General features: G+C 63.3%; 53 protein-coding genes and 1 tRNA gene (1 of these 54 only partly in view). 32 read left to right on the top strand and 22 right to left on the bottom strand.

Going from position 1 to position 57057, the window contains the following annotated elements; genetic code table 11:
- Positions 1 to 3251 carry the 5' portion of a hypothetical protein gene (locus tag ACN0X7_RS18695; RefSeq protein WP_417519990.1) on the bottom strand. The gene continues 6706 nt to the left of window position 1, outside the view, so 3251 of the gene's 9957 nt are visible here — the first part of the coding sequence; the start codon lies at positions 3249 to 3251; its stop codon lies beyond the left edge, outside the window.
- A 295-nt stretch (positions 3252 to 3546) separates the two neighbouring features.
- Here ACN0X7_RS18695 and ACN0X7_RS18690 point away from each other — a divergent pair, with 295 nt between their 5' ends.
- The 4 genes from ACN0X7_RS18690 to ACN0X7_RS18675 all read left to right on the top strand — a co-directional run bounded on the left by ACN0X7_RS18690 (position 3547) and on the right by ACN0X7_RS18675 (position 8671).
- Complete coding sequence (locus ACN0X7_RS18690; protein WP_417519989.1) at positions 3547 to 6336, top strand: peptidoglycan-binding protein; 2790 nt, start codon at positions 3547 to 3549, stop codon at positions 6334 to 6336.
- A 235-nt stretch (positions 6337 to 6571) separates the two neighbouring features.
- Positions 6572 to 6970: a hypothetical protein gene (locus ACN0X7_RS18685; protein ID WP_417519988.1), complete on the top strand. Its 399-nt coding sequence runs from the start codon at positions 6572 to 6574 to the stop codon at positions 6968 to 6970.
- 49 nt (positions 6971 to 7019) lie between these two features.
- Positions 7020 to 7943, top strand: a complete 924-nt coding sequence (locus tag ACN0X7_RS18680) for a sulfite exporter TauE/SafE family protein (protein WP_417519987.1) — start codon at positions 7020 to 7022, stop codon at positions 7941 to 7943.
- On the top strand, positions 7943 to 8671 hold the full coding sequence (locus tag ACN0X7_RS18675) for a TIGR02186 family protein (protein ID WP_417519986.1): 729 nt from the start codon (positions 7943 to 7945) through the stop codon (positions 8669 to 8671). The genes ACN0X7_RS18680 and ACN0X7_RS18675 overlap by 1 nt, the downstream gene beginning before the upstream one ends.
- On the opposite strand, the gene ACN0X7_RS18670 is transcribed toward ACN0X7_RS18675, so the two are convergent.
- The gene (locus ACN0X7_RS18670) at positions 8668 to 9288 is read right to left on the bottom strand and encodes a LysE/ArgO family amino acid transporter (RefSeq protein WP_417519985.1); all 621 of its coding nucleotides are present in this window, start codon (positions 9286 to 9288) and stop codon (positions 8668 to 8670) included. The two genes, ACN0X7_RS18675 and ACN0X7_RS18670, sit on opposite strands and share 4 nt — an antisense overlap.
- A 125-nt stretch (positions 9289 to 9413) precedes the next feature.
- Between ACN0X7_RS18670 and ACN0X7_RS18665 the strand changes: the two genes are divergently transcribed.
- Both ACN0X7_RS18665 and dapD read left to right on the top strand, forming a co-directional pair.
- Positions 9414 to 9977: a DUF2889 domain-containing protein gene (locus ACN0X7_RS18665; protein WP_417519984.1), complete on the top strand. Its 564-nt coding sequence runs from the start codon at positions 9414 to 9416 to the stop codon at positions 9975 to 9977.
- A 71-nt stretch (positions 9978 to 10048) separates the two neighbouring features.
- Complete coding sequence (gene dapD / locus ACN0X7_RS18660) at positions 10049 to 10891, top strand: 2,3,4,5-tetrahydropyridine-2,6-dicarboxylate N-succinyltransferase (protein ID WP_417519983.1); 843 nt, start codon at positions 10049 to 10051, stop codon at positions 10889 to 10891.
- A 6-nt stretch (positions 10892 to 10897) separates the two neighbouring features.
- Here the strand turns inward: dapD and ACN0X7_RS18655 are convergent, their stop codons facing one another.
- Positions 10898 to 11413: a SixA phosphatase family protein gene (locus ACN0X7_RS18655; protein ID WP_417519982.1), complete on the bottom strand. Its 516-nt coding sequence runs from the start codon at positions 11411 to 11413 to the stop codon at positions 10898 to 10900.
- 75 nt (positions 11414 to 11488) lie between these two features.
- On the opposite strand from ACN0X7_RS18655, the gene ACN0X7_RS18650 reads away from it, so the two are divergent.
- The 3 genes from ACN0X7_RS18650 to ACN0X7_RS18640 all read left to right on the top strand — a co-directional run bounded on the left by ACN0X7_RS18650 (position 11489) and on the right by ACN0X7_RS18640 (position 15730).
- On the top strand, positions 11489 to 13651 hold the full coding sequence (locus tag ACN0X7_RS18650) for an RNA degradosome polyphosphate kinase (RefSeq protein ID WP_417519981.1): 2163 nt from the start codon (positions 11489 to 11491) through the stop codon (positions 13649 to 13651).
- A 9-nt stretch (positions 13652 to 13660) separates the two neighbouring features.
- Positions 13661 to 15151: a Ppx/GppA family phosphatase gene (locus ACN0X7_RS18645; RefSeq protein ID WP_417519980.1), complete on the top strand. Its 1491-nt coding sequence runs from the start codon at positions 13661 to 13663 to the stop codon at positions 15149 to 15151.
- Between the two features lie 120 nt (positions 15152 to 15271).
- Positions 15272 to 15730, top strand: a complete 459-nt coding sequence (locus ACN0X7_RS18640; protein ID WP_417519979.1) for a response regulator — start codon at positions 15272 to 15274, stop codon at positions 15728 to 15730.
- A gap of 24 nt (positions 15731 to 15754) precedes the next feature.
- Here the strand turns inward: ACN0X7_RS18640 and ACN0X7_RS18635 are convergent, their stop codons facing one another.
- Entirely contained in the window at positions 15755 to 16732 is a 978-nt protein-coding gene (locus tag ACN0X7_RS18635; protein ID WP_417519978.1) for a GlxA family transcriptional regulator, read from the bottom strand.
- Positions 16733 to 16992: 260 nt separating this feature from the next.
- Between ACN0X7_RS18635 and ACN0X7_RS18630 the strand changes: the two genes are divergently transcribed.
- Entirely contained in the window at positions 16993 to 18156 is a 1164-nt protein-coding gene (locus tag ACN0X7_RS18630; protein ID WP_417519977.1) for a trans-sulfuration enzyme family protein, read from the top strand.
- Between the two features lie 17 nt (positions 18157 to 18173).
- Positions 18174 to 18965 (top strand): nucleoside triphosphate pyrophosphohydrolase, encoded by a 792-nt coding sequence (mazG, locus tag ACN0X7_RS18625; protein WP_417519976.1) that lies wholly within the window; start codon positions 18174 to 18176, stop codon positions 18963 to 18965.
- Between the two features lie 3 nt (positions 18966 to 18968).
- On the opposite strand, the gene ACN0X7_RS18620 is transcribed toward mazG, so the two are convergent.
- Entirely contained in the window at positions 18969 to 21257 is a 2289-nt protein-coding gene (locus tag ACN0X7_RS18620) for a penicillin acylase family protein (protein ID WP_417519975.1), read from the bottom strand.
- A gap of 165 nt (positions 21258 to 21422) precedes the next feature.
- A complete protein-coding gene (locus ACN0X7_RS18615; protein ID WP_417519974.1) occupies positions 21423 to 22202 on the bottom strand; it encodes an ATP-binding protein in 780 nt (259 codons plus the stop codon).
- Positions 22203 to 22341: 139 nt separating this feature from the next.
- On the opposite strand from ACN0X7_RS18615, the gene sfsA reads away from it, so the two are divergent.
- Genes sfsA through radC form a run of 3 tightly spaced genes read left to right on the top strand, consistent with a single transcriptional unit; the run spans position 22342 to position 24579 of the window.
- Positions 22342 to 23052 (top strand): DNA/RNA nuclease SfsA, encoded by a 711-nt coding sequence (sfsA, locus tag ACN0X7_RS18610; protein ID WP_417520011.1) that lies wholly within the window; start codon positions 22342 to 22344, stop codon positions 23050 to 23052.
- A gap of 6 nt (positions 23053 to 23058) precedes the next feature.
- Entirely contained in the window at positions 23059 to 23877 is an 819-nt protein-coding gene (gene map / locus ACN0X7_RS18605; protein WP_417519973.1) for a type I methionyl aminopeptidase, read from the top strand.
- A 12-nt stretch (positions 23878 to 23889) separates the two neighbouring features.
- Positions 23890 to 24579 (top strand): RadC family protein, encoded by a 690-nt coding sequence (gene radC, locus ACN0X7_RS18600; protein ID WP_417519972.1) that lies wholly within the window; start codon positions 23890 to 23892, stop codon positions 24577 to 24579.
- On the opposite strand, the gene ACN0X7_RS18595 is transcribed toward radC, so the two are convergent.
- Genes ACN0X7_RS18595 through ACN0X7_RS18585 form a run of 3 tightly spaced genes read right to left on the bottom strand, consistent with a single transcriptional unit; the run spans position 24576 to position 27721 of the window.
- Positions 24576 to 25349 carry an SDR family NAD(P)-dependent oxidoreductase gene (locus ACN0X7_RS18595; RefSeq protein ID WP_417519971.1) on the bottom strand — a complete coding sequence of 258 codons (774 nt, stop codon included), beginning with the start codon at positions 25347 to 25349 and terminating at the stop codon, positions 24576 to 24578. The genes radC and ACN0X7_RS18595 overlap by 4 nt on opposite strands.
- The gene (locus ACN0X7_RS18590; RefSeq protein ID WP_417519970.1) at positions 25346 to 26590 is read right to left on the bottom strand and encodes an acyl-CoA dehydrogenase family protein; all 1245 of its coding nucleotides are present in this window, start codon (positions 26588 to 26590) and stop codon (positions 25346 to 25348) included. The genes ACN0X7_RS18595 and ACN0X7_RS18590 overlap by 4 nt, the downstream gene beginning before the upstream one ends.
- Before the next feature lie 12 nt (positions 26591 to 26602).
- Positions 26603 to 27721: an acyl-CoA dehydrogenase family protein gene (locus tag ACN0X7_RS18585; RefSeq protein ID WP_417519969.1), complete on the bottom strand. Its 1119-nt coding sequence runs from the start codon at positions 27719 to 27721 to the stop codon at positions 26603 to 26605.
- Positions 27722 to 27844: 123 nt separating this feature from the next.
- On the opposite strand from ACN0X7_RS18585, the gene ACN0X7_RS18580 reads away from it, so the two are divergent.
- Together ACN0X7_RS18580 and ACN0X7_RS18575 are read left to right on the top strand one after the other, a co-directional pair.
- The gene (locus tag ACN0X7_RS18580; protein ID WP_417519968.1) at positions 27845 to 28813 is read left to right on the top strand and encodes a Gfo/Idh/MocA family protein; all 969 of its coding nucleotides are present in this window, start codon (positions 27845 to 27847) and stop codon (positions 28811 to 28813) included.
- A gap of 105 nt (positions 28814 to 28918) precedes the next feature.
- The gene (locus ACN0X7_RS18575; protein ID WP_417519967.1) at positions 28919 to 29344 is read left to right on the top strand and encodes a GFA family protein; all 426 of its coding nucleotides are present in this window, start codon (positions 28919 to 28921) and stop codon (positions 29342 to 29344) included.
- An 11-nt stretch (positions 29345 to 29355) separates the two neighbouring features.
- Here ACN0X7_RS18575 and ACN0X7_RS18570 read toward each other — a convergent pair whose 3' ends face one another.
- The 5 genes from ACN0X7_RS18570 to ACN0X7_RS18550 all read right to left on the bottom strand — a co-directional run bounded on the left by ACN0X7_RS18570 (position 29356) and on the right by ACN0X7_RS18550 (position 34393).
- Complete coding sequence (locus tag ACN0X7_RS18570) at positions 29356 to 29934, bottom strand: NADPH-dependent FMN reductase (RefSeq protein WP_417519966.1); 579 nt, start codon at positions 29932 to 29934, stop codon at positions 29356 to 29358.
- Positions 29934 to 30725: an amino acid ABC transporter ATP-binding protein gene (locus tag ACN0X7_RS18565; protein ID WP_417519965.1), complete on the bottom strand. Its 792-nt coding sequence runs from the start codon at positions 30723 to 30725 to the stop codon at positions 29934 to 29936. The genes ACN0X7_RS18570 and ACN0X7_RS18565 overlap by 1 nt, the downstream gene beginning before the upstream one ends.
- 14 nt (positions 30726 to 30739) lie before the next feature.
- Positions 30740 to 32050: an amino acid ABC transporter permease gene (locus tag ACN0X7_RS18560; RefSeq protein ID WP_417519964.1), complete on the bottom strand. Its 1311-nt coding sequence runs from the start codon at positions 32048 to 32050 to the stop codon at positions 30740 to 30742.
- 1 nt (position 32051) lies between these two features.
- Entirely contained in the window at positions 32052 to 33266 is a 1215-nt protein-coding gene (locus tag ACN0X7_RS18555) for an amino acid ABC transporter permease (RefSeq protein ID WP_417519963.1), read from the bottom strand.
- Positions 33267 to 33361: 95 nt separating this feature from the next.
- Positions 33362 to 34393, bottom strand: a complete 1032-nt coding sequence (locus ACN0X7_RS18550; RefSeq protein WP_417519962.1) for an amino acid ABC transporter substrate-binding protein — start codon at positions 34391 to 34393, stop codon at positions 33362 to 33364.
- A gap of 242 nt (positions 34394 to 34635) precedes the next feature.
- On the opposite strand from ACN0X7_RS18550, the gene metC reads away from it, so the two are divergent.
- The 5 genes from metC (at position 34636) to ACN0X7_RS18525 (ending at position 41146) form a co-directional block, all read left to right on the top strand.
- A complete protein-coding gene (gene metC / locus ACN0X7_RS18545; RefSeq protein ID WP_417519961.1) occupies positions 34636 to 35808 on the top strand; it encodes a cystathionine beta-lyase in 1173 nt (390 codons plus the stop codon).
- Positions 35809 to 35816: 8 nt separating this feature from the next.
- Complete coding sequence (gene modA, locus ACN0X7_RS18540) at positions 35817 to 36581, top strand: molybdate ABC transporter substrate-binding protein (protein ID WP_417519960.1); 765 nt, start codon at positions 35817 to 35819, stop codon at positions 36579 to 36581.
- The gene (gene modB, locus ACN0X7_RS18535; protein ID WP_417519959.1) at positions 36578 to 37279 is read left to right on the top strand and encodes a molybdate ABC transporter permease subunit; all 702 of its coding nucleotides are present in this window, start codon (positions 36578 to 36580) and stop codon (positions 37277 to 37279) included. Before modA ends, modB begins: the two co-directional genes overlap by 4 nt.
- Positions 37272 to 38330: a molybdenum ABC transporter ATP-binding protein gene (gene modC / locus ACN0X7_RS18530; protein WP_417519958.1), complete on the top strand. Its 1059-nt coding sequence runs from the start codon at positions 37272 to 37274 to the stop codon at positions 38328 to 38330. Before modB ends, modC begins: the two co-directional genes overlap by 8 nt.
- Before the next feature lie 224 nt (positions 38331 to 38554).
- Entirely contained in the window at positions 38555 to 41146 is a 2592-nt protein-coding gene (locus ACN0X7_RS18525) for a hypothetical protein (protein WP_417519957.1), read from the top strand.
- Here ACN0X7_RS18525 and ACN0X7_RS18520 read toward each other — a convergent pair.
- Together ACN0X7_RS18520 and ACN0X7_RS18515 are read right to left on the bottom strand one after the other, a co-directional pair.
- Positions 41130 to 42116 (bottom strand): hydroxyacid dehydrogenase, encoded by a 987-nt coding sequence (locus ACN0X7_RS18520; protein WP_417519956.1) that lies wholly within the window; start codon positions 42114 to 42116, stop codon positions 41130 to 41132. The genes ACN0X7_RS18525 and ACN0X7_RS18520 overlap by 17 nt on opposite strands.
- Positions 42113 to 42538, bottom strand: a complete 426-nt coding sequence (locus tag ACN0X7_RS18515) for an acyl-CoA thioesterase (RefSeq protein ID WP_417519955.1) — start codon at positions 42536 to 42538, stop codon at positions 42113 to 42115. Before ACN0X7_RS18515 ends, ACN0X7_RS18520 begins: the two co-directional genes overlap by 4 nt.
- A gap of 83 nt (positions 42539 to 42621) precedes the next feature.
- On the opposite strand from ACN0X7_RS18515, the gene ACN0X7_RS18510 reads away from it, so the two are divergent.
- The 7 genes from ACN0X7_RS18510 to ACN0X7_RS18480 all read left to right on the top strand — a co-directional run bounded on the left by ACN0X7_RS18510 (position 42622) and on the right by ACN0X7_RS18480 (position 50067).
- Positions 42622 to 44574, top strand: coding sequence for an AMP-binding protein (locus ACN0X7_RS18510; RefSeq protein ID WP_417519954.1), 1953 nt, complete (start codon positions 42622 to 42624; stop codon positions 44572 to 44574).
- A gap of 250 nt (positions 44575 to 44824) precedes the next feature.
- Positions 44825 to 45673: a diaminopimelate epimerase gene (gene dapF, locus ACN0X7_RS18505; RefSeq protein WP_417519953.1), complete on the top strand. Its 849-nt coding sequence runs from the start codon at positions 44825 to 44827 to the stop codon at positions 45671 to 45673.
- Entirely contained in the window at positions 45673 to 46917 is a 1245-nt protein-coding gene (gene mtaB, locus ACN0X7_RS18500; protein ID WP_417519952.1) for a tRNA (N(6)-L-threonylcarbamoyladenosine(37)-C(2))-methylthiotransferase MtaB, read from the top strand. Before dapF ends, mtaB begins: the two co-directional genes overlap by 1 nt.
- Before the next feature lie 2 nt (positions 46918 to 46919).
- Positions 46920 to 47858 carry a signal recognition particle-docking protein FtsY gene (gene ftsY / locus ACN0X7_RS18495; protein WP_417519951.1) on the top strand — a complete coding sequence of 313 codons (939 nt, stop codon included), beginning with the start codon at positions 46920 to 46922 and terminating at the stop codon, positions 47856 to 47858.
- A gap of 3 nt (positions 47859 to 47861) precedes the next feature.
- Positions 47862 to 48497 carry a septation protein A gene (locus ACN0X7_RS18490; protein ID WP_417519950.1) on the top strand — a complete coding sequence of 212 codons (636 nt, stop codon included), beginning with the start codon at positions 47862 to 47864 and terminating at the stop codon, positions 48495 to 48497.
- Entirely contained in the window at positions 48494 to 49372 is an 879-nt protein-coding gene (locus tag ACN0X7_RS18485) for a heme-dependent oxidative N-demethylase family protein (RefSeq protein WP_417519949.1), read from the top strand. The genes ACN0X7_RS18490 and ACN0X7_RS18485 overlap by 4 nt, the downstream gene beginning before the upstream one ends.
- Positions 49369 to 50067, top strand: coding sequence for a B3/4 domain-containing protein (locus tag ACN0X7_RS18480; RefSeq protein ID WP_417519948.1), 699 nt, complete (start codon positions 49369 to 49371; stop codon positions 50065 to 50067). The genes ACN0X7_RS18485 and ACN0X7_RS18480 overlap by 4 nt, the downstream gene beginning before the upstream one ends.
- A 40-nt stretch (positions 50068 to 50107) precedes the next feature.
- On the opposite strand, the gene paaE is transcribed toward ACN0X7_RS18480, so the two are convergent.
- From paaE to paaA, 5 genes are read right to left on the bottom strand one after another with little or no spacing between them, the layout of a single operon-like run.
- Positions 50108 to 51187, bottom strand: a complete 1080-nt coding sequence (gene paaE / locus ACN0X7_RS18475; RefSeq protein WP_417519947.1) for a 1,2-phenylacetyl-CoA epoxidase subunit PaaE — start codon at positions 51185 to 51187, stop codon at positions 50108 to 50110.
- 10 nt (positions 51188 to 51197) lie between these two features.
- Positions 51198 to 51689: a 1,2-phenylacetyl-CoA epoxidase subunit PaaD gene (gene paaD, locus ACN0X7_RS18470; protein ID WP_417519946.1), complete on the bottom strand. Its 492-nt coding sequence runs from the start codon at positions 51687 to 51689 to the stop codon at positions 51198 to 51200.
- A gap of 2 nt (positions 51690 to 51691) precedes the next feature.
- Positions 51692 to 52465, bottom strand: a complete 774-nt coding sequence (gene paaC / locus ACN0X7_RS18465) for a 1,2-phenylacetyl-CoA epoxidase subunit PaaC (protein WP_417519945.1) — start codon at positions 52463 to 52465, stop codon at positions 51692 to 51694.
- Positions 52465 to 52755, bottom strand: coding sequence for a 1,2-phenylacetyl-CoA epoxidase subunit PaaB (gene paaB / locus ACN0X7_RS18460; RefSeq protein ID WP_417519944.1), 291 nt, complete (start codon positions 52753 to 52755; stop codon positions 52465 to 52467). Before paaB ends, paaC begins: the two co-directional genes overlap by 1 nt.
- A gap of 17 nt (positions 52756 to 52772) precedes the next feature.
- The gene (gene paaA / locus ACN0X7_RS18455) at positions 52773 to 53747 is read right to left on the bottom strand and encodes a 1,2-phenylacetyl-CoA epoxidase subunit PaaA (protein ID WP_417519943.1); all 975 of its coding nucleotides are present in this window, start codon (positions 53745 to 53747) and stop codon (positions 52773 to 52775) included.
- 120 nt (positions 53748 to 53867) lie between these two features.
- Between paaA and ACN0X7_RS18450 the strand changes: the two genes are divergently transcribed.
- Positions 53868 to 54029: a DUF2256 domain-containing protein gene (locus tag ACN0X7_RS18450; RefSeq protein ID WP_417519942.1), complete on the top strand. Its 162-nt coding sequence runs from the start codon at positions 53868 to 53870 to the stop codon at positions 54027 to 54029.
- Between the two features lie 35 nt (positions 54030 to 54064).
- Positions 54065 to 54139, top strand: a tRNA-Thr gene (locus ACN0X7_RS18445).
- A gap of 228 nt (positions 54140 to 54367) precedes the next feature.
- On the opposite strand, the gene ACN0X7_RS18440 is transcribed toward ACN0X7_RS18445, so the two are convergent.
- Positions 54368 to 54928, bottom strand: coding sequence for a hypothetical protein (locus tag ACN0X7_RS18440; RefSeq protein ID WP_417519941.1), 561 nt, complete (start codon positions 54926 to 54928; stop codon positions 54368 to 54370).
- Positions 54929 to 55148: 220 nt separating this feature from the next.
- Between ACN0X7_RS18440 and ACN0X7_RS18435 the strand changes: the two genes are divergently transcribed.
- A complete protein-coding gene (locus ACN0X7_RS18435; protein ID WP_417519940.1) occupies positions 55149 to 55571 on the top strand; it encodes a PaaI family thioesterase in 423 nt (140 codons plus the stop codon).
- Between the two features lie 47 nt (positions 55572 to 55618).
- On the top strand, positions 55619 to 56911 hold the full coding sequence (locus ACN0X7_RS18430) for a paraquat-inducible protein A (protein WP_417519939.1): 1293 nt from the start codon (positions 55619 to 55621) through the stop codon (positions 56909 to 56911).
- The last annotated feature ends 146 nt before the right edge of the window (positions 56912 to 57057 follow it).

Raw genomic sequence — 57057 nt, 5'->3', positions numbered from 1 at the left:
GTCCCTGTGCCCGTTCCCAGATCAACCCCGACACCGGTACCGGAACCGGAGAAATCAAGCAGATCGATTCCGCTGCCGCCGTTGATGCTGTCGGCACCGGCACCGCCGATGATGGTGTCTTCATTGGCGCCGGCGTCGATCGTGTCGTCGCCCGCTCCGTCGCTGATCAGATCGTCGCCGTTCCCGGCTGTAATCAGGTCGGCACCATCACCACCAAACAGGGTGTCGTTGCCGTTGCCGCCATTGATCGTGTCGTTGCCGCCTGCGCCAAGGATTGAATCCGCGCCGATACCGCCGACGAAGTTGTTGGCTCCGCCGTCGCCGATCAGCGTGTCGTTCGCGGTCGTGCCGATCGCACCTTCGATCGCGGTCAGCGTATCGCCATCGGCGTCGCCGCCGGTCGCCGTTCCGGCGCCGATATCGACCAGGATCGGTCCGACCGAGCCGGAGTAATCAGCCGTGTCGATGCCCGCGCCGCCATCCAGGCTGTCCGCGCCCGCGCCGCCCTTCAGCGTGTCGTTGCCCGTACCGGCCAGGAGTATGTCATCACCGCCGAGGCCGCTGAGGCTATCGTTGCCTGCATTGCCTTCCAGCACGTTGGCGTCGGCATTGCCCTGAATCGTGTCGGCCAGCGCCGTGCCGATCACATTCTCGATCTTGCGCAACTGGTCGCCTTCGGCGTCCGACCGTTCACCCTTGCCGTTGTTCAGATTGACGGTCACGCCACCGGCGGACGACGAATAGTCCGCCGTGTCGATGCCGTCGCCGCCTGCCATCCGGTCCGCACCTGACGCACCGACGAAGGTGTCGTTGCCCAGGCCGCCGCGCATGTCGTCATTGCCGGAACCGCCGAACAGGGCATCGTCGCCGCCATCGCCGTTGACGATGTCGTTGCCTCCTGCGCCGACCACGGTGTCGGCATCATCGCCGCCCCGCAGCACGTCATCGCTGGATCCGCCGTTCAGGCTGTCGTTGCCCGCGCCGCCTTCCAGAATGTCGGACTCGGTACCGCCGAACAGGGTGTCGTTGCCGTCGCGGCCCTTGATGATGTCGCTGCCGGCGTTGCCCGAAAGACTGTCATCGCCCGCGCCGCCATCGACGGTATCGCTGCCGGTATTGCCGAGAATGGTGTCGTTACCGTCGCCGCCGAACAGCGTGTCGATGCTCGCGCCGCCGTCGATGAAGTCGTCGCCGCCGTCACCCTTGACAACATCCTTGCCGTTGTTGCCGAACAGGCTGTCATTGCCTTCGCCGCCACGGATCGTATCAGAATCGTCCAGACCCCGGATCGTATCGGCACCGTCGCCGCCGAACAGGACGTCGCGACCGGTCTCGCCATGGATAGAGTCGTCGCCTTCGGCGCCCAGGACCGTGTCGTCCCCGTCGTCGCCGTTCAGCGAGTCGTTACCGGCCTCGCCCAGAATGCGGTCATTGCCCAGACCGCCGCGAATGGTGTCCGCATCGGCACCGCCTTCCAGCGAGTCCACGCCATCGCCGCCCAGGATCGAGTCGGCACCGTCGCCGCCGAACAGGCTGTCGTTGCCTTCGTTGCCCGAAACCGTGTCGTTGCCTGTTCCGCCGAAGACGCGATCGTTGCCGATCTCGCCGGACAGGAAGTCCGCGCCGTCCTCACCGAAGATCGAATCGCCGCCCACGCCGCCGACGATGCTGTCGGCACCCAGGCCGCCGCTAAGCGTATCGATGCCGGACCCGCCGAACATGCTGTCGATGCCGTCGCCGCCGTTCAGCAGATCGTTGCCAGAGTCACCCAGGATCGTGTCGTTGCCCAGACCGCCATCGACGGTGTCATTTTCCGAACCGCCTTCGATCAGGTCCGCGCCATCGCCGCCTTCGAGCGTATCGGCACCTGCGCCGCCACGAACGGTATCGTCCTCCGAACCGCCGAACAGCGTGTCATTGCCCTGACCGCCGGCCACCTCGTCAACGCCCGCACCGCCGAAAGCGATATCGTTGCCGGCGTCACCGACGACCCGATCGTCGCCGTCGCCGCCGCTGAGGGAATCATTGCCATTTCCGCCGATGACACGGTCGGCATCGGTGCCGCCGGAGATCGTGTCGTCACCGTCCTCGCCCAGCATCCGGTTCGCGCCGGCTGTAGCCGAAATCAGGTCGTTGCCGCGACCGCCCTGGACGTCGTCATCGCCGTCGCCGGCCTCAATCGTGTCCGCGCCGCCGATCAGGTCCGAGGTCAGATCGCCGCGCAGGGTGTCGTTGCCGGCCCCGCCGACGAGGCTGTCCGCGTCACCGCCACCGAACAGGATGTCGTTGCCGGCCCCGCCATCGACGGTGTCCTGACCGTCGCGTGCCCTTACGAGGTCATCGCCGTCACCGGCATCAATCAGATCGTTGCCGTCGCCGCCGTCCAGCAGATCGCCCTCGCTCCCGCCGAACAGGGAGTCATCGCCCGCCTCACCGAAAATCCTGTCGAAACCGGCCCCGCCGAGGACGGAATCCACCCCTGCACCGCCGCGCAGCTCGTCATTGCCTTCACCGCCATCGATGGTGTCGGAACCGCCGCCACCCAGGATGTCATCCGCCTGGGCACCGCCGAAAAGCGCGTCATCGCCCAGCTCGCCTGCAAGTGAATCGGCGCCATCGCCGCCGGTGAGCACATCGTCGCCGTCCTTGCCGAAGATCGTATCGTTGCCGACACCGCCGTCAGCCGTGTCTGCGCCGGCACCCGCGTTGATCAGATCGCTGTTCGCACCGCCATCGATCTGATCGTTGCCGTCGCCGCCGAACAGGCTGTCGTTGTTCGCACCGCCGCTGATCGTGTCGTCGCCGCCGCGGCCGTCGAGCAGGTTCAATGCCGTATCGCCGATCAGCACGTCACCGGCAGATCCGCCCAGGACCCGCTGGATGGCCGTCAGGGAATCGTTTCCGATGTCCAGACCCGAGGCTGTACCAAGGCTGAGATCGACGGTTATCTGGCTGGTTGCATTGGTGTAATCGGCAACATCCGACCCGGCGCCACCCAGCAGGGTGTCGTCGCCAAGGCCGCCACGGAAGGTATCGTCGCCTTCGTTGCCGGCGATTGAATCGTCGCCGGTTCCGCCGACGAGCAGATCGTCGCCGGCCGCGCCGAGCAGCGTATCGTTGCCTCCCTGTCCCTTGATGATGTCATCATCGGCGGTGCCGATAATCACCTCGTCGGTGCCATCACCGACGAACTCGGCGAAACGGACATTAGACAGGGCTGCAGTCTGCAGCAGTTCGCATAGAAGCGACATGATCGCCCTCCACTAGGCCAATCAACACAAAGCTCTGCCACAGCATTCCCGAAGTCTTTTTCTTCTTGTTACCGGAATATAGAGCAGATTCCGGCACGCTGAACAACCCTTTAACCATGCCCGGCCTCCCTTCCCGCCAGGGTTGTCCCGGTTCCGGCCGAGACACAATTTCCGAGGGTTTCACCATCCGGCCCTACATGATTGAGGTTTGCGTATGACCGTCTGTTGGGGCACCTTTACGCTCCGGCGAGAGTATCACCCGGTCGTACCCAGGCCGTCCTGCAGGAGTTCCACCATGAAATCGACAGCGCCATGGAGTGTCAAAGGTATTGAGCCCGAGGCGCGGGAGGTCGCCAAGGCCAAGGCCAAGGCGGCCGGCATGACGCTGGGTCAGTGGCTCAATCAGGCCATCGCCGACGCCGGTCAGCCCCAGGAAAAGCCGGCTGAACCGCAGGCGCCGACCGGTAGTGCCCTGGATACGGCACGGATCATGAGGGCGATCGCCGAACTCGCCCGGCGTGTTGATCTGGTTTCAAACGCACAGGGGTCTGCCCCGCCGGCTTCGACGGAACTGACCACCAGAATGGCGTCGCTGGACGAAAGGCTGCAGCGTATCGCCGAGGCCCTGCCCGCCCAGCCGGCCCTGCCCGATCAGTCCCGGCTTGAGCGCGGCCTGGTCGCGATCGCGAAAAAAATCGACCAGCTGGAAAAGAACGGGCGCTCCGATCCGACCATGCTGGCACTGCGCAGCGATCTGCAGGCGCTGAAGACGACGACGTCCGGCACGGCCACGGATATGACGCCCGTCAACAATGCGCTGGCCCGCCTGAACGAACGGCTCGCAGCGATCCAGGCTCTGGTTGAGGCGCCGGACCCGGCCGATGTGCCGTCAGAACGTGCCGAAGCAGCGCTTGAGTCCGTCTCCGGCGACCTGCGCAAGCTGATGAACGGCATGGTCAATCTGGCGGCCAAGATCGACCGTGTGGAACAGCAGGTGGACGAAAGACTTGCGCCGTTGCAGAACGCGCTGGATAGGCTGGAAAGTGCCGCACGACCTTCACGAGACACGGACGATCAGGCCGGGCGCGAGCAAATCCAGGCGGCCGTCCAGGCCGCAATCGCGCCCCTTGCGCTGTCGCTGAACAGCCTGGCCGGACAGATCGACGATCTGCGCGAGGCCGGGATCGCTCAGGATATCGATGACCATCAGGGCGGCATCGACGAGTCGCTCGCCGAACACGCTCATCCTGTTCACGAGCCGGAGACGGACTCTTTCGAGAGCGAGGACACGATGGCCGCGGTCGCCGCGCCCGCCGTTGAGCATGAGGCGGAGCGTGCGACGGCTGAAGAAGCGCCCCCGTCCCCGGCGCAGCCGCTGCACGATCTCACGTCAGGCGACGATGTCCGCGTCAGGCGCATCGAGGATGATGAAACCTTCTTCAGGGATCTGGATACGGGCGCGTCCGTATCCGAAGAGCCACCGGAGACCGCTGATCCCGTGCCCGGTGAAGAGGCGCGGGAACCGCAGCCCGCAGCCCGGGAGACGATTTCGCTCTCCGCCGTGCCCGACGAGGCGGCACCACCTGATCGCCCCAAACGGCTGGTCCCGGTGGAATCCCTGCTGGCCGGTCCGGTCGGCAGTGAGCCGGCGGACGATCGGGTTCATGAGGATGCACCCATCGCCGACCCGCCGCAGCAGGACGAGACACCATCGTCGACAATGCCCCCCCTTTCCGCCGGAGATCGAAGCTCTGGCCCCGACGTATCGGAACGTCGCTCCTTCAGGCTGGACGAACCGCTGGACCTCTCGCGTTCGGCGTCCGGGGCCGATCCGGACCGGTACGACAGACGCCGTCCCTGGATCGGATATCTCGTGGCGGCGCTTGTGTTTCTGGCCCTGCTGATCGGTGGTTTCTGGTTCGCGGGCACACCGCAGTTCGACAGGGTCGCTTCACAGGCATCGACGGCCTGGGACAATCTGATGGCACGGATCGAAGGGGTCGAGCTTTCGGACACGCCGGAGGGCACACCGAACGAAGGCGGATCGGAAACCCTGCCTTCGTCGGCGACGGCAACGGACCAGACACCGGGAAGCGAAGGGTCGCCCGGCGTCGATGCAACGCCACCGCAGGACACCACCCCCGCGCCGTCTGCGGCCATATCGCCCCCTCCCATCGAGAGTGCTCCCGTCGCGGAGGATCCGGCACCAGCCTCCGCACCGGAAGCTCCGGCGGCCGAGACTGCGCCCGCTGCCCAGACCGAGATCGAGAAACTGACAGCCGAAGCCCGGGCGGGCGACATGGATGCGCAGTATGCGCTTGGCGTGCGCTATCGCGACGGTATCGGGGTCGCGCCGGATTATTCGACAGCCGCCGACTGGTTCGACCTGGCGGCGCAGCAGGGTCATGTGCAGTCCCAACTCGGCCTGGGCGTCATGTACCGGCAGGGTCTGGGCCGTCCGCGCGATCTGGATCTGGCGAAACTGTGGCTGCATGCCGCCGCGCGCGCCGGAAATCCGGACGCCCAGAAGTATCTCGGCGAGGTCTATGTCGACGACCGCGCGGGCGTGCCGGATTACTTCCAGGCAGCCCGCTGGTTCCGCGAGGCCGCGGAACAGGGGGTCGTCGACGCCCAGTACAACATGGGTGTCCTTTATGAGGGCGGCCTCGGCGTGCCGCGCAATTTTTCGCAGGCCTACTACTGGTTCAGTCTCGCGAGCATGTCGGGTGACGCCGGTGCGGTCGAGGATGTGCGCCGCGTGGCCAGTCTGCTGACCCCTGAAGAACGCGCGGAAATCGATGCCGAGATCGCCGCCTTCGAACCATCCAGCGCTGTTGCCGAAAGCCCGGCCGAAACGACCGGCACCGACGCCGCCGCGTCGGAAGGACAGCCGATCACCAGACGGGACCAGGTAAGGCTGATACAGCAACTGCTGATCGCCAGGGGGTATGACCCGGGTGCACCGGATGGCCTGCCAGGCTCGAAGACCCGCGAGGCCATACGCCTGTGGCAGGCTGACAACGGGCTCCCGGTGACGGGCCGGATGACGGAAGCCCTGCTCACACGATTGCAGCAGTCGGGGTAGTACCCGGATAATCGCGCCCTGTCCCGGACCGGCGAATCATGTCTATATGATCCCTTCAAATCAGGTTGGGCATATGGGCAGTTCGGACGCGATACCATCCGCAGTTTTTGATGTAAGACCAGATCTCTGGGCAGCGGCGGAGGCTGCGGCTGAACAGGTAGGGCTGCCGCTGGAGGAATGGCTGGCGCGTGTGCTTCAGACCGCCGTCGGACATTCGATGAGCGGAAATGCGCAAGTGCCCTCAGACCTGCATCCCGCCAACACCGGGTGCTTTTCCGTCGACGAGGAAGGGCTGGTGCCGATTTCGGAACTCGCGGATGCGCCGCGCGAAAGCGATTTTTCGCTCGCACCGATCAAGGATGAGCTTGAACAGATCCGATTGATGGTTCAGGACTATATGCGCGCCATCGAGCCCGCCCTGCGACCGCTCTCGGATCTGCCGGGTCAGCTGCAGGAACTCAGCGAGCTGGCTGAAGATGTCCGGTCATCGGCGAATGATGCGCAACGGGCTGCGGTTTCCATCAGACCGCTGGAGAGAACACTTCTGCGTATTGCCGATGAAGCAGGCAATGCCGGAACGGGAGAGCGAAATGACATACGCGCCGCTGGCATGGGTCGGCTGTTCCGCAAATAGAGCTCGCACCGCCTGGCGCACGCCAGACCGCGTACCCGCCTGAACCACCGTGCAGATTTATCTCCCGATCGCCGAAATCTCAGTCAGCATCTTTCTGCTGCTGGGGATGGGTGCGGGCGTGGGATTTCTCTCAGGCATGTTCGGTGTCGGCGGCGGGTTTCTGATGACCCCCCTGCTCATCTTTCTGGGTATCCCCCCGTCGGTGGCCGTCGCAACCGAAGCCAATCAGATCGTGGCTGCCAGCGTATCGGGCGCGCTCGCCCACTGGCGGCGCAGGAATGTCGATATCAAGATGGGCCTGGTGCTGCTGGCGGGCGGCCTGGTCGGATCGGTGATCGGCACCCAGATCTTCACGTGGATGAAGACGCTGGGTCAGAACGACCTGATGATCAAGATCTGCTATGTCGTGTTCCTGGGGATCATCGGCGGTCTGATGTTCTTCGAAAGCGCCCGCGCCCTGATGCGGCAGCGCGCGGGAACGACCCGCCGGCGGAAGATGCGGCAGCACTACTGGGTGCACGGTCTGCCCTTCAAGATGCGGTTCAAGCGCTCGAAACTCTACATCAGCGCCCTGCCCCCGCTGGCCGTCGGATGTCTTGTCGGCATCCTGGCCGCCATCATGGGCGTCGGCGGCGGCTTCATCATGGTGCCCGCCATGATCTATCTGCTTGGCATGCCGACCGCGGTGGTCGTCGGCACGTCGCTGTTCCAGATCACTTTCGTGACGGCGGCGGTGACGATCCAGCACTCGTACTACACGCAGACTGTCGATGTCGTTCTGGCGCTGCTGCTGCTGATCGGTGCGGTCGTGGGCGCGCAGTTCGGCACGCGCGTCGGGCTGTATCTGAAGGGCGAACAGCTGCGTTTCCTGCTGGCGGCGATGGTGCTGGCGGTCTGCATCAAGCTGGGCTTCGATCTGGTCACCATGCCAAGCGATCTGTTCAGCCTGTCAAGCGATCTGGCGGGTCACTGATGCTGGGACGCCTTGTACTGCTGATCTCGGTTCTGACGGTGATGCCGGCGGCCGCGCAGGCGCCGATGGTCTCCGACATCTCGGAGCGGCGGATCGGCATCGATTCCGGGTTCAAGGGCAAGGAGTTGCTGCTGTTCGGATCGATCAGCGAACCGGGCGACGTCGTGATCGTGGTCAAGGGCCCGTCCGAGGCACTGACGGTGCGGCGCAAGAGCCGGGTCGCCGGCGTCTGGGTGAACACCGATGCCGTCACGTTCAACGACATACCGGGCTTCTACGCCGTTTTCGCGAACCGCCCCCTGAAAGAGATCGCCAACGAACGAGTGCTGAAACGTCATGAAATCGGCATCGCGAACCTGAAGGTCGAAAGCAGCAGCACAGCCCATGCGAATGAAGGTTTCGATGCCGCGATACGCCGTCTGCGATCGGAGAACGGCCTGTATCAGGAACACCTGAACGGCGTTTCCATCCGCAACGGTCAGCTTTACCGGACCAACATCGATTTTCCGGCCAATGTACCGGTCGGACAGTATGTGACGCAGGTCTATCTGTTTCAGGATGGACGCGTGGTTGCTGCGGAGACCAGTCCGATCCTGATCGACAAGACGGGCATCGAACGCGCGATCTTCACGTTCGCCCATCAGTGGCCGCTGTTCTACGGCATTTTCGCGGTGCTGATCGCCGGTTTCACCGGCTGGGGCGCGGCCCAGATTTTCCGCAAGAGCTAAGGCGTTCCGCCCTGAAACAGGGGCACTGCCAGGATCAGGGCAATCACCCACATCACCAGCGCGATCAGCAGGTCAAGCACGCGCCAGGCAGAGGGCCGCGCGAACACCGGCGCGAGCAGACGCGCCCCGTACCCCAGGCTGAAAAAGAACACGAAGGACGCGGTCGCGCCACCGATCCAGAAATGCATGCGCTGGTCGATCGGCAGCCTGGCCGAAATGCCGCCCAGCATGATCACCGTATCCAGATAGACATGCGGGTTCAGGAACGTGAACGCCAGCGTGGTCAATGCCGCCGCCTGCCAGCCGAGGGGCTTGCCCGCCACAACTTCCAGGCGATCCGGGCGCAGCGCCCGCCAGAAGGCAAAGAGACCGTAGACAGTCAGAAAAACAACACCGCCGAGCGTCGACCAGAAAATCAGGCCGGGCACGGACCGGATGATCGATCCCAGCCCCATCACGCCTGCCCCGATCAGCAACGCGTCGGACGCCGCGCAGATCAGGACGATCAGGAGAACGTGCTGACGCAGCAATCCCTGCCGGAGCACGAAGGCGTTCTGCGCGCCGATGGCCAGGATCAGGCTCAACCCCAGCAGAAAACCTTCGACAGCCGCCGTCATGAATTCGGAACACCCATATGCGCTGTTTAACCGGCGGATATGAAAGCGCAATACTGGACCGGACGATGACCCTGCCTTAGGTTCCGCAACAGCAATGATCTGCCATCAGTTTCCGGAGCCGCACCATGGCCTTGAGTCCGCCCGTCAAACGCGTCCACCGACACACGCGCGCCATCGACATCCGCGGCTATGAGCGTGAAGACGGTCTGTGGGACATGGAGGGCACGATCTCCGACCACAAACCCACAGCCTACGGTGTGATGGAGGAGCGCCGTGAGGACGGCATGGTGCACACGATGCATCTGCGCCTGACGGTGGATACGGACTTCCTGATTCATGCGGCCGAACTTCATTCCGAGGTCACGCCGCACCGGATGTGTACCGAGGTCGAACCCAATTTCGGCGCCCTCGCCGGTCTGCGTATCGGGCCGGGGTTCAACCGCAAGGCGCGCGAACGCATCGGCGGAACCGCCGGCTGCACGCACGTCGTTGAATTGCTGCCGCAGATGGCGACCGCGACCATGCAGACGATCTGGCCGATCCGGAATTACATGGCCCCATCCGACAAGGACGGCGGCAAACCGGGCGTGCTGAACACCTGTCACACCTGGTCGGAAAGCAGCCCTGTCGTCGCGCGCCAGTACCCAGAGTTCTATCGACCAGCAGATGCCGAAGCCGAGCACGGCTGAGCTGCATTGACACGCCGGATCGCGCGGCTATCGTCCGCGCGCCCAACGACAGCCATCGAAAGAGAAACCGCATGAGCCTCGACCAACTGGAAGCGACCATCGAACAGGCCTGGGAAGACCGGGACCGGATCACACCGCAGACCACGGGAGAGGTGGCCGATGCGATCAATGCCGCGCTCGACGCGCTCGACAGCGGCAAGACGCGCGTGGCCGAGAAGTCCAGCGGTGGCTGGACGGTGAACCAGTGGCTGAAGAAAGCGGTGCTGCTGGGCTTCCGCCTGAACGACATGACCACGATCGCCGGTGGTCCCGGCAAGGACACGACCTGGTTCGACAAGGTGCCCAGCAAGTTCGAAGGCTGGGATGACGCGGCCTTCCGCGAGGCCGGTTTCCGTGCGGTACCGAACTGTATCGTCCGCCGTTCCGCCTATATCGCGCCCGGCGTGGTGCTGATGCCCAGCTTCGTGAATCTGGGCGCCTACGTCGACAGCGGCACCATGGTCGACACCTGGGCGACGGTGGGTTCGTGCGCCCAGATCGGCAAGAACTGCCATATTTCGGGCGGCGCCGGCATCGGCGGCGTTCTGGAACCGCTGCAGGCCGAGCCGGTCATCGTCGAGGACAACTGCTTCATCGGCGCGCGTTCCGAAGTGGCCGAGGGCGTGATCGTCGAGGAAGGGTCCGTCCTGTCGATGGGCGTCTACATCGGTGCCTCGACCAAGATCGTCGACCGCGAGACCGGCGAAGTGCACATGGGCCGCGTGCCGTCCTACTCGGTGGTCGTGCCCGGTGCCCTGCCCGGCCCTGTTGTCGATGGAAAGCCGACGCCTTCGCTCTATTGCGCGGTGATCGTCAAGCGGGTCGACGAGCGCACCCGTTCCAAGACCTCGATCAACGAGTTGCTGAGGACCTGATGAACATCACTCGTCGAAGGACCGGGGCAGGATGAAGCGCATCAGCCTTCCTGTCCCCGGCCCGATCGCGGACCACGGCTCCTCGAACCTGATCTCGGCCAGTGCACCGGTCGGAAATTTCTGCTGAAGCGCCGTCAGGTCGGCATCAGCACCGTTGGCGCAGAGCTCGCGGGCCAGCTGTTCGATTCCCGGACTGTGCCCCAGAAACAGGACCGACCCGACGTCGGGTGCAAGCGCACACCACAGCTTCCTGTACGTCTCCGGCGCACCGAGATAGAGTTTGTCGATGAACTGGGCCTGTGCGGCAAGTCCCGCTTCGTCCGACAACAGCGCCCAGGTCGATCGTGTGCGGGTCGCGGTGGATACGAAAGCCGTGTCGGGCGCGATGCCGACATCGCGCATGAACTGGCCCATGCGTTTCGCCGCATGACGTCCACGGGCATTGAGCGGACGCTCGTGATCGCTAATCTGGGCATTGCCCCAGTCGGACTTGGCATGACGCATGAGATAAACAGTTTTCATGCCGTCACTGTCACGCGATCGTCACGCAGACGCAAGAAAACCATGCCGTCCGGACGGATTTGAGGAGCGGTAGACATGAATGAACTGGCCCCCGGCACGGCGGTCCCCGATGTAGAAATGTCAGCGATCACGCTGGAATCTCCCGATCGCTTTATCAATCGGGAGATTTCTTGGCTGCAGTTCAATGCGCGGGTGATGGAAGAATCGCAGAACCCGCGCCATCCCCTGCTCGAACGTGTCCGCTTCCTCTCGATTTCGGCGTCCAACCTCGATGAATTCTTCATGGTGCGCTATGCGGGTCTCTGGGATCTCGTGCAGGCGGAGGTGAAGACCGTCAGCCCGGAAGGCCTCTCGGCCGCCCAGCAGCTCAAGAATGCCGGGGAGTTCGCCAACGAGCTGATCCAGAAGCAGGAAAGCTACTGGAAAGGTCTGCAGCAGGAATTGCGCGACAATGGCATCTCCATCGTGCTCGCGGGAGAGCTCAGCGAGGATGAGGCGAACTGGCTGGACGGTCATTTCCTGGATCAGCTCCTGCCCGTGCTCACGCCGCTGGCCATTGATCCGGCGCATCCCTTTCCCTTCATCCCCAATCTCGGCCTGGCGATGATCGCCCAGCTCAAGCGCACCGATGACGGGCGCATGCTGGATGCCATCGTGCCGATCCCGCAGCAGGTACGCCGCTTCATCCGCCTGCCTGGCTCGGAGATCCGTTTCATCGCGATTTCGCAGGTCATCGCAATCTACATGTCGCGGCTGTTTCCGGGCTATGAAATCGTCAACCGCGGCCAGATTCGCTGCATTCGGGACTCGGATATCGAGGTCGAGGAGGAATCCGAGGATCTGGTTCGAACCTATGAATCCGCACTCCGGCGGCGGCGGCGCGGTCATATCGTGCGCCTGCAGGTCACCGAGGGCATGGGCGACCATCTGCGGCGGCTGGTCGTCGAGGAGACCGAAACACAGCCGCAGGACATCATCGAGATCGACGGCATGCTGGCCCTGTCGGACATCAGCCGGGTGATCGTCGACGAGCGCGTCGACCTGCTGTTCAAGCCCTACAACGCGCGCTTTCCCGAACGCATCCGCGAGTTCGGCGGGGACTGCTTTGCTGCCGTACGTGCCAAGGACATCGTGGTCCATCACCCCTACGAGAGTTTCGATGTGGTGGTCCAGTTCCTCCGCCAGGCGGCAGAGGACCCGAACGTCGTCGCGATCAAGCAGACGCTCTACCGGACCTCCGACAACTCGCCCATCGTGCAGGCCCTGATCGCCGCCGCCGAGGCGGGCATCAGCGTGACCGCGATGGTGGAACTGAAAGCGCGCTTCGACGAGGCGGCCAACATCCGCTGGGCACGCGATCTGGAACGTGCCGGCGTCCAGGTCGTCTACGGCTTTGTGGAACTGAAGACCCACGCGAAGATCTCGCTGGTGGTGCGACGCGAGAAGGAAGAACTCAGGACGTACGCCCATTTCGGAACGGGCAACTATCATCCGATCACCGCCAAGATTTATACCGACATCTCCTATTTCACGGCCGATCCGCAGCTGGGCCGGGATGCGAGTGCGATCTTCAACTTCCTGACCGGCTACGCGAAACCCGAGAATCTCAAGGCGATCGCCTATTCGCCGCACACGATGCACGACCGGATCATCGAGGAGATCGAGGGCGAGATCGCACACGCGAAGGCGGGACGGCCGGCGGGCATCTGGGCCAAGATGAACAGTCTGGTCGACACGACCATCATCGATGCGCTCTATCGTGCCAGCCAGGCCGGTGTGGAGATCGACCTGATCATCCGCGGCATCTGCTGCCTGCGTCCCGGCGTTCCGGGCCTTTCGGACAATATCAAGGTGCGCAGCCTGATCGGCCGCTTTCTGGAGCACTCCCGCATCGTTGCCTTCGGGAACGGTTCGGCGATGCCGTCGCGGAACGCCACGCTCTACATCACCTCCGCCGACTGGATGCCGCGCAATTTCCACAGGCGCGTCGAGACCCTGGTTCCCCTGAAGAACGAGACCGTGCACGCCCAGGTGCTGGATCAGATCATGGTCGCCAATCTGAAAGATGACCTGCAAAGCTGGGAACTGCTGCCAACCGGCGAATATCGTCGAATTGAACTGGACGATGAGGGTTTCAGCGCGCATGAATATTTCATGACGAATCCGAGCCTCTCAGGGCGCGGCAAGTCCGTGGAGCGCAGCAGCGGTCCGAGCATGCTGAAACTGGATGACGACTAGCGATCCTTGATGCCAGATACGCTTACCGCCACAGGCACCGACCGGACCGCTGTCATTGACGTCGGCTCCAATTCCGTTCGACTGGTCATCTTCGGCGACAACGAACGCGCGCCCCTCGCCATGCTGAACGAGAAGGCCTTCTGCTCGCTCGGCAAGGGTGTCTCGTCCACCGGAAAGCTGAACCCCGACGGCGTCGAACACGCCTTGCAGACCCTGAAACGGTTCGAATGGATCGCGAGTGTCTCCGGCGTGCGCCGCATTCAGGCCTTTGCGACGGCGGCCGTGCGGGACGCCGGAGACGGAGCGGATTTCGTCTCACGGGTCCAGGCCGAATGCCGCATCTCGCTGAAGGTGCTCAGCGGCGAGGAGGAAGCGCGGCTGGCCGGCATGGGGGTGCTGTTCGGTATTCCGGATGCGGACGGCATCGTCGCCGATATGGGTGGCAGCAGCCTGGAACTCGCCCGCGTGACCGACGGGTCCGTTCCGACCGGCTCGACGTTACCGGTCGGCCCCCTGCAATTTCCGCCGGATCTAGCGGATCCCGACGTGATCGCATCGACGGTCGACACGGAGATCGCCCGCCACCGATGGCTGTCGAAGGAACGTGGCAAGCCGCTGTATCTGGTCGGCGGCACCTGGCGGGCCTTCGCCAAGCTGGATATCGGCATGCGGAACTACGGCCTGAACATCATCCACGGGTACGAGATGTCGCTGCAGCGCGCCCATGATCTGGCGGATCTGATCGCGCGGCAAAGCCCGGCGTCCCTCGTTGGCTCCACGGGGGTCTCCAAACGCCGCCTGCAGGTGCTGCCCTCCGCGTCGATCGTACTCGACCGCGTCATCGCGCACCTCGCACCGGAGAAACTTGTGTTCAGCGCGCACGGCGTTCGCGAGGGCACCTACTACGACGGGCTGAGTACGGGCCAGCGTTCCATGGACCCCCTGCTCGCCGGCGTGTGTTCCATCGCCGAGCACGAGGCTCGTTTCAGCACGCTGACCGGCGAGGAGATCTGCGACTGGATCATGCCGCTGTTCACAGACGATGAAGCGCGCATTCAGCGTCTGATAAGGGCAGCCGGCATGCTTTGCGATACCGGCTGGCGCACTCATCCCGACTATCGTGCAACCCAGTCGTTCAGACGGGTCCTCAGAGCGCCGCTGCTGGGTGTCGATCACGCCGAGCGCATGTTTCTCGCCGTCTCCATATTGCGGCGCTACTCGCACAAGGCCGGAGATGATTCGATCCGGGACGCCCGCGCCGTGCTGTCCGAAGGCGATATTCTGGCGGCGGAGCGTGCCGGCGCGGCGATGCGTCTGGCGCTGACCCTTGGCGGTGGCGGCCGTGGCGCGCTTTCCGATGTGACGCTGGCGAAACACGACGGAAACCTGCGATTGAGCCTGCCTGCCGCCCTCCGGCATCTGGTGAGCGATGCCGTCCAGTCACGCCTCAAGCTGCTGGCGACACTGCTGTTTGTCGAACCCGAGATCAGTTTCGTCTGATCCATATTGCCAATCGCGAGAACAGCCCTGAAGATGTAAGGAGCTCCGCTTCTACACGCAAATCGCGTGCTGCAGCGGTACACACGTGCCGAGGCTTTCAGGCAAGGGAACGACGATCGGATGACCAACGAGACATCACGGCAGGACGAGATCGTCATTCTGATGGTCGATGACGATCCCGAAGACATCTTCCTGACGGAACATGCGTTCAAGAAGGGCAAACTCGCCAACGACTTCCGATCCGTCGGCAACGGTCAGGAAATGATGGATTACCTGCGCCATGAAGGCGAATACGTCGACCCGAAAGCCCATCCCCGACCGCATATCATCCTGCTTGATATCAACATGCCCATCATGAACGGGTTCGAGGCGCTGACCGCAATTCGCAGCGACCCTGCCTTTGCCGACATGCCCGTCGTCATCATGACGACATCGAACCAGCATATCGATATTTCGAAGGGGTACGCCGCCGGTGCCAGTTCCTACCTCTCGAAACCGGTGACACCCGCCGCGATGATGGAGGTTGTCGAGGTGATCGAGAACTATTGGGTCAAGATCGTCGAGATCCCGAAGGCGTAGCGGTTGGGCGGTGCCCGACCCGCCTCAGGTGAAGGCTTCGGACTGCGCGCGTTCCATCTGCGGCGAGCGACCGTACATCTCGCGATAGCATTTCGAGAAATGCGAGGCCGACACGAACCCGCAGGCAATGGCCACATCGACAATCGGCATGTTCGACTGCAGCAGCAGGTGTCGCGCCCGATCGATCCTGATCTCGAGATAATATCGCGCCGGCGAGCGCCCGAGATGCCTGCGGAACAGGCGTTCCACCTGGCGTCGCGACAGATCGACATATTCCGATATCTCGGACAGCGACAGGGGCTCCGAAACGTTGGCCTCCATCAGTTCGATGATCAGCAGCAGCTTGGCATGATGCAGCCCCAGCCGCGCCTGCAGGGGCAGACGCTGCCTGTCCCGCTGGTTCCGGATCCGGTCGATCAGACAGTATTCGCAGACCTTGGTCACGACGTTCTGGTCGAAGTGCTCCTCGATCAGATGCAGCATCATGTCGAGCGCGGCCGTTCCGCCGGCGCAGGTGTAGATGCCGTCGTCGATCTCGCACAGGTCCGCATGGACCTCGGCCATCGGAAACTTTTCAGCGAAGGCCGGCAGGGTTTCCCAGTGGATGGAACAGCGCCGTCCCTCCAGCAGGCCGGCCTGGGCCAGCAGCCAGGCCCCCGTACAGAGGCCGCCGATGGCGATGCCGTGGCGATGCATTGATCGCAGCCAGCCATCGAACTGGGCGTTGCGGAAGGCATCCACCTTGACCCCGGAACAGACGATGATGATTTCGGGCTTGATCTCGTCCAGCATGCGCTGACGGGCGTGATCCAGCGACATGTCCACCCCGATCGTCAGACCGTTGGAGGCTTCGACCGGCTGGCCGTCCAGCGAAACGATCGTCCATTCATAGGTATCCTCACCCATGGTCCGGTTCGTCAGACGGAGGGGTTCAAGCGCCGACGCAAAGGCGATCATCGAGAAATTCGGAACGAGAAAAAAGACGACGCGGTGTTTAGTCATCTCGCCGCACCTTTGCGAAGGAATTGCCCGAGCGGCCTGTCCGGCTCTCGATCTCTGAATTTTTCATTTCCCGGCCAAGGCGTTACTCATCTGCCCCGGATGGCTCGGGAAGATATATTGATCGGAAACACCCGCTTCGTCTGCAACTTTTTTGTACCTTCGGGACACGGTCGGGACGTCACGGCACCGGCGGTCAAGTTTTGCTGGACACGACCGCCAACCGAACCATTCTTGAGACCGAATTTTTCCAGGAGCAGAATATGGCTGACCTCAAGAACCGTCAGGGCTTTTCGACGCGTGCGATCCACGCCGGACAGCGTCCCGACCCGACCACCGGCGCGGTCATGATGCCGATCTACGCGACGTCGACCTACGTCCAGGAAAGCCCGGGGGTTCACAAGGGATTCGAATACAGCCGCACCCAGAATCCCACGCGCCTGGCCTTGGAGGCCTGCCTGGCAGACCTTGAGAACGGCGCGCATGGGCTGGCCTTCGCGTCGGGCATGGCGGCGATGGGCACCGTGCTGGAACTGCTGGATACCGGCGATCACGTCGTGGCGATGGACGATCTCTACGGTGGCAGTTACCGCCTGTTCGAAAATGTGCGCAAGCGGTCGGCGGGCCTGAAGTTCAGCTTCGCCGACCTTTCCGACCCGGCTGCCTTTGAAGCGGCGATCCGTCCCGAGACGAGGATGGTCTGGGTCGAATCGCCGACCAACCCCCTGCTGAAGCTTGTGGATTTCCGCGCCATTTCCGAGATCGCCCGAAAGCACGACATCCTGATGGTCTGCGACAACACCTTCGCCACCCCCTTCTGCCAGCGGCCGCTGGACCATGGCGCGGACATCGTCGTTCACTCGATCACCAAGTACCTCAACGGCCATTCCGACGTCGTGGGCGGCATCGTCGTGATCGGCGAGAACGCCGACCTGAAGGAGCGCCTGTTCTACCTGCAGAACGCGGTCGGCAGCATTCTGGGGCCGTTCGACAGCTTTCTGGCCTTGCGCGGGGTAAAGACCCTGGCGCTCAGGATGCGGCAGCATTGCGCCTCGGCTGAAGCCATCGCACGGCATCTGGAAGCCCATCCGAAGATCGAGCGTGTCATCTATCCGGGACTGGAAAGCCACCCGCAGCACAAGCTGGCGCAGAGCCAGATGGACGGCTTCGGCGGCATGATCACGGCTTTCATCAAGGGGGACCTGGAGGATGCGAGGCGATTCCTTGAGCGTTGCGAGATATTTGCTCTCGCCGAAAGTCTCGGCGGCGTCGAAAGCCTGATCGAGCACCCCGCCATCATGACCCATGCCTCCATTCCGCCCGAGGTGCGTACGGAACTGGGCATCTCGGACACGCTGATCCGGCTTTCGGTCGGTGTCGAGGACGTCGAGGATCTGATCGCTGAACTCGACCGCGCACTCGCCTGATGACCGCGGACGACGGCATGAAGCGTCTGCTTGAGGTGATGGCCCGTCTTCGTGACACCGAGAAGGGCTGTCCCTGGGATATCGAGCAGACGTTCGCAACCATCGCGCCCTACACCATCGAGGAGGCCTATGAGGTCGCCGACGCCATCGCGCGCGAGGACATGGACGACCTGAAGGGCGAACTCGGAGATCTGCTGTTTCAGGTCGTCTTCCACAGCCAGATGGCAAGCGAAGCCGGAAGCTTCGATTTCGGCGATGTGGCCGCCCACGTTGCGGCGAAGATGATCGCACGGCATCCGCATGTCTTTGCCGACCAGCAGGGCATCGAGAACGCCGATGACCAGACCCTCAACTGGGAAGCGCAGAAAGCCGAAGAGCGGGCGCGAAAAGCCCGCGCGGAAGGCCGGCGCGAATCCGCACTGGACGGTGTGGCACTGGGATTGCCCGCTCTCACCCGCGCCGAGAAACTGCAGAAGCGCGCCGCCCGTGTCGGTTTCGACTTTCCCGACATCGCGCCCGTGATCGGCAAGATCGAGGAAGAGCTCGACGAGGTGAAGGCAGAACTGGCCGGGGACGACCGTCAGCGGCTCAGTGACGAGATCGGCGATCTGCTGTTCGCGGTGACCAATCTGGCCCGCGCCAAGGGCATCGATCCCGAAGCGGCCCTGCGCGGCACCAACCAGCGCTTCACGGCGCGGTTCCATGCCGTCGAAGAGGCCCTCGCCAATGCAAGCAGGACACCGGCAGACTCGTCCTTGCAGGAGATGGATGACCTGTGGGTTGCGGCAAAGAAGGCCGAGAACGGCTGACCGCTATCGCTTCGGCCGCAGCACGGTGACGGTCTGGAACTCCGCCTCGACGGTGGCCCGGTTGAGCGGCATGCGGATGTAGTCGCCGCGTTGCCAGAGCGGCAACTGATCAGTGAACCCTTCCGCATTCAGCCAACCGTCCTGGCCCCCCAGAAGCACGAAGTGATTGGCATCCGGGTCGGCCATGTCCGAGATCTGGCGCGCCTGAGAACCGTAGAAGGCGGGATGGCGTTCACTGGTTGGATTGTGCGCCGACTTCATCACCGTCTCGTTCGAACCGCCCGCCGGGACGTCACCGAAGATATAGCGGCTGCCGATGATCGGCGCGTTGGCCAGCGGATGGCGCAACTGCAACCGGTGCATCCGGCCCCAGGTACCGAACTCGGCCACGGTCTCCCTCGACGTCTCGATGGCCTGACGCAAAACCGCCGCCGCCTGTTCAGGGGCCAGCTTCCGCAGGTCGGCAGCCAGTTTGATGCGGAACCAGGACCAGCGCCTGATCACCTCGTAGACGTCTTCCTGCTGCAGTGCCTCGTAGACCTCCGGGGTCATTGCGGCGACCAGCGCTTCAAACGCCAGCGCGCCGCGCGATTCGATCTCATAGTCTCCGTCCCAGGCGATCAGGGATGCCGGCAGCTGCGATGCGAGTCCCGCACGGGTGGCCAGCTTGACGACGGCATCGCGCAGCACGAGTGCCGACGGTGAGTGCGTATTCCGCTGCAGCCGGGCCATGAACGCCCGATCCACATCACTTGCCGCACCCAGTTTGGCGTCCAGAACGGATATGCGGTCCGGCGGGGTGTCGAACAGGGTCAGCGGCGAGACGAAATCGGCTGTGGGATTGTTCGCCGAGGCGACGAAACCCCTTTCCGGATTAACGATCCAGGGCAGATCCGCCGTCGTGTAGACGCGGCTCCAGGGATCTTCCGCATCAGATACCGGCGGGTCGAGGACAAGATTTTCCGGTGCCGCCGCTGGACGCGCCGGAATCTTGGCCGCTGTCCCCAGCGCGATGTCACCTTTCGCCGCCGCCAGGACGAATGCGAGTCCCGGAATCGCATAGTCGGCGAACGCCGCCTGGAACTCGGCGACGGATGCGGCACGGGCTCCGTCCATGTAGGCCGTCAGTTCATCGGAAGGTTGGTGTCCGACCCATCGAAGCGCAATGCGACGCCCGTTCGGATCATTGACCAGAGGCGAATCCGTGATCAGCGGTCCGTACGGCGACACCGTCCTGACAATATCGCGGTCGAAGCCGAACCGGTTGACCACGACGTCCTTCTCCTGCCGGAAGGCGCTTTCGGGCAACCCGGAAACGTCGATCAGGTCGGACGATCGGGCGCGCAGGTTGGTCGCCCCCCAGGCCAGATCGCGGTTGCGCCCGAGACCGAAGATGGGCATCCCGGCCGGCATCATGCCCACGACCTCGTAGGTCGGGGTCTTCAGGCCGGCCAGCAGCCAGATGTTCGGCGCGGAAATGCCAAGGTGCGGATCGGTGGCCAGCATCGGGCTGCCGCTGGCGGACTTCGCGCCGCTGACCGCCCAGGCATTCGAGCCCGACCGCGCATGCCCGCCGATCATGTCTAGTAGCATGATCAGTTTGCGGGCGGCATCCCGGTCGTCATCGGGTTCGGCCACACTTCGAATGGCACCGCCGTTGAAGGACATGGCTTCCTGCCAGATGTCCTGCCAGTCAGGACGCGCAGTGAGCGACAGCATGCCGATGCTGGTGAGCCAGTTGACATCCGATCCGGCCAGCCGTCCGAACGCCATGATATCGATCGCCGTCCACGGCTCGGGCGCGAACCCGAACAGCCGGTATTCGTGCGGCAGTTCCTCGATCCGTCCGATGTAGGCATTGACGCCCTCGGCGAACCGGTCGATCCACAGCCGGGTCGCATCGGGCAGCCTGTCGTAGGCTTCTTCCGCGCCGCGATAATAGCCGATCAGGCGTATGGTCTCGTCGATGTCGGCGGCGAGCGGTCCGGCCACCTCGGCCAGCCGTCCTGCCGCAAGGCGGCGCGCGATTTCCATCTGACCCAGCCGGAGATGCGCATGCACATAGCCCAGTGCGTAGGCGGCATCGGAGTCGGAACCGGCCGTGATCCAGGGCACCATGTGCGCGTTCCAGCGAATCTCGACAGGCTCGGCCACGTTGAGGTCGGATGTCTGCATCTGCGCAATCCGGTCCGGGATCGAGACCCGTTCGGGCACTCCCGTCAGGAGACTGCATCCGGCCACAAGCGCGGTCACGGCGACCGTGGAGAGCTTTGCGGCAATTGATCTCTTCATCTTCACTCTCGCAGAAGTCGGTCGCAGGAACGGTCGGGTACAGACGCCTACGTTGGCACGCCGGGCGGGGATCACAAGTGATCGTCGGGAAGATCGTCAGAGGGCCGGGTATCAGGGAACGGAGGCCCGGACCGGGGAGCGCGGACCATCCCGCTGCCCAAAGGTTCAGCCAGGATCGGGCAGATGCAGGGTGAAGCTCGTACCTTCACCTTCGCGGCTCTCGCATTCGACACGCCCGCCCATATCGACGGCAACGTCATGGACCGTCGCCAGGCCGAGCCCCCTTCCCGCATCCAGATCCGCTTTCGCCGCTGTCGTCTGGCCGAACTGGAACAACGTCGGTCTGATCTGCTCGGTGATGCCGGCGCCATTGTCGGTCACCGAGACCCAGACACCGCTCTCGCTGCGACCGGCTGCGATGGTGATCAGGCCGGCAGCCGGCTTTCCGGCGCGCTCACGCGTGTCAGGGCCTTCGATGCCGTGAACGATCGCGTTCCTGACCAGGTGCTGGAGCGTCGCCTGCAGGGCCTGGTGAGTTCGTTCACTGATGACCAGGTCGCCGCCCCGAACCACGATAAAGACCCGTTTTCCAAGCCGCCGGGCAGTCGATTGAATCAGTTCGTTCGCCCACCAGAGCGCCTCGCCCACCCGGTGTTCCACGGCTGCTTCCGTCGATATTGCCACATCATCGTCCGCCAGCAACGAGAGCGCCTGCCGAACGCTGTCACGGAGGACCGTGTGTTCCACCGCGTCCTGATCGGTCAGCATCCCCTCGATGGCGTGAAGACTGTTCGCCACGGCGTCCAGTTCCAGGAATGCGGCGGCACCCTTGACCGTGTGCAGCTTGCGAAGAATACGGCGGCGCCATGGCGCGTCAGGCGATTCAGGCGCTTCATCCGCGGTCGCATCGAGCAACTCGGTGAGAACGGAGCGGCAATCGTTCAAGACCGCATTTCTCGGCGACACCTGCGCGCCCGCATTTGGAATGGATGACATGAGCTCTTGCGTGTTCCGATAAGGGCCGGACTGTATGAAGATGACCTCGATGATTTAAAGCTTGGTTACCACCCACCCGGAGGCCGTTCTGGAATTCCCGTCAGCATTGACCGAAGCGCGGCTGATCCGCCGTTACAAGCGTTTCCTCGCCGACGTGGAACTGCCGTCGGGCGAGGTTGTGACCGCGCATTGCCCAAACCCGGGCTCCATGCTCAGCCTGATCGAACCGGAGGCATCCCAGACCGTCTGGCTGAGCCACAGCGCCGATCCGAAACGCAAGCTCGCCTGGTCGCTGGAACTGCTGCAGGTCGCGGACACCCTTGTGTGCGTGAACACACAGCGTCCGAACCGCGCGGCTGAGGAAGCGGTTGCGGCGGGCGAGATTCCCGAACTGTCCGGCTATGACACGGTTCGGCGCGAGGTGCGTTACGGGGAAGGGTCACGCATCGACCTGCTGCTGCAGAAGGATGGCCGGCCCGACTGCTATGTCGAGATCAAGTCCGTCACCATGTCCCGGCAAGAGGGGCTGATCGAGTTTCCGGATTCGGTCACGAAACGCGGAAGGAAACACCTGATCGAACTGAGCGGGATGGCCGCGCGGGGGCATCGTTCGGTCATGCTGTTCCTCAGCCCGCGCGCCGATGGGCGTCTGTTCCGGCCCGCAGCCGATATCGATCCGGCCTATGCCGAAGCACTGCTCTCGGCACGGCATGCGGGTGTTGAACTGCTGTGCTATACTTGCGCGGTCTCGCCCGGCGGCATATATCCTGCGGGTTCCGTTCCGGTAGAGGTCGACTGAACAGACATGAACTACATCACCGCCGAGAAAGCCCCGGTTCGCAATACGGGCCAGATCAAGCTGCACGACGCCGATGACTTCGCCGGCATGCGCGCGGCAGGCCGTCTGGCAGCGGAAACGCTGGACATGATCATCGAACATGTGAAGCCGGGCGTGACGACAGGCCATCTGGATCAGCTCTGCCACGAATTCATCACCGCGCGCGGCGGTATCCCTGCCCCGCTGAATTATCGCGGTTTTCCGAAATCCATCTGCACCTCGATCAATCATGTGGTCTGCCACGGCATCCCCGGAGAGCGGGTGCTGAAGGACGGCGATGTGATGAACATCGACGTCACCGTCATCGTCGACGGCTGGCACGGCGACACCAGCCGCATGTTCTACGTCGGCAAGCCGAAGCTGAAGTCACGGCGCCTTGTCGATGTGACCTACGAGGCCATGATGCGCGGCATCCGGGCGGTCCGTCCGGGCGCGCATCTGGGCGACATCGGTCATGCCATTCAGGAATATGCCGAAAGCGAACGCTGCTCGGTGGTCCGCGACTTCTGCGGGCACGGTCTGGGCAAGGTGTTCCATGACGCGCCGAACGTGCTGCACTACGGTCAGCCCGGCGCGGGTGTCGAACTGAAGGCGGGCATGTTCTTCACCATCGAACCAATGATCAATCTGGGCACGTGGCAGGTGAAGATTCTGGAAGACGGATGGACGGCGGTGACGCGCGACCGCTCCCTGTCGGCACAGTTCGAACATTCGATCGGCATCACCGAGGACGGCTTCGAGATCTTCACGGAATCGCCGACGGGTCAGCACAAGCCGCCGTACTGAACGGCAACGACCTTGGCCGAGGACAAGTCCAGACCGCACTATCACGGCCATCGCAGCCGATTGAGACAGCGGCTGATCGAACACGGCCCCGATGCCCTGCAGGATTACGAGCTTCTGGAGATGGTCCTCTGGGCAGCCAATCCGCGCGGCGACACCAAGCCCCTGGCAAAGGAACTGATCAACCGGTTCAAGGACTTCTCGCATGTCATCAAGGCAACGCCTGAACGCCTGGCCGAAGTTCCGGGGATCGGTGAGGCGGCCATCGCCTCGCTGAAGATGCTGGATGCCGCTGCCGTCCGGCTGACCCGCGACCGCGTCATGAACCGTGAAGTGCTCTCATCCTGGCAATCGCTGATCGACTACTGCAGGGCCAGCCTGGCCTATGAAAAGACCGAGGCCTTCCATGTGCTCTACCTGGACCGCAAGAACGTGCTGATCGCCGATGACGCACAGCAGCATGGCACCGTGGACCACACGCCGGTCTACCCGCGCGAGGTCGTGAAGCGGGCGCTGCAGCTGGAAGCCTCGGCCATGATCATGGTGCACAATCATCCGTCCGGCGATCCAACGCCGAGCCACGCCGACATCGAGATGACCAAGCAGGTGCGCGACGCGGCGAAGGCCGTCGGTGTGGTCCTGCACGATCACCTGGTGATCGGGGCCGGTGACCCGTTCAGCTTCCGCTCGACCGGGCTGCTCTAGCGCGGATGCTGGCCGTCATCGACGCGGACGTAGGTGCCGGTGACGAAGTCGGATGAGGGCGAGCAGAAGTACAGCAGACTGCTGTCCAGTTGCGACGGATCGCCCAGCCGCTTGCGCGGGAACCCCTTGGTGATATCCCCCATCCGCGAAAGCATGCCGTCCATCATTTCCGACGCGAAGGCACCCGGCGCTATGGCGTTGACGTTGATGTTGAACTGGGCCCACTCGACGGCCAGCGCCTCGGTCATGCGGATCACGGCGGCCTTCGAGATCGAATAGAGCGCGGCCCCCTGCCCCCGGTAGTTGAAGGCTCCGGCGGACGAGATGTTGACGATCCGGCCCGGCGTCTTTTCCTCGATCAGTCGGCGTGCGACCTCGCACGACAGGATGTACGGGGCCCGCACGTTCGTATCCAGCACACGGTCGATCAGGTCGACGGACATCTTCGTGGCGCGCTGGGCATCGGGGATACCCGCATTGTTGACCAGAATGGTCGGCAGACCGAGTTCCGCCTCGACCTTGCCCACCAGCGCCGTCAGCTGATCGGATTCCATCACATCCAGCACGAACGGCGCCGCGGTGCCGCCTTCGCCGCGGATTTCGTCGGCGACCTGATCCAGCCGGTCCGCACGGCGCGCGGTCAGCGCGACGCGGGCACCCGAGGCGGCCAGCACCTTGGCAAACCGCAGGCCCAGCCCCGACGAGGCCCCTGTGACGATCGCGACCTGACCGGACAGGTCGGCAGAGAAATTCGGTTGCGTCGCGCTCATGATCTGGCCTTCCCGCTGGTCGGAATTTCATTGAAGGGAACGGACTTGTCGACGCGGATGTCGCCCGGCAATCCAAGCACTCGTTCGCTGATGATGTTACGTAGGATCTCGTCGGTCCCGCCCGCGATCTTCAGACCCGGTGCCCAGAGCAGCAGATCCTGAAACCGGCCATCGTCCGCCGCGTCCTCCTTCATCAGCGCGCCTGCCTCGGCCTGCAGGTCCATGGCGAACATGCCGATGTCCTGCATCAGTTGCCCGGCGACCAGCTTGCCGATGGAATTTTCCGGGCCCGGTGTCCCGCCCTTCGACATGGCGCTGATCGAGCGCATCGCGGTGTATTTCAGGCCGCTGTTCTTGACGGCGAAGTCCGCCAGCTTCGAACGCACCACCGGATCGTCAACCGCCGACTGGCCATCAATCTCCATCTCCATGCAATGATCGAACAGTTCCGGAAAGCCGGTCTGCAGCCGCGCACCGATCGAGAAACGTTCGTTCATCAGTGTCGTCAACGACACCTGCCAGCCCTGCCCCACGGCCCCCAGACGCTGATCGTCGGGAATACGGACATCGGTGAAGAAGACCTCGTTGAAGTTGGAATCCCCGCTGGCCTGCTTGATCGGGCGGACTTCAACGCCCGGGGACTTCATGTCCAAGAAGAACATGGTCAGCCCCTTGTGTTTCGGCACGGTCGGATCGGTGCGGGTGATCAGCAGGCCCCAGTCGGAATAGTGCGCACCCGATGTCCAGATTTTCTGGCCGTTGACGATCCAGTCGCCGGAGCCGTCTTCAGCCTGTTCCGCGCGTGTCCGAAGTCCGGCGACATCCGAGCCGCCAGCCGGTTCGGAAAACAGCTGGCACCAGATCTCCTCACCGGACGCCAGCGCGGGCAGCCGCGCGCGCTTGTGCGCCTCGCTGGACCAGTCCATCACGGTCGGGCCGCACATGCCCTGTCCGATACCGAACGGCGCATTCAGCTTGGAATAGATGCCTTCTTCCTGGTCCCAGATGACCCGCTCGATGGCCGTGGCTCCCTTGCCGCCATACTCTTCGGGCCAGTGCATGCAGGCCCAACCGCCGTCGGCCTTCGTCTTTTGCCAGGCTTTTGCATCGGCCAGCATCTGCGCGTTGCTGCGGCTGCCCTCCGCCAGGGCCTCGGCGAGGTGATGAGGCGCGTTCGCATCGATCCAGGACCGGACGGTGGCACGGAATTCGGCTTCCTGAGGGGTGTCGTCGAAATTCATCTGTCTTCTCCTTCAGGCGGCGTTGGCATTGGCGTTCGAGCGGCGCATCTGCTCGATCAGGCGGTCTTCCCACTGGGACAGCGGTCCAAGCGCCAGCGCCAACCCGTTCGAGCGGCGGTAGTGCAGATGGCAGTCGAACTCCCATGTGAACCCCATGCCGCCATGGATCTGGATGTTGTTCTTCGCACAGTGCTGATAGGCCTTGGTCGATGACACCCGCACCGTCGCCGCCGCGACCGGCAGTTCCGCCGCGCCCGTCGATACGGCCCACGCGCCGTAGTAGGCATTGGATCGTGCCAGCGTGGCGGAGACATACATGTCCGCCAGCATGTGCTTGATGGCCTGAAACGAGCCGATCTGCCGTCCGAACGCCATGCGCTCCATCGCGTACTCGCGCGCGGCATCCAGCGCGGTTTCCGCGCCGCCCAGCTGTTCGAAACCCAGATAGATCGCCGCCCGATCCATGACCCGCTCGATGACCCCGGCAGCATCGCCCTGCAGCTTTTCAGCGACGGCCTGATCGAAGGTGATCTTCGCCAGCTTGCGTGTGGGATCGATGCAGTCCAGCGCCTCGACGGCCACGCCGTTCCCCCGCAGATCGACCAGCCACAGCGCGGGCGCATCCCCATCCAGGGCGGATACAACCGCCAGATCCGCTCCCAGCCCGTCCAGCACAGCCGTCTTGGTGCCGCTCAGCTTCCCGCCGGTCACCCGTGACTGCAGTCGCTTCAGCGCAACGCGACCGGCCGCCTCCGAATGCGCAAAGGTACCCGCGATCTCGCCGCTGCAAAGCCCGGGCAGCCATTCCGACTTCTGCGTTTCGCTGCCCGCATCCATCAGGAAACCCGCGGCCAGATAGATGGAGGAAGAGACAGGCACGGGCGCGATCGCCCGCCCCAGTTCCTCGGCCACCAGACAGAGCTCAAGCGGTCCCTGCCCGGACCCGCCGTAGGCTTCGGGGATCGCTGCACCCAGCACGCCCAGCGCGCCGAGTTCCTTCAACAGGTTCCGATCGAACGGAGCGTCGCTTTCCAGCACGGCGCGTACAACACCGGACTCACACTTGTCGGACAGGAAGCGGCGGACATGGTCCTGCAACTGCCTCTGTTCATCAGAAAAATCGAAATCCAACGCGCTCTCCCCTTCGCGACAGGCCAAGCCTGTGTCATCACTGATCTGCTGGCGGGAGTCTGGCATATCGACGAGGAAGCGCAACCGGCCTTCGCGCCATGGCAGCCATCAGAAGGACAGGATATGAAACTCGGGATCATCGGCTGCGGCATCATGGGTGAAAGAATTCTGCGTGTCGCGCGCGACACACCGGCGCTTGGCGTAACGGTTTCGGGCGTCTCGGATCCGTCCGCCGACCGGAGATCCGAATTGGGTGCCGAGTTTCCCGATCTGCCGATCACGCCCACCGTCGAAGATCTGATCGCCGAGGCCGAGTGCATCTACATCGCCTCGCCGCCGGCGACACACCTCGCCCATGCGCGACAGGCGATTGCGGCAGGACGGGCGGTGTTTACCGAAAAGCCCCTGGCGGTCTCGGTTCAGGATGCGGAAGCGTTTGCCGCACTGGTCGAAGCCGAAGGCGCCCGGGCCGCGGTCAATTTCATCTTCGCCTCGTCGCCCGCCGTGCACCAGTTGCATCGGTGGATCGGTGACGGAACGGTCGGCCAGGCGCAGTCTGTCGAAATCCTGACCGCCTTCGCGGCATGGCCCCGCCCCTGGCAGATGGATGCCTCGGGTTGGCTGAGCGGCCCTGCCGAGGGTGGCTTCACGCGTGAGGTCGTCTCGCATTTCCTGTTTCTGACCCGCCGGACGTTCGGCCCCCTTGCCCTGCTGTCGTCCAGCGCACGTTATCCGGTGTCCGGAAAGGCGGAAACCGGTATCCAGGCGCAGATCATGGCCGGCGACCTGCCCGTGTCGATCCAGGGCACGGTGGGTGAGACCGATCTGCCGGACCACAATATCTGGCAGTTGAACGGCACCAGCGGCTCGATCCGCCTGCGTGACTGGTCGTTCGCGGAGAGATTGAACGAGCGGACCGGAGAATGGGAGGGTGCGCCTGACGCGGCGTCTCACGAGGAGATGCGTCCGCTGATCCTGCAGGGACAGATCGGGAAGCTGAACGCCCTGGTCGCCGGCGATGAGAACGATCTGGCCACCGTGCAGGAAGCTCTCGATGTTCAGCGTGTGGTGGAGGCCATGCTCCAGTCCTGAACCGGTGTCGCCACAGAAATCATAATCTGCACCGGAAATATTCTCGCTCGACAACCCGCCGTCGGATTGCGAACGTGACGTGAACATGGAACGTGAGGGAAGCCCATGACAGACGCAGCAGCTTACACCGGCGGGTGTTATTGCGGTGCCGTCCGATACCGTATCGATGGTCCGCTGCGCGACATCGTCTGCTGCCATTGCAGCCAGTGCCGCAAGACGACGGGTCACTTCATGCCCGCGGCGACCGCATGGCGCGACACATTTTCCCTGACCGAGGAGCGCGGCCTGAAATGGTATCGTGCCAGTGAGATCGCCGGACGCGGTTTCTGCGGCGAATGCGGTTGTTCCCTGTTCTGGCGCAGCGATGAGGGCGAGACCATCAGCGTGACCGCCGGGACGCTGGACGACAGCAGCGACCTGAAAACGATCGGGCATATCTTCGTGTCGGACAAGGGCGGTTATTACACGCTGGATTCGGCCCTGCCGCAGTACCCGCAGGATGACGACGGCGCGTTCCCGATGCCCGAATAAGACCGCAGCGGTCAGGCCTGCGCCTTCAGCGCAGCGGCCACGTCAGCCGTGCGCGCACCGACGAGCATCAGCGATTTCAGCGTGTCATCGTCGGTGATGGCACCATCCGCGATCTTGCCTGCGACACCGCCGACCGCGCGCTGCTGCGGGATCACCGTCACACCGATGTTACCCAGGATGGCACGGACGTGGACAAGTCCGCGCAGACCGCCGAGCGCGCCACCGGACGCCGACACCAGACCCGCGACCTTTCCGGCGAACGCGTGCAGCGGCGGGCGTCCCTCGATCGGGCGGGAAACCCAGTCGATGGTGTTCTTCAGAAGCGGTGTGATCGAACTGTTGTATTCCGGACATCCGATGACCAGACCGTCATGCGCATCGAAAAGATCCTTCAATGCAATCACATTGTCAGGGAACCCCTCGTTGGCTTCCAAGTCCCCGTCATAGAGAGGCAACGGGTAGTCGCGCAGCTCCAGCCAGGTGACTTCGCCGCCAGCCGCTTCCGCGCCCGCCAGCGCAGCCTGCGCCGCGACGCGATTGACCGATGCGGCCCGGGTGCTGCCGGCAAAGCCGAGTATCCGCGCGCCCATCAGTGACTGAGGATCTGGCTCAGGAACAGCTTGGTGCGGTCACTCTGCGGGTTGGTAAAGAACTCTTCCGGTTCGTTCTGTTCGACGATCTGCCCCTGATCCATGAAGATCACGCGGTTGGCCACCTTGCGGGCGAAGCCCATTTCGTGGGTCACGCAGATCATGGTCATGCCGGTCTCGGCCAGGTCGACCATGACGTCCAGAACTTCCTTGATCATCTCCGGATCAAGCGCCGACGTCGGCTCGTCGAACAACATGATGCGCGGCTGCATGCACAGCGAACGTGCGATTGCCACGCGCTGCTGCTGGCCGCCGGAAAGCTGGCCCGGATATTTCAGCGCCTGGTCGGCGATCTTCACCCGCTCCAGGTATTCCATGGCCAGCGCCTCGGCCTCCTTCTTCGGCTCCTTGCGGACCCAGATCGGTGCCAGCGTGCAGTTCTCCAGGATCGACAGATGCGGGAACAGGTTGAAGTGCTGGAAGCACATGCCGACTTCCGAACGCACCTTGTCGATGTTCTTCAGGTCCGACGAGAGCACCGTCCCGTCCACCGTGATCTGGCCCTTCTGATGTTCTTCGAGCGCGTTGATGCAGCGGATCAGGGTCGATTTGCCCGAACCGGACGGCCCGCAGACCACGATCCTTTCGCCCCGGTAGACCGTCAGATTGATATCGCGCAGCACATGGAAATCGCCGTACCACTTGTTCATGTCGGTGATCTGGATGGCGACCTCGTCAGAGACCGTCATCGCTGAGCGGTCGACCTCGCGTTCGATGGCAACTTCGGACATGGGTGTGGCCTCCCTTAATTGTGCCCGGTCTGCAGCTTGCGCTCCAGATACTGCGAATAGCGGGACATGGAAAAACAGAAGATGAAGAAGAACAGCGCGATGAAGCCATAGAGCTCCCATACGATACCGTTCCAGTTCTGGTCGGCGCGGATCGGGCCCAGAATGCCGACCGGATCGAGCAGGCCGATCACGATCACCAGGGTCGTGTCCTTGAACAGCCCGATGAAGGTGTTGACGATGCCCGGGATCGAGATCTTGAGCGCCTGCGGCATGATGATGAAGCGGGTCGCCTGCCAGTAATCCAGTCCCAGCGAGTCGGCGGCTTCGTACTGACCGCGCGGCAAGGCCGCCAGCCCCCCGCGAATGACCTCGGCCATGTAGGCGGCAGCGAACAATGTCACCATGATGATCACGCGCAGGATCAGGTCGAACTCGGTACCCGGCGGCAGGAAGTAGTTCAGCACCGTCGAGGCGACGAACAGCAACGTGATCAGCGGGACGCCGCGAATGAATTCGATGAACCCGACACAGACGGACTTGATGATCAGCAGGTTCGACTGCCGCCCGAGCGCAAGGCAGATCCCGATGGGCAACGAACCGGCAATGCCGGAAACGCCGATGATCAGGGAGAGCAGGAAGCCGCCCAGCTTGGCGGATTCGACCGGTTCCAGCCCGATATTCACGATACTGCTCAGCGCTTCGTCAAAGGGCACGACGGCAAACAGCCACCAGAGCGCCATGATCAGACCGGCGGCGATCAGCGACAACAGGAACGCCAGCCCCTCGTCCATGGCATTGGCCAGAACGGATGGGAGGAAGCGGACAATGGCGACAGCCAGTGCGACACCCAGCAGAACACCGATCGGCCCCCAGATCGTGCCGCCCCAGATCAGCCAGTAGGCAATCAGCGGATAAAGCGCGCTGAGAATCAGCAGCTTGCGGGGCGCGGAACTGAACAGCGCGGGCCAGATCGCCACAAACAGGAGCACGAACGCGAGCACCGGCCGCCAGCGTTCCTCCGCCGGATAGAAGCCGAACATGAACTGCTCCCACCGCTCCCGGATCACGGCTAAACAGGCACCGTCACCCATCTGCCGGCATTCAGGCAATGACCCGGCGGTCCAGACCGAATCCAGGAACCACGGCAGGATCGACCACACCACGTAGAACACGAATGCGCTGAACAGCAGTGTGACGATGGTGTTGAAGGGACCGGAGAACAGGTTGAAACGCAGCCAGCCGATCGCGCCAGACTCACTGGCGGGCGGCGGTGTGGCCGGGATCTCGCGATCGGCGACGAAGCGGGCGGTATGTTCCTGTACCATCTCAGCGCTCCTGCAATTTCATGCGTTCGTTGTAGATGTTCATCACCGCGGAAATACCGAGCGACACGACGAGATAGAACAGCATGAGCAACATCAGCGTCTCCATCTCGCGCCCTGTCTGGTTCAGCGTGATGCCGCCCAGCGTCCCTGTCGCATCCATGTAACCGACAGCGATGGCCAGCGATGAGTTCTTGGTCAGGTTGAGATACTGGCTGATCAGGGGCGGCACGATGACCCGAAGCGCCTGCGGCAGGATCACCAGGTTCATGGTCCGGTTGGGACGCAGGCCAAGAGCGAAGGCCGCTTCGGTCTGCCCCTTGCTGACGGAAAGGATGCCTGCGCGGACATTCTCCGCGATGAAGGCTCCGGTGTAGATCGACAGTGCCAGCCACAGCCCGATCAGACTGTCGCGCATGAAGATGCCGCCCTGGAAATTGAAGCCCCTCAGCTCCGGATATTCCAGCTGGATCGGCATGCCCATGATGAAGAAGATCAGCAGCGATGGCAGGAAGAAGATGGCCAGCTTGATCCGGAATGTCGGCAGAATCTGGCCCGTCGCAGCCTGCCGTGCCCTGGCCCAGCGCCCGAAGAACCAGATGCCGGCCAGGGACAGGAAGAACACGACCACCACGATCATCGACCCGGCTCCGAAAACGGGCGCCGGGATGTAGAAGCCGCGGTTTGTCAGGAACACCGAACCGAACAGCCAGCCCGACAGCCCGTCTTCGCCACGGAAGGCATTCGGCGCGGGCAGGCTTTCGTTGATCACCGCCACGACGATCAGGATCCAGACCAGCACCGGCACATTGCGGAAGGCTTCGACGTAGATCGACATCAGTCGGGCGACCAGCCAGTTGTTCGACAGCCGCAAAACGCCTGCGATCACGCCGATGATGGTGGCCGTGATGCAGCCCAGAAGCGCGACAAGCAAGGTGTTCAGGATGCCGACGAGCGCCGCGCGCCCGTGGGTGTCGGTCGAGTCGTAATCGATCAGGCGCTGGTTGATGTCATAGGACGCCGTATCGAACAGGAAGGCGAAACTGAAATCCTTGCCGAGCCGGGCGAGGTTCTGGATCGCATTGTCGATCAACCACGCGAACGACAGCATCAACACGATCATCGCAAAAATCTGGATTGTGTATGAGCGATAGCGCGTGTCGTAGATCAGCTGGCTTAGTCGGAAGGACTCCGACGGCTGGTCAGTTGTGACTGACATGCCTCACCCCCTCAGCAAATCATGCAAACATTAGAAAAACTAAACTATATAGCAAAAAAAAGGGCGCATCCCGAAGGACGCGCCCTTTCCCGATCCTAGCGGAACGGCGGTGCGTAAAGGATACCGCCCTTGCTCCACAGCTGGTTCAGACCACGTGAAAGGCCAATGGCCGTGGCTTCACCGATGTACTTCTCGAAGATCTCGCCATAGTTGCCGTTGGCCTTGATGGCGTGCACGGCCCAGTCCTTCGGCAGGCCGAGCTGATCGCCATAGCTGCCTTCGGTACCCAGCAGACGCTTCACTTCCGGATCGCCCGAGTTCGCGGCCATGTCATCGACATTCGCGGCCGTGATGCCTTTTTCCTCGGCGATGATCAGGGCGTTCAGCACCCAGCGGCCGACGTCGGCCCAGGCATCGTCACCATGGCGAACCAGCGGACCCAGCGGCTCCTTGGAGATGATCTCCGGCAGCAGGACGTGATCGCCCGGCGTTTCGAAGGTCGCGCGCGTCGCGGCCAGACCCGAGGCATCCGTCGTGTAGACGTCACAGGCGTTCGACAGATACTTCTGCTGCGCTTCGGCGTTGGTCTCGATCGGAACCGGCTCGTAGCTCATGTTGTTGGCGCGGAAGTAGTCAGCCAGGTTCAGCTCGGTGGTCGTGCCGGTCTGGATGCAGACGGTTGCGCCATCGAGTTCCTTGGCCGACTTCACACCCAGATCCTTGCGGACCATGAAGCCCTGACCGTCGTAGTAGTTCACACCCAGGAAGGTGAACTTCAGATCGACGTCGCGGCTGAGCGTCCAGGTCGTGTTCCGGTAGAGGATGTCGACCTCGCCCGATGCCAGCGCCGTGAAGCGGGTCTTGCCGGTCGTCGGCGTGAACTTGATCGCGTTCGGGTCGCCGAAGATCGCGGCTGCTGTAGCGCGGCAGAACGCGACGTCGAAGCCGTCCCAGTTGCCGTTTGCATCGGTGAACGCAAATCCGGCCAGACCGGTTGAGACACCGCACTGCATGAAGCCCTTGCCTTCGACATCTGCCAGCGTGCCAGCGCTGTGCGATGCCGCATATGCAGACGACGACGCCACCACGGCGACGGCAGCTGCTACAATTGCACCCTTAATTTTCATGTTGCCCATAAGCTCCCTGTTTAATTTCACATCCCGTGGAATTCCGGTGCGTCCGCCTTGTTTCCTCCCTCACCGATAGTGGCGGGGCCGACAAAGCGGGTATGCAACCCGGCACGGGTGCGGTAACCGGAGAGAACCCTATGACTCTGTTTCGGACAACACAACAGTCATTTCGCTAGCAGGACAGCACGAGCAATATCCCAGCGGCAGCAAGTTCTTCGTCAATCCGATTGGAATTCCACATGAAGCAGGACACCACCATCGTCAGCGCCGGTCGCGATCCCGAAGCCAATCACGGGATCGTCAATCCACCCGTTTACCACACGTCAACGATCATTCAGGAAAGCGTCGGGGAAATGCGCGCCAAGAGCGATGCGCGCGCCCGTGGCGAGCAGGTCACGATGTACGGGCGGATCGGACATCCGACGTCGCTGGCGCTGGAAGAGGCAGTTGCCGAAATCGAAGGCGGCTACCGGTCCTTCGCCTTTCCGTCGGGGCTTGCTGCCATTGCGAGCGCCCTGACCGCATATGTCGCGACGGGTGATCATATTCTGGTCACCGACAGCGCCTATCGGCCGACGCGCAGCTATTGCGACGGCATCCTGAAACGCATGGGGATCGAGACGACCTACTACGACCCGCTGATCGGCGAGGGGATCGCGGATCTGATCCGTCCGAACACCAGAATCGTCTATGTCGAGGCGCCCGGATCGCAGACCTTCGAGATGCAGGACATCCCGGCCATCGCAGAGGCCGCTCACGCTGCGGGTGCGGTCGTCATGATGGACAACACCTGGGCGACCCCCCTCTATTTTCGCCCCTTCGAAAAAGGCGTCGATGTCTCCATCCATGCCGCCACCAAGTATATCGTCGGCCATTCGGATGCGATGCTGGGCGTCGTGACGACCAATGAATCGGCCTGGCAGAAGCTGCGCGCGACCGCTCAGGCCATGGGCCAGTGTGTCGGCCCGGACGATATCTACCTCGGTCTGCGCGGTCTCAGGACCCTTTCGGTGCGGCTGGAGCGGCACATGAAGAACGGTATCGAGATCGCTGAATGGCTGGAGGCCCGGCCCGAGGTCGATCGCGTGCTGCACCCGGCGCTACCCTCCCATCCCGGTCACGGGATCTGGAAACGCGACTTTCTGGGCGCATCGGGGCTGTTCTCCGTCGTGCTCAAGGACAGCTACGACGACGACGGGCTCCAGCGGATGATCGACGGCTACCGGCTTTTCGGGCTCGGGGCCAGCTGGGGCGGCTATGAAAGCCTGGTGATTGCGCAGAAACCGGAACAGTACCGCACCGCCGTCAAATGGGATGGACCGGGCATGCTGGTGCGCTACCATATCGGCCTTGAGGATCCCGAGGATCTGAAGGCCGATCTCGAAGCGGGCTTTGAACGTCTCAGAGGGTGATCATGCCGATGCGCGGAATTCTGATCTGCCTGGCCGGCGTCCTGCTTGCAACGTCGGTGAGCGCCCGTGAACTGACCATCTTCGCGGCTTCCAGCATGACGGAGGTCGTCGACACGCTTGCCGAACGGTTCCAGCGCGAGACCCGCATCCGGGTCAAGGTCTCCTATGCCGGCAGTTCGGTTCTGGCGCGTCAGATCAGGCGCGGCGCTCCGGCAGACATGATCATCAGCGCCAATACCGACTGGATTGACAGACTGGAAGATGGCAACGCCATCGTCCGCAATTCCCGCAGGATCATCGCGACCAACAGGCTGGTGCTGGTGGCCCGGGCCGACGATGCCGATGCGCCGGACACGATTGACGCCGCCATGCAGGCGGACGACCAGGTCCTGCTGGCCATTGCCGACCCGTCGCATGTGCCTGCCGGACAATATACCAGGCAGGCGCTGACCCGGCTTGGCTATTGGAATCAGGTCAGCGAGCGGACGATCCACGCCGGCAACGTGCGTTCGGCCATCGCCTTCCTGCAGCGGCGCGCCGCCAGGTTCGGCATCGCCTATCGCACGGATGCGCTGGCGTTCCAGGACATTCGCGAGATCGCCGCCTTTCCCGCCGACAGCCACGCGCCGATTCTCTACGAGACCGCGGTAACCTTTCAGGGTCAGGCGCTCAATCGCGAGAATGTCGCGCGTTTCATGGACTACCTGCATTCGGATGTCGGCCTCAGGGTGATGTCGGATGCCGGTTTCATCCCCTGCCCTGACGGCTGTTGATGCTTCACCCGCTTGAGACAACGGCCCTGCTGCTCTCGCTGAAGGTGTCTGTCTTTGCGGTGGCCCTGATCCTGATCCCCGGCGTCGCCGCAGGCTGGCTGCTGGCGCGTCGCGATTTTCCGGGCAAGAGCCTGTTCGACGGTCTTGTGCACCTGCCTCTGGTCGTCCCCCCGGTGGTGACCGGCTATCTGCTGCTGTATCTGTTCAGCCCGGGCGGGCCAGTCGGCGGTCCCTTGCGCGATTTCACCGGACTGACGATCGCCTTCACCTGGCAGGGGGCGGCGCTGGCCGCAGGCATTGTCGCGTTTCCGCTGCTGGTGCGGTCCGTGCGCCTGTCGATCGAGGCGATCGATCTTCGTCTGGAGTGGGCGGCGCGCACGCTGGGCAAGGGTCCGATGGCCGTGTTCTTCAGGATCACGCTGCCCCTCGCCGCGCCCGGATTGCTCGCCGGAACGGTCCTTGCGTTCGCCAGATGCCTGAGCGAGTTCGGCGCGACCATCACCTTTGTCGCCAATCTGCCCGGTGAGACGCAGACCCTGCCGATTGCCATATACACGGCCCTGCAGGTGCCCGGCGGTGAAGCTGCCGCCACGCGGCTGTCGATCGTCGCCGTTGTGCTGGCGTTCGTGGCCCTGATTGCGTCCGAATGGCTCGCCCGCCGATTGCGCAGCCGGCTCGGCCTTCACTCCAATGCTTGATATCTCCGTCCGCAAACGACTGGGAAGCATGGAGATCGCCGTCGATCTTTCGACACCGAACGGAACGACGGTGCTGTTCGGCCCGTCGGGTGCCGGGAAGTCTTCGGTGTTGAAGATGATTGCGGGACTTCTGACCCCGGATTCAGGTCATATCTCAATCGACGGTCGCAAGGTGTTCTCGGACAAGCAGAACTTGCCGCCAGAGAAACGCAGGATCGGCTTTGTTTTCCAGAACAGCCTGCTGTTCCCGCACATGAATGTCCGGCAGAATCTGCTGTTCACGGCGCGGTCCGGATCCACACTGAACGAGCTTTCCGAACTGATGCAGTTAGAACCGCTGATGCGCCGGATTCCGGCCACACTGTCCGGCGGCGAAGCGCAGCGGGTCGCCATCGCGCGTGCCCTGCTGACGGAACCGGCGATCCTGTTGCTCGACGAGCCGCTGGCGAGCCTGGACGAAACCATGAAGGCGCAGTTGCTTCCCTATCTCAGGACCGTGCAGAGCGTACGGCCGGTCCCCATGCTCTATGTCACCCATTCCATTGACGAGGCCTTCCAGCTCGGCGACCGCATTGCCCTGATGCGCGACGGACGGATCACCGAAACGGGCGTGCCGGAGGCTGTCTTCGCCACGCCGCAGGACGCGCTCGCCTCGCGTCCCTTCGGCGGCGGTCTTCTGAACGGCATCGTGCGCCGGCATCATGCCCGGGACCGCCTCACGGAGGTCGAGATCGCCGGCGAACCGGTCTTCGTGTCGGAGACAGGCCTGGATCCGGGCAGCAGGGTGAAGATCAGGATCAACGCTTCCGACATTTCCATCGGAACGCAGCTGCCGACGGGCCTGTCGATCCTGAACCGCATCTCCGCGACCGTGACCGAGGCCCGTCAACTGGAAAACGGCGGAATCTCGCTCGGGCTTCGGCTCGGGGATGGGCAACAACTCACGGCAACCATTACAAGACGGGCGGCCCGTGATCTCGATATTCACGTAGGCAAGGAAGTGTTCGCGCTCTTCAAATCGGTCTCGATTTCCCGCCGGCAGATCGGTTGACTGCACAACAGAGCGCCAACTGAAGTAGTACCCGGCGCACACATCATAAGAAGCCGTTTTCCTTTACATTGCAATGATTTGCGATTAATAGATTATTAAGAAAGTGCGACCCTGATCACTGCGCGCATTCGACAGAGGTCGCATAAGAAGCCCGATCATATCGGATGCTTTCGCGTTTTATTTCCGGTTGAACAGCGTACTGCAGAACAAGAGGTAGCCGTCTGGTGTCCGATGCGGACAACATCGTGGGTTTCGACGCCCTGATCGCGGGAAACGCGATCCCAGGCGCACTTGGCGTCGGCCTCGATACTTCCGGGACATCGGGTTTCGGCGGGAGCGGCATCTCGGAATTCGGAATGCTTGGCGACGTCGACGGTGACGGCAACGATGATATTGCCGCCGGGTCGCGCTGGGCCCTGTCCCGCGACTTCGTGACGGTCGGGAATTTCACCGTCTTCGGCGCTCTGGATCAGGCGAACGGCGATGGTGTCGTGTCCCCCGCTCCGATCTTCCGCACCCCCGGCACCGACAGTTCGCTGGAAGGCTACTCCTTCTCCGCCACCGGCGATTTCGACGGCGACGGGCGGCTGGAAATTCTGGTCGGCCGCGATCCTCGCGTTTTCGCGAACCTCTCCGAGGAAGAAGTCGGCGGTCATATCCTGCATGAGATCGTCGACAATCAACTGGTGATCGGAGAACGCCTGTCCAGCTTCGGCGGCACCGAGACCAATTTCGTCGGCGATGTGAACGGCGACGGGTTCGACGATATCCTGATCACGCGATCAGCCGGGACCGGTCCGCAGAATGCCGAACACGCCATCCTGCTGGGCAATCCGGACAATGACCTGCAGCGTGATGTGATCGTGCTGGACGGCTTCGGCCAGGTGCGCGCGAACCGCACCGGATCCGCCGTGTCCGGCAGCAACGATCTGAATGGCGACGGCATCGACGACCTGGCCCTGATCAACCGGGCGTCGAACACCGTCAGCGTCATTCAGGGTTCCGCCGATCTGGGCAACGGGCAGACCATCTCGATCAATACACCGTCGAACGGGTTTGTCGTCGAATTGCCGGGTACGCCGATCAACGTCGAGCTTCTGAAGGATTTCAACGGCGACGGTCGCGGCGATCTGCTCGTTTCCTATCGCGGCGGCGCTGCGATCATCTTCGGCGACCCGGAACGCGCGGGCAGCAGTTCACTGACCGACCTGAGCTTCGACGAGGCGATCTTCATCCAGATCAGCAACCTGAACCATCAGGCGCGCGGGATCGGTGACCTGAACGGTGACGGACTCGATGACATCAATTTTTCGGATCGCCAGGCGGACGGCAGTTCCGACACCGGCGTTGTCTTCGGCCACGCAGATCTGCGCGGGATCATCGACCTGGATGATCTGGATGGTCAGATCGGCTTCCGGATCGCGGGCGCGACAGCAGGCAGAAGCGCAGGCGATGTGAATGGCGACGGGTTCGGCGACCTGATGCTGCGCGTCGGATCCGGGTCGGATTCGTTCATGGCCATTCTGCACGGGCACGCCACGCCCGAAGTCACGCTGACGGATTTCATCGGTTCTGCCGATGACGGCACGGGCGACCGCGTTCCGGGCTTCATCGGCAGCGACAGCGACGAGATCGTCTCGGGGAGCGGTGAGGCCGATACCATCGCCAGCGGACTGGGTGCCGATCTGGTGCTGGGCGGAGGCGGCGGTGACCTGATTTTCGGTGGCGGTGGTGCCGACACCCTGCGCGGTGCCTATGGCGACGACACGCTGATCGGCGGCGAAGGTGCGGACGTCCTGATCGGCGGCGAGGGCCGCGATGCGGTCGACTACAGCGCTTCCGCCGCGGCGGTGCGCGTCCATCTGTCCAACTCCGACGGGTTCGGCGGCGATGCCGCAGGCGACGATCTGCGCTTCATCGAGGAAGTCTTCGGATCGGCCCACAACGACAGCCTCTTCGGCGGCACCGGAGATGACGGATTCCGCGGCAACGGCGGCGACGACAGACTGGCTGGGCATGCAGGCCGGGACACGCTGCACGGCGATGCGGGCGACGATCGCCTGCTGGGCGGTGCCGGGAACGATCTTCTGTTCGGCGGTCTCGGCGACGACGTATTGCGCGGCGGCATCGGTGTGGACCGGCTTTTCGGCGGTGACGGCCAGGATGACCTGGACGGCGGCAATGGTCTCGACACGCTGGACGGCGGCGCGGGCGATGACCGTCTGAAGGGCCGGGGCGGCGATGATCTGCTCAGCGGCGGGCTCGGAAATGATCTGCTGCTCGGCCAGGCCAACCGGGACACGCTCAGCGGTGGCGACGGCAATGATACACTCAGCGGCGGATCCGGCGAGGATCAGCTGCGCGGCGGCGCAGACAACGACATTCTGAACGGCGACGAAGGCGATGACCTTCTGATCGGTGATGAAGGGGACGACACGTTGAGTGGCGGCGCGGGGAACGACGACCTGATCGGCAGTGACGGCGACGATCTGCTGGGCGGCATGGTCGGCGATGATTTCCTGAACGGCGGTGCGGGGCAGGACACGCTGCGCGGCGGGGCCGGTTCCGACACGATGACGGGCGGCGATGGCGCGGACCTGTTCGTGTTCGACAGCGCGTCGGAAGACGACACGATCCTCGACTTCAATGCCGATGAGGATGACCGGCTCGACTTCACGGCGCTGCGCGCGACCGCCGAGGACTTCCTGATCACGGTGACCGTTACGGGGCTTCGTCTGGAATTCGACACCGTTGCCGTCACGCTTCAGGACGCAACCGGCGACGGTTTCGATCTTGCCGCTATCGCGACGTTCTGATCGCCTCAGGGTTGAACGTGTGCCGGGGCTGCAGACACCCGTCGAAGAAATCGAGTATGTTCTGGAACGTCATGCGTGACATTTCCCGCATTGCCCCGTGAGACGCCGTCCCGTTGTGGGGCGTCAACAGAACATCATCGCGGGTGAACAGCGGATGGTCGGCGGACGGCGGCTCTTCTGCAAACACATCGATACCGGCAGCTGACAGTTGCCCCCTGTCCAGCGCCCGGATCAGGGCCGCTTCGTCCACAATGCCGCCCCTGGCACAATTGACCAGGACAGCCCCGGGCTTCATGGCATCGAACAGCCTGTCAGAGAACAGGTGACGGGTCTCGCGGTTCAACGGCAGGTGCAGGCTCACGAAATCCGCACGCGCCAGCGCTTCCTGCAGATCTGTCGCGCATTCGTATCCGCTGGCATCGGCCTGCTGTTCACCGAACGAGGGTGAGCAGATAACAACCGTCATCCCGAAGGCCCGACAGCGCGCGGCGACCAGACTGCCGGTGCCGCCAAAGCCGACGACCAGAACGGTGGCGCCATGCAGATCCCCTGCGATCATCGTGTTCCGTTCGCTGAACCGCCCCGCCCTGACGGCCCGATCCTGCGCCCGCAGCTTCCGCGCGAGGGCGAGCATCAGCATCATCGCATGCTCGGCTACCGAGACGGCATTGGCATTCAGGGCGATGGCGATCGGGATAGCGCGACCGGTCAGATGCGGGACATCCAGATTGTCGCAACCGACCCCGTGGCGCGACACGATCTCCAGATCCCCGAACGCGGCAAGGACTGCCGCGGGCATGGGGGCGGTGCGGACGGCGATGGCCTGGATATCCTCCGCCATCGCCACAAGTGTCTCGGGACGTGTGTCAGGTGCGGCAATTACATCGAAGCCGCCCCGTTCCTTGAGCAGGGCGGGACCGACATCGTCCATCGGCTCGACCATCAGGATCCGCTTGAGGTCCGACGTCATTCCGCCTCGACAATCAGGGCGTCGATCAGCGGCCAGGTCTCTTCGGGCAACGGCATGGACTTCCGTTCGGCGAGATCGAACTGGATCGTCGTGACCTCCATGGTGGCGGCCAGCGCCCCGGTTTCCACGTTCAGCATCCGGTGCGCGGCGACCAGCGACGTCCGCCCGCGCTTCAGGATTCCGCTTTCGACCGTGATCAGGCTGCCGACCTTCTGCTCGGCCCTGTATTCGATGACATGCTTCACGTCGGCGAAGCCGATCTGCTGATCCCCCATTTCGGACCATTTGAAGCCGCATGCCGACAGCAGGTGCCCCGCCCCCTGATCGAAGAAATTGACGTAATACATGACGTTCATGTGGCCCATGTGATCGCAGTGCCACGGATAGATCACCCCCCTGAAAGTCTCGGTCCAGCCTGCCATGCGATTCCTCCCCTTAACGCAGTGCCTGTCCGTGTCATACTCACCTCCGGGAGCGAGACGAAGCAAGGGGGGCCTTCCAGACCATGGCCGACGATTTCACGTGGGTGCCGACACCGGCATATACCGAGAACGCAGTGCTGCCGAAATTCATCAGGGCACTCGGTTGTGCCAACGAGGCGGAACTGCTGAAGCGCAGCGCCGAGGATCCGGAATGGTTCTGGGACGCGGCCATCGCCGAACTGGGGATCCGTTTCGGCACGCCCTACGATCAGGTCATGGACATGTCGGACGGGATGCCGTGGACCCGCTGGTGCGTCGGCGGCACGATGAACTACACCGACAATCTGATCGACCGGCATCGGGATACGCCCGTCTGGGACAATGAAGCCATCGTCTGGCATGGCGAAGACGATCAGGTCCGCTCGCTGACCTATGCCGAACTGGACCTTCAGGTCCGGGAACTCGCCGCGGGTCTGACGGCCCTGGGTGTGAAGCCCGGCGATGCGGTCGGGGTCTACATGCCGATCCTGGCGGAAACCGCGATCGCCTTTCTGGCGGTCGCCCGCATTGGTGCCGTCATCTCGCCCCTGTTCTCGGGCTTCGGTGCCGAAGCGATCGCTAAGCGCATGAACGACGCCGGGGCCGTGGCCGCGATCACCGTCGACAGCGCGAAACGCCGGGGCAGCGACATTCCCATGAAGCCCGTGCTGGATCAGGCAGCAGCAGAGATACCCACGCTGAAACACATCGTTGTTCTGAAGACGGCAGATGCGCCCTGCCCCATGACTGCAGGACGCGACCACGACTGGCACGATCTCGACCGGTCCGGAGCGGATGTGCCGCCCGTGCAGGTCGACGCGGACCAGACGCTGATGATCGCCTACACGTCCGGGACCACCGGCAAACCCAAAGGCGTGGTGCTCACCCATTGCGGAATCACGGTGAAGGGCGCGCTGGACATGCATGTCTCGTTCGACATGCAACAGTCGGATCGGATGCTCTGGCTGGCGGATTTTGGCTGGATCACCGGGTCCTATTCCATGACCGGTGCGCTGTATGCGGGCGGCACCTTCATCATGGCTGAAGGAACGCCGGACTGGCCCGACAAGGGCCGCATCTGGCGCATCGCTGCGGAACACAACGCGACCTTCTTCGGCATCGCTCCGACGGCGGTACGCAGCCTGATGCGTTATGGCCCGGAAGAAGTCCAGAAGCACGACCTGTCTTCGGTGCGGCTGCTGGCATCCACCGGCGAACCCTGGACCGAGGAAGCCTGGCACTGGTTCTCGGAACATGTCGGCGGCGGGCGTTGCCCGATCATCAACGTCTGCGGCGGTACCGAGATCGGCGGCGGCTTCGTGGCGGGCACTGTGCTGCGTCCGCAGCGCGCCTGCTGCTTCGCCGGCCCCCTGCCGGGCATGGGCACAGATATCGTCGATGCCAGCGGGCAATCCGTCGGTCCCGGCGAGGTCGGCGAACTGGTGCTGCGTCAGCCATCCATCGGCCTCTCGCGCGGCATCTGGGGCGATCCGGATCGCTATATCGAGACCTACTGGTCCATGTTCCCGAACCTGTGGCGGCACGGCGACTGGGCCAGCCGTGACCAGGACGGACTCTGGTATGTGCATGGCCGGTCCGACGACACGATCCAGGTCGCGGGCAAGCGGGCCGGCCCTGCCGAGATCGAGGGACTGGTGATGGCCACGGGCAAGGTGGCCGAAGCCGCAGCCATCGCCCTGCCCGACCCGATCAAGGGCGAGACCGTCCTGATCGCGGCGGTGCTCGCACCCGGCACAGAACCGTCAGACAGTCTCGCCGCCGAGCTATCCGGCGCAGTGGTCACCGGCCTGGGCAAGGCGTTTCAGCCGAAGGCGGTGCTGTTCGTCGACGATCTGCCCAAGACGCGCTCGCTGAAGATCATGCGCCGCGTGATCCGGGCACTGGTGCTCGGGGAAGATCCCGGTGACCTGTCGGCGCTCAGCAATCCCGACGCGATCGATTCCGTCAGACGCACCGCATCCGGACGTGCAACCTGAGATAGCATTCCGGATGCGACATGATTTGTCGATCTGTGGAGAGCGGGCGGCAGAGCGTTTTCGTATGCAATACGCCATCCGGTCACTCTCCTCCCCGAGTTACTGGCCGGACCAGCGGACGGCGCGGACTCTCCCCTCTTCGCCGTCAGGATCGCGGGGTCAGTGACGTCTGCCGTCACCGACCCCGTTTTCGTTGCAGCGGTGCGGCGGACATGGACAGATCGGGGCTCCAGCCCATATAAGGCCCACCATGAATGCCCTGCCTTTCATAAAGATGCACGGACTCGGCAACGACTTCGTCGTGCTGGACGCCCGGCAGACCGATATCGGGCTGACACCGGAGATGATCCGGGCGATCGGCGACCGTCATCGGGGTGTCGGATTCGATCAGCTTCTCACCCTGTTGCCGAGCAGGGACGCGGACTGTTTCATGCGCATCGACAACTCGGACGGCTCCAGCGCGGGTGCCTGCGGGAACGGTACCCGCTGTATCGGCAGGCTGCTGCTTGAGGAGACCGGCAAGGCCACCGTGACCATCGACAGCCCCGGAGGACTGCTGCAGGCCAGCCGGGCCGACGAGGGCATGGTCACCGTCAACATGGGAAAGCCGGATTTCGACTGGCGGAACATCCCCCTCGCCCGCTCCATGGATACGCTGCACGTCGATCTCACTGTCGAAAGCGCCGGTACGACGCTCTCCGATCCTGTCGCCCTGTCGATGGGAAACCCGCACGCGGTGTTCTTCGTCGGGGATGCAGAGACGGTGCCCCTGCATGTGCTGGGTCCGCTTGTCGAGGGTCACGACCTTTTTCCAGACCGCGCGAACTGTTCGGTCGCCAGCCTGCGCGAGGACGGATCGATCCGGTTACGCGTGTTCGAGCGCGGCGCCGGGATCACATCGGCCTGCGGGTCCGGGACCTGTGCAACCTATGCCGCCGCCCGTGCACGCGGGCTGATCGATGGGCCGGCCCGCATCGATCTGGATGGCGGTCCCCTGTTCATGGATATGAATGATGCAGGCGAGGTCCTGATGACCGGCGCGGCTAGTTACAGCTTCACCGGCGAAATCTCGCCCGAGATGCTGCGGGCGCGCATCTGATGGCGGGTCCCGAGATCGTCACGTTCGGCTGTCGTCTGAACACCTACGAATCTGAAGTGATCCGGGGTCACGAGACCCTGCGAGACCGTGACGATATCATCGTGGTGAACACGTGCGCCGTGACCACCGAGGCGGAACGGCAGGCACGTCAGGCCATCCGGAAGCTGCGCCGTGAACGGCCGGATGCCGAGATCGTCGTCACCGGCTGCGCCGCTCAGATCGCACCGGAGAACTGGACCGCGATGCCCGAGGTCAGCCGGGTTGTCGGCAACCGCGAGAAGCTGGAAGCCTCCGCGTTCCTGCAAGGGCGCAACGAGCCGGTGCTGGTCGAGGACATCATGCGGGTCGAAGAAACCGCAGGTCATCTGATCGAAGGCTACGACGGCCGTGCCCGTGCCTTCCTGCAGGTGCAGAACGGCTGCGATCACCGCTGCACCTTCTGCATCATCCCCTACGGTCGCGGCAATTCCCGTTCCGCCCCCATCGGGCAGGTCGTTGACGAAGCCCGCAAGCTGATCGCGCGCGGTGTCAGGGAGATCGTGCTGACGGGCGTCGACATCACATCCTACGGACCCGACCTGCCGGGCCGACCGACATTGGGCCAGCTCTGCCGCAGACTGCTCGCGGCCGTGCCGGGTATCGAGCGGCTGCGTCTGTCATCCATCGATCCGGTCGAGGTCGATGACGACCTGTGGCGTCTGATTGCCGGGGAACCGCGCCTGATGCCCCATCTGCACCTCTCGCTGCAGGCCGGCGACGACATGGTGCTCAAGCGCATGAAGCGGCGTCACAGCCGCGATGATGCGATCCACTTCTGCGCGCGGGCGCGGGCGCTGCGTCCTGACATTGTCTTCGGTGCTGATCTGATTGCCGGATTTCCAACCGAAACGGAAGAAATGTTCCGCAACACCCTGAATATCATAGAGGAATGCGATCTGACCTGGCTGCATGTCTTTCCCTATTCCGAACGCCCGGGCACCCCGGCCGTCAAGATGCCGCCGGTGGAGAAGGCCATCCGGCGTGAACGCGCGGGCATTCTGCGGGAGGCCGGAACAAGGGCTGCCTCGCGTCATCTTTCGGCTCAGATCGGACAGCAGGTCGAAGTCCTCGTCGAACGCGACGTCCGCGGCCACTCCGCCCATTTCGCCGCCGTGAAACTCGACCGGGAAGCGCAGCCCGGTGACATGATCTCGGCGCGCGGTGTTGCCGTCGAAGGCGATGTCCTGATCGCAGAGGCGGCCTGATCATGTCGGAGAACGAACAGAAGAAGGGCTGGCTGGGCCGGCTGACCTCGGGGCTGCGCAAGTCCGCCAGCCAGCTGACCGGCAACATCGGTGCGGTCTTCACCAAGCGGAAACTCGATGACGAAGCCATCGAGGAACTGGAAGAAATCCTGATCCGCGCCGATCTGGGCGTGCAGGCCGCCTCACGCATCACCTCGGAGATCGCGAGCAGCCGTTACAACAAGGATGTGACGGACGAGGAAATCCGCGCAGCCCTCGCCGACGAAGTGACCAGGGTGCTGGAACGGGTGGCGCAGCCGCTGGAGGTCACAGCGTCAGGCAAACCGCATGTGGTGCTGGTCGTCGGCGTGAACGGTGTCGGCAAGACCACGACCATCGGCAAGATCGCGCGGCATGAGACCGACCAGGGGCGCAAGGTGATGCTGTGCGCCGGCGACACCTTCCGCGCAGCCGCCATCGAACAGTTGAAGATCTGGGGCGAACGGACCGGCTCGCCGGTCATCGCGCGCGATCAGGGTTCGGACGCTGCGGGCCTCGCCTTCGATGCGCTGAAGGCCGCGAAGGAACAGGGCTCCGATCTGCTGCTGATCGATACCGCCGGCCGGTTGCAGAACAAGGCCAACCTGATGGCCGAACTGGAGAAGATCATCCGCGTCCTGAAAAAGCAGGACGAAAGCGCCCCCCATTCGGTCCTGCTGGTACTGGATGCGACCACCGGACAGAACGCCGTCAACCAGGTCGAGGTGTTCAGACAGGTCTGCAACGTCACCGGGCTCGTAATGACAAAGCTGGACGGGACGGCGCGCGGTGGTGTGCTGGTCGCCGTGGCGGAGAAATTCGCCTTGCCTGTCCACTATATCGGCGTCGGCGAACAGGCCGAGGACCTGAAACCATTCGACGGGCGGGACTTCGCCCGCGCGCTCTGCGGTCTGGGAGACTGACATATGACTGAGGCAGCTTCGGCCAAGCCGAAACGCCGGGAAATGAGCCCCGGACTGAAGTTCGCGACGGAGATCGGGCCGCTGATCCTGTTCTTTGCGGCCAACAGCCAGGCCCACCGCATCTTCGGCAACGATGTGGCGCAGAACATCTTCTACGCGACCGGCGTTTTCATGGTTGCCATCGTCCTCTCGTTGATCGTCAGCATCTCCATCGAGCGCCGCCCTCCGGTGATGCCGCTGATCTCGGGCGTGCTAGTACTCATCATGGGCGGGCTGACGCTCTATCTGCAGGACGAACTCTTCATCAAGCTGAAGCCGACCATCGTGAACATCCTGTTCGCCGTCGGTCTGATGACCGCGCTGGCGTTCGGACAACTGGTGCTGAAATACATCTTCGGCGGTGCCTTCAAGCTCAGCGAGAAGGGCTGGCGCATCCTGACCTGGCGCTGGTCGGGCTTCTTCATCTACCTCGCGGTCGTCAACGAGATCGTCTGGCGCACGCAGACCACGGACTTCTGGGTCGCCTTCAAGGTCTGGGGCATCATGCCCATGACCATCGCCTTCGCGCTCTGGCAGATGCGCGTCGTCAACCAGCATCCCGAGAAGCCCGCAGAAGCCGAACGGGACGAAGCGGCGTGATTCCGTACTTCCCGGCCGAGGGCGGCGGTTTTCGCCTCTCGCTGGGTCTCAAGGTGCTCGATCCCGCCGACTGGATTGAGATCGACGGCAACCACGAAAGCGAGCTCGCACAGAAGCGTGCGTTGCTGACCGACCGGCAGAACGATGTCTTTCAGGCGCTGGAGGGATCGCAATCCGCGCAGGCGGATCTGATGGCGAACCTGCAGCAGCATCTGCTGATCCATCATGCCGACCGGTTCCGGCCCGACGGCGCATCCGTCCGCAATCTGACGACAGGCGACACGATATCCGTCGATCCCCTATCGCCGCTGCGCTCGGCGGCGCGGCTGGTTCAGGAGGATATCCTGCTGTTGCAACCGTCGTCGGAAGGCCATCGCCTGATCGCGGCGCTGCTGTGCTTCCCGACGCGGTGGAAGCTGGCCGACAAGCTGGGGAACGTGCTTTCGGCGATCCACGATCCGGTGCCGGGCTATGCCGAAAAACTCGCCCGTCCGATGGACCGGCTGTTCGCCGGGCTGACCCCGGAACGCTGGCTCTGGCGGCAGAATTTCTCGCTGCTCGACGATCCGGCGCTGTTCCAGCCCGGCGGTCACTTCAAACAGGGCGCGGGCAAGGATCTGTCGCCGCACACGATCGGCGAACAGCTCTGGTTCAGGGTGGAGCGCCAGACCGTCCGGCTGCTGCCGGAGACCGGGACGACGGTCTTCACGGTACGCATCCATCAGGCACGGCTGTCCGAGGTGGTTCACAATTCCAGCCGTGCCGCCGATCTGATATCCACCATTGACGCGATGCCGGAGGAGATGAAGCGATACAAGTCCCTGCCGGGATTCGAGAAAGCCCTTCGCGCCTGGCTGGAAGAGAGGATCGGATGAAAGCGGATATCTCAGACCTGATAGAGCGCTTTCCGATGACACGCATCGCGTTCCTGGTTTCGGATTCGCTGAAGATTTCAGAGGCCCGCCCCGAGAAACTGCAGGCGAGGATCATGCGCACCGAAGCGGCGGTGCGTGACAGTTTCACACGTGACGATGTCGGCAAGATTCCGGGCGTGCGCGTCTGGCGGGAGGCCTACAAGGGCTTCGGGGTGAAGAAGACCAGCTATCGATCCTCGGTCGAACGGCTGTTGCGCAAGGTACTGAACGACGAACCGCTGCCCGCGATCAACACGCTGGTTGACTGCTACAACCGCATTTCCATACGCCATCTCATGCCCGTGGGTGCCGACGATCTGGCCATGATCGACGGCGATATCGGCTTCCGGTTCGCACGACAGACGGACAGCTTCATCCCGCTGGGACAAACCGATGAAGACCCGCCGAAGCCAGGTGAAGTCGTCTATGCTGACCAGTCGAAAGTCCTGTGCCGCCGATGGAACTGGTATCAGGACACCCGCAGCCCGGTCAGCACCTCGACCACGCGGGCGGTTCTGACGATCCAGTCCCTCGGCGCGGGCGATCTGGAGATGGCGGCGTCGGATCTGGCGCGTGACCTGGAAACATTCTGCGGCGCAACGACTGCGGTCGCGATCGCCGACAAGGACAATCCGGAAGTCTCCTTCCGGCTGTAGCGTTCAACAATTCGGCGGAAGCGGCACCATCTCAGCCGTGTCAGCCCCGGTCGTCGAAATCCAGCAGCACGTGGTCACTGGTCGGGTGCGACTGGCAGGACAGCACGTAACCGGCCTCGATCTCGTCGGGATCCAGCCCGTAGGTCTTGTCCATCTCCACCGACCCTTCGACCAGCTTCGCGCGACAGGTGCAGCACATGCCGCCCTTGCACGCGAAAGGGAGATCCGCCTGTCGTTCCAGCGCCGCGTCCAGCAGATAGGTGCCGTCATCCACCATCTCGAAATCCATCCGGTGGCCGTCGACGATCACACCGATCTTGCGCGTCGGCAGGGTCTCGCCGGGCGCGGCGACCTTCTTCGGCCGTGCGTTGCCGTCGTCCGCGGGCGTGAAGAGCTCCGAACGGATCCGGGCGCGGCCCACACCGCGCGCCGAAAGCGCCTCGTGCGCCGTCTCGATCATTTCCTGCGGACCACAGAGGAAGAAGGCTTCCGTGCCTTCGACATCGATCAGCCGGTCCAGCATGGTCTGCAGTTTCTCGCCGTCGATCCGCCCGTTGAGCATCGGCGCATCCTGCAGTTCGCGTGAGAGCACATGCAGGATCGACAGTCGCGCCGGAAAGCGGTTCTTCAGATCCTCCAGTTCCTCGCGAAACATCACGGAACCTGTCGATCGGTTGCCGTAGATCACGGTGACGGAGGATTTCGGCTCGCAGAGCAGCACCGCCCGCACGATCGACAGGATCGGCGTGATGCCCGACCCGGCCGCGATGCAGACATAGCTGGCCTCCCGATCCGCCTCGGGACGCAGAACGAAACGCCCGTCGGGTGCCATAACATCGATGCTGTCGCCCTCACCGATATCGTCATTGGCGAAGGTCGAGAACAGGCCGCCCTCGACCCTGCGGATCGCGACGCGCAGTTCACCGTCGGTCGGCCCGGAGCAGATCGAATAGGAACGCCGGACCTCGCGACCGTCCACATCCGCCTTCAGCGTCAGATATTGCCCGGCCTCGAAACCGAACCCCGGCTTCAGCTCTTCAGGCACCTCGAACGCGATGGAGACGCAGTCGGAGGTTTCCCGGCGCACATCGGCGACCTTCAGACTGTTGAACAGGGCCATCCATCGCCTCCTAGTGACACTTGAAATAGTCGAACGGTTCCAGGCATGCACGGCAGCGGTACAGCGCCTTGCAGGCCGTCGAACCGAACAGGCTGGAAAGCTCTGTATCCGCGGAACCGCAGTGCGGGCAGTCCACCTGGGGCTCCTCCCCCAGCAGGTGTCGCTTGTCCGTTGCGCGTCCGACCGGCGGCGCGATTCCTGCCTCTTTCAGCTTGGCGCGACCTTCCTCGGTGATCTCGTCGGTCGACCAGGCCGGGGACAGCACGATCTCGACATCGACCCGCTCGCAGCCGCCTTCGACGAGCCGGTCCACGATCAGAAGTTTCATCATGTCGGTTGCAGGACAGCCCGTGTAGGTCGGGGACATGCGGACGACCGCTCCGTCCCCGTTCATCTCGACACCGCGAATGACGCCCAGATCGATCAGGCTCAGATTGGGAATCTCCGGATCCGGCACCTCGGCCAGCATCGCCCAGACATCCTGTTCCGAGGGGTGTGCCATATCTACCAGTTCATGCCCGGATAGGTACGCTGCATGAAGCTCATCTCGGCCATCAGATAGCCCAGATGCTCGGTATGGCGACCTTCATGCCGACCGCCCAGCACCTTCCAGCCCTGATCCGGCCAGTCCAGCGTCGCCTCATCCAGCACAGCGCGGACGTCCGCTTCCCAGCCTTCCCGCAGACCACCCAGATCGGGGCCGACACCGGCGTCAGCCATGGCGCGGTCCACGTCGTCCATCTCGAAGAACTCGCTCACAAAGCCGAACAGCTCGCCGAAGGCCGTCGCGATGCGCGTGTGGCTTTCGTCGGTGCCGTCGCCCATGCGGATGACCCAGCTCGCCGAATGGCGGCGATGATAGGTCACTTCCTTCACGGCCTTGGCCGCGATCTCGGCGATGCGCTGATCGGAGGATTTCTCGAACGCCTGCATCAGGCGCAGGTTGTAGCAGTCGAACAGAAACTGCCGTGCCATGGTCCGGGCGTAGTCGCCATTGGGCTGCTCGACCAGCAGCAGGTTGTTCATGTCGCGCTCCGGGCGCAGGAAGGCCAGGTCGTCTTCCGTCCGGCCCGCACCTTCGACTTCCGCTGCATACTGATAGAACAGACGGGCCTGCCCGATCAGGTCCAGCGCGACATTGGTCAGGGCGATGTCCTCTTCCAGAACCGGTCCGTGGCCGCACCACTCACCCAGGCGGTGACACAGCACATGCGCCGTATCGCCCAGCCGCAACAGATACCGGAACAGCGCCTGCTCGTGGGTCATGCCTTCCACCATCAGATGTTCTCCACACCTTCGGGCAGATCGTAGAAGGTCGGATGCCGGTAGACCTTCGACGCCGCCGGATCGAACAGCGATTCCTTGTCGGACGGATCGGAGGCGACGATGTCGTGCGACTTCACCACCCAGATCGAGACCCCTTCCGAACGCCGGGTGTAGAGATCGCGGGCGTTCTGGATCGCCATCTCGGCATCCGGTGCGTGCAGGCTGCCGGCGTGCTTGTGGTTCAGGCCATCACGGCTGCGAACGAAGACTTCCCACAAGGGCCACTCACGACGATTATTCATCTCTGTTCCCTCCCCGCTCAGGCAGCGGTTTGCGCGGCGCGCGCGCGCTTCTTCTCGGCGTGTGCCAATGCGGCTTCGCGCACCCAGGCACCATCTTCATGCGCCGTGCGCCGGGCCTTGAGGCGATCCCGGTTGCACAGGCCATCGCCTTTCACCACGCGCCAGAACTCATCCCAGTCGATGGCACCGAAATCATAGTGCCCCCGCTCCTCGTTCCACTTCAGGTCCGGGTCCGGAATGGTCAGCCCGAGAAAATCGGCCTGGTCCTTGGTCATGTCGACGAACTTCTGGCGCAGTTCGTCATTCGACTGGCGCTTCACCTTCCAGGCGAAAGCGGTCGCGGAATTGGGCGAGTCGGCATCGTGGGGACCGAACATCATCAGCGAAGGCCACCACCAGCGGTTCAGCGCGTCCTGCGCCATCTCCTTCTGCTCCGGCGTGCCCTGCGCCAGCGTGGTGACGATCTCGAACCCCTGACGCTGGTGGAAGCTCTCTTCCTTGCAGATGCGCACCATGGCGCGTGCGTAGGGTCCGTAGGACGTGCGGCAGAGCGCGACCTGATTGACGATGGCCGCCCCGTCCACCAGCCAGCCGATGGTGCCGATGTCGGCCCAGGTCAGGACCGGATAGTTGAAGATCGAGGAGTATTTCGCCTTGCCTGAGTGCAGGTCCTCCAGCATCTGCTGACGGCTGTATCCCAGCGTCTCGGCGGCGCTGTAGAGATAGGCCGAATGTCCCGCCTCGTCCTGGATCTTGGCCAGCAGGGCCGCCTTGCGGCGCAGAGTCGGCGCGCGCGTGACCCAGTTGCCCTCGGGCAGCATCCCGACATACTCCGAATGGGCGTGCTGGGAGATCTGACGCACCATGAATTTGCGGTAGCGTTCCGGCATCCAGTCGCGCGGCTCGATCTTCTTTTCATCATCGATGTGCGCCTGGAACGCGGCTTCCAGCGCCTCGTCGTCGCTCTCAACCGCACGGATCCGGTCGTTCATGCCAATGTCCTCGCTGTCATCGGGTCATGCCCTAACTATTATGATACATATTTTTTAGTATTTTACAATATTTTTGTATCGCATTGAACCGGCACCAGCGGATGCGGCGTAGAGACCGGTATGAAACGCGGCGGCCACCAGAAACCACACCTTCCGACGAAGACCTGTCCTGTCTGCCAACGCCCCTTCGCCTGGCGCAGGAAGTGGGCGCGCGACTGGGAGAACGTACGCTATTGTTCGGAACGCTGCCGGCGGGCCGCACGGGCGACGAACAGCAGTTGACCGCCCGCCGGGCTTGGGTTACTTGACGCGCCGATGCCGCCGTAGCTCAGGGGTAGAGCACTCCCTTGGTAAGGGAGAGGTCGAGTGTTCGAATCACTCCGGCGGCACCAGCGACGCTTCGCGAAGCGAAGCGGCGGAAACTCGCTCAGACATTGGTGTTGCGGCAGTCGTTTCGCAGAAACGACGAGAGCAGCCGGTGTTCGGACTGTCATCGTCTGACAGCATCAGCGACGCCTTGCAAAACAATGCGACCGAAACACCTTCGGATGCGGGTGTTTCGCAGAAACGACAAATTCAGTGAACACTCAGATTCCTTCTCCGGTGATGTCGATGCACACCTATGAGAGGTAATCGAGGGAGCGCATCGGACAGTCGGGCATGGTGTCCGCAGGTGCCTCTTCCAGCCTGATCTGCCGATGAAAGGCGAGCACATGTGTTGGTCCGCCTGCATCACCGACGGGCAGGTCCACGCTGATGACCTTGATGAAGGAGCGGTCGTGCTGATCCAGTCCGCCGGCGGCAATACCGATGAAGGGTTGCGCCACCATGGCCTCGAAATAGCGCCCTTCCGTCCGCAGCCACGCGTCGGGATCATGTGCCGCCTCCCCCAGCCTGCGGTTGGTGTAGTCCGTTCCCCACCATTCGGTCAGCGTTGTTCCCCAAAGCGAGAACCGCACCTCCAGCGGTGCACGATGAAGTTGCGCGATCGCGACCCGTCCCCACCATCCCTTGAAGTCGGTGAACTCAAAGGCCGCTCGCGTCGGCAGCCCGTGAGCACCTTCGCGCTTGCTGTTCCAGATATCGACGATCCCGGCGAACGGCCCGAATGCATCCGCCGGTGTGTCGAGATCGCACCGCCAGTATTGCCAGTTGGTGATGTTGTTCTGTGCGTGCGGCATTGAGCGATGTGTATCCAGAGCGAGACGAGGAACCTGTTAGGCTGGGACGCATACGTATTGTCCGTTAAAATACTCTGTGTTCGAGGTGTCGATTCCACGAACTCATCCGAAAGAGCAGGCGTTTCTTGAGCGACTGATGAAGACACGCTGTCTGCGTATATCGAGCGCAGATTCGTAATCGATCCGAAATGACTGCAGACACACACCGGAAGGAAATCATGTGACCGGGCACGACACGGGCTGGACCATCGAACGCATTCGCGCGCATGTGGCAGAGAACCTGCCGATAACGACCGGGTTTGGGTTCGAGGTCGTCTCGGCAACGCCCGAATGCTGCGACGTGCTGATCCACGACAATCCCACGATCTTCCGTCCGGGCGGCGTGGTTGCCGGGCCCGTGCTGTTTGCGGCGGCAGATGTGGGTGCTTACGGGATCATACTGGCCGCGACCGGTGACCCCGCCTCGACCACCGTCGATCTGATCATTCATTTCCTCAGGCCCGGCGCGGGCCTGCCCCTGCTGGCGCGGACCACCCCGATCAAGTTCGGTCGCCGTCTGGTCACGACCGAAACCATCATTTCGCCACAGGACAATCCGGACCGCCAGATCGCGCGCGCCACCTCCACCTATATCCGAAGCTAGAAGCATCCGCTTTTGCAATGGCAGCGACAAACGCCTAGATAGCGGTGATGCCCGAGACCACACATGCTCCGCGCTTCGCCCTGCTGCTTGCCGCGCTGTTCAGCATCGGAATCGTCGCCCTGTCGGTTCTGCTGTCGCTGGAATCCCGGCAGCTTAGCCAGTGGGAAACCGACCGCGCGGAACTGCACAACATCCGCTATGGCGCACTGGACTCGGAACAATGGGTCAGCCGCGTCGCGCCCATTCTGGCAGATCGAATTCGCGCCTTCGAGATCACGCCCGAGCAACGCCCGCGCCTGAAGGCGGTCCTCACCAGCCTGATCGAACGGCTGATCGACGAGGTACCGAAGCATCTCAACCCGCTCGGCGACAACACCGGCGAGATCGGCAGGATATTCGGCGGTGCCACCAACCTGCTTGGCGGCCTGACCATCGATGTGCTGGGTCTGCGCAAGAAGGCACCCGAACTGGCCGAAGCCCTGATCGACGAACTGCAGAAACCGGACACCCGCAAGCAGATGGTCGCGCTGATGCACGACGCCCTGTCCGACTTTGCCATCGAAAACATGCCCCCGGCGGACAAGCAGGCGATCACGGCAATCAAGTCGGCCTATGGCTGCAGCACGGTTCCGGCCTGCGAAACCGTTCTGGGACAGAAGATCGAGCGGAGTTCGGATCAGACCCTGATGTATCTGCTGGCGCTGGCCGGCCTGGCGGTCGTGATGCTGTTCCTGTGCCGCGGTCTGATGCTGCGCCTCCCCGCCCACACCGGGCTGCTTCTCAGTCTCGCCGCCCTCGGACTGCTTGCAGCGGGACTGCTGGCACCGATGATCCAGATCGACGCCCGCATCACCTCGCTGGACGTGCAGGTGCTGGGCGAGACCATCGGGTTCCAGAACCAGGTGGTCTATTTCCAGTCGAAGAGCATCCTGGATGTGGTGGCGGTGCTGGCGCGCGCCGGTGCGCCGGACCTGCTTCTGGTGGCTGCCCTGATCGCCCTGTTCAGCATCGGGTTTCCATTGCTGAAACTGCTGACCAGCCTGCGTGTCACCTTCGCGCGGGCCGATGCGCCCCTCGGTCGCCTTACCCGCTTCTTCGCGTTCCAGTCCAGCAAGTGGGCGATGGCCGACGTCTTCGTCGTGGCGCTGTTCATGGCCTTCCTCGGAATGCGCGGGCTGGTCGCCGACCAGCTGGGCGGACTTGAGGGCCAGCGCGAGGCCGTGACCATCCTGACCACCAACGGCACATCGCTGGAGCCCGGTTTCTGGGCCTTCCTGATGTTCGCGCTGTTCGGTGTCACGATGGGCATTCTCGTACAGCGCTGGCGCGCGCGACCCTGACCGGCGATCGCGTCGCGGCCCGATCTGTGTTGGACAGCGCGCGATGATTTCATCCAACCCTGTTCCGCACTAGAGCGTTCCAATATTAGATTGAAGCGTATCCTGCATTGGTGATGTAGTTGGCGCACTCCTTTGGCGTGATGCTG

The organism is Minwuia sp. (assembly GCF_048263705.1).
Lineage (GTDB): Bacteria > Pseudomonadota > Alphaproteobacteria > Minwuiales > Minwuiaceae > Minwuia.
This window is presented reverse-complemented; position numbering and strand designations above follow the sequence as displayed.

Bases quoted from the DNA above. Each gene is read 5' to 3' on its own strand.
- ACN0X7_RS18690 (WP_417519989.1), top strand. From the start codon at position 3,547: ATGAAATCGACAGCGCCATGGAGTGTCAAAGGTATTGAGCCCGAGGCG.
- ACN0X7_RS18675 (WP_417519986.1), top strand. From the start codon at position 7,943: ATGCTGGGACGCCTTGTACTGCTGATCTCGGTTCTGACGGTGATGCCG.
- ACN0X7_RS18670 (WP_417519985.1), bottom strand. From the start codon at position 9,288: ATGACGGCGGCTGTCGAAGGTTTTCTGCTGGGGTTGAGCCTGATCCTG.
- ACN0X7_RS18665 (WP_417519984.1), top strand. From the start codon at position 9,414: ATGGCCTTGAGTCCGCCCGTCAAACGCGTCCACCGACACACGCGCGCC.
- dapD (WP_417519983.1), top strand. From the start codon at position 10,049: ATGAGCCTCGACCAACTGGAAGCGACCATCGAACAGGCCTGGGAAGAC.
- ACN0X7_RS18655 (WP_417519982.1), bottom strand. From the start codon at position 11,413: ATGAAAACTGTTTATCTCATGCGTCATGCCAAGTCCGACTGGGGCAAT.
- ACN0X7_RS18650 (WP_417519981.1), top strand. From the start codon at position 11,489: ATGAATGAACTGGCCCCCGGCACGGCGGTCCCCGATGTAGAAATGTCA.
- ACN0X7_RS18645 (WP_417519980.1), top strand. From the start codon at position 13,661: ATGCCAGATACGCTTACCGCCACAGGCACCGACCGGACCGCTGTCATT.
- ACN0X7_RS18640 (WP_417519979.1), top strand. From the start codon at position 15,272: ATGACCAACGAGACATCACGGCAGGACGAGATCGTCATTCTGATGGTC.
- ACN0X7_RS18635 (WP_417519978.1), bottom strand. From the start codon at position 16,732: ATGACTAAACACCGCGTCGTCTTTTTTCTCGTTCCGAATTTCTCGATG.
- ACN0X7_RS18630 (WP_417519977.1), top strand. From the start codon at position 16,993: ATGGCTGACCTCAAGAACCGTCAGGGCTTTTCGACGCGTGCGATCCAC.
- mazG (WP_417519976.1), top strand. From the start codon at position 18,174: ATGAAGCGTCTGCTTGAGGTGATGGCCCGTCTTCGTGACACCGAGAAG.
- ACN0X7_RS18620 (WP_417519975.1), bottom strand. From the start codon at position 21,257: ATGAAGAGATCAATTGCCGCAAAGCTCTCCACGGTCGCCGTGACCGCG.
- map (WP_417519973.1), top strand. From the start codon at position 23,059: ATGAACTACATCACCGCCGAGAAAGCCCCGGTTCGCAATACGGGCCAG.
- ACN0X7_RS18595 (WP_417519971.1), bottom strand. From the start codon at position 25,349: ATGAGCGCGACGCAACCGAATTTCTCTGCCGACCTGTCCGGTCAGGTC.
- ACN0X7_RS18590 (WP_417519970.1), bottom strand. From the start codon at position 26,590: ATGAATTTCGACGACACCCCTCAGGAAGCCGAATTCCGTGCCACCGTC.
- ACN0X7_RS18580 (WP_417519968.1), top strand. From the start codon at position 27,845: ATGAAACTCGGGATCATCGGCTGCGGCATCATGGGTGAAAGAATTCTG.
- ACN0X7_RS18575 (WP_417519967.1), top strand. From the start codon at position 28,919: ATGACAGACGCAGCAGCTTACACCGGCGGGTGTTATTGCGGTGCCGTC.
- ACN0X7_RS18570 (WP_417519966.1), bottom strand. From the start codon at position 29,934: ATGGGCGCGCGGATACTCGGCTTTGCCGGCAGCACCCGGGCCGCATCG.
- ACN0X7_RS18565 (WP_417519965.1), bottom strand. From the start codon at position 30,725: ATGTCCGAAGTTGCCATCGAACGCGAGGTCGACCGCTCAGCGATGACG.
- ACN0X7_RS18560 (WP_417519964.1), bottom strand. From the start codon at position 32,050: ATGGTACAGGAACATACCGCCCGCTTCGTCGCCGATCGCGAGATCCCG.
- ACN0X7_RS18555 (WP_417519963.1), bottom strand. From the start codon at position 33,266: ATGTCAGTCACAACTGACCAGCCGTCGGAGTCCTTCCGACTAAGCCAG.
- ACN0X7_RS18550 (WP_417519962.1), bottom strand. From the start codon at position 34,393: ATGAAAATTAAGGGTGCAATTGTAGCAGCTGCCGTCGCCGTGGTGGCG.
- metC (WP_417519961.1), top strand. From the start codon at position 34,636: ATGAAGCAGGACACCACCATCGTCAGCGCCGGTCGCGATCCCGAAGCC.
- modA (WP_417519960.1), top strand. From the start codon at position 35,817: ATGCGCGGAATTCTGATCTGCCTGGCCGGCGTCCTGCTTGCAACGTCG.
- modC (WP_417519958.1), top strand. From the start codon at position 37,272: ATGCTTGATATCTCCGTCCGCAAACGACTGGGAAGCATGGAGATCGCC.
- ACN0X7_RS18520 (WP_417519956.1), bottom strand. From the start codon at position 42,116: ATGACGTCGGACCTCAAGCGGATCCTGATGGTCGAGCCGATGGACGAT.
- ACN0X7_RS18515 (WP_417519955.1), bottom strand. From the start codon at position 42,538: ATGGCAGGCTGGACCGAGACTTTCAGGGGGGTGATCTATCCGTGGCAC.
- ACN0X7_RS18510 (WP_417519954.1), top strand. From the start codon at position 42,622: ATGGCCGACGATTTCACGTGGGTGCCGACACCGGCATATACCGAGAAC.
- dapF (WP_417519953.1), top strand. From the start codon at position 44,825: ATGAATGCCCTGCCTTTCATAAAGATGCACGGACTCGGCAACGACTTC.
- mtaB (WP_417519952.1), top strand. From the start codon at position 45,673: ATGGCGGGTCCCGAGATCGTCACGTTCGGCTGTCGTCTGAACACCTAC.
- ftsY (WP_417519951.1), top strand. From the start codon at position 46,920: ATGTCGGAGAACGAACAGAAGAAGGGCTGGCTGGGCCGGCTGACCTCG.
- ACN0X7_RS18490 (WP_417519950.1), top strand. From the start codon at position 47,862: ATGACTGAGGCAGCTTCGGCCAAGCCGAAACGCCGGGAAATGAGCCCC.
- ACN0X7_RS18480 (WP_417519948.1), top strand. From the start codon at position 49,369: ATGAAAGCGGATATCTCAGACCTGATAGAGCGCTTTCCGATGACACGC.
- paaE (WP_417519947.1), bottom strand. From the start codon at position 51,187: ATGGCCCTGTTCAACAGTCTGAAGGTCGCCGATGTGCGCCGGGAAACC.
- paaD (WP_417519946.1), bottom strand. From the start codon at position 51,689: ATGGCACACCCCTCGGAACAGGATGTCTGGGCGATGCTGGCCGAGGTG.
- paaC (WP_417519945.1), bottom strand. From the start codon at position 52,465: ATGGTGGAAGGCATGACCCACGAGCAGGCGCTGTTCCGGTATCTGTTG.
- paaB (WP_417519944.1), bottom strand. From the start codon at position 52,755: ATGAATAATCGTCGTGAGTGGCCCTTGTGGGAAGTCTTCGTTCGCAGC.
- paaA (WP_417519943.1), bottom strand. From the start codon at position 53,747: ATGAACGACCGGATCCGTGCGGTTGAGAGCGACGACGAGGCGCTGGAA.
- ACN0X7_RS18450 (WP_417519942.1), top strand. From the start codon at position 53,868: ATGAAACGCGGCGGCCACCAGAAACCACACCTTCCGACGAAGACCTGT.
- ACN0X7_RS18440 (WP_417519941.1), bottom strand. From the start codon at position 54,928: ATGCCGCACGCACAGAACAACATCACCAACTGGCAATACTGGCGGTGC.
- ACN0X7_RS18430 (WP_417519939.1), top strand. From the start codon at position 55,619: ATGCCCGAGACCACACATGCTCCGCGCTTCGCCCTGCTGCTTGCCGCG.